The following is a 57671-nucleotide window of genomic DNA, read 5'->3' on the forward strand; positions in this document are numbered from 1 at the left end:
CTCATCGAAACGGAAAATACGTACTGGCTTCCAGCGGCGCAGGAACAGCGTGAGGCAGATAAGAGAGGCCAGTGACGAGATGATGTCCGGCAATTCCGGGCCGAGGAAGTTGGAGCTGAGGAACTGCGCAATGGCAAACGACCCACCGGCGACGATCACCGCTGGCCATGTTTCCTTGATACCGCGCCAGCCATCCATAATCGCCATGATCCAGAACAGCACAATAAGGGTCAGGAACGGCAATTGACGCCCGGCCATCTGGCCAATCTGGAAGCTGTCAAGTCCGGTGACTTGACCGGCGACAATAATCGGAATCCCCATCGCACCAAAGGCTACTGGCGCGGTGTTGACGATCAAGCATAAGCCAGCCGCGTACAGCGGATTAAAGCCCAATCCCACCAGCAGGGCTGCGGTGATTGCCACCGGTGCGCCAAAACCCGCCGCCCCTTCGAGAAACGCGCCGAAGGAGAATCCGACGATCAGCATCTGCAAGCGCTGATCGGGTGTGATGGAGAGGATCGAAGCACGGATGATGTCGAATTGTCCGGTTTTCACCGAGATTTTATACACAAATACTGCCGCGACGATGATCCAGGCGATTGGCCACAGGCCGTACAGGAAGCCATACACCACGGAAGCCAGCGCCTGGCCCAACGGCATGCCATACAGGAACAGCGCCACCAGCACTGCAATCACCACCGTGGCGGTGCCCGCCTGATAGCCTTTCAGCTTGAGCTTCAGCAGGGCGAAGAAGAAAAACACAATCGGGATCACCGCCACCAGGCTGGAGAGCCACAGATTGTTGAGAGGATCGTAGTTTTGTTGCCACACCGGCATGCCGTTATCTCCAGAGGTTACCAGATGAGTGCAGCGCAACGGCAATGCAGGTTTGCGCCGCAGGTCTTGCCCTTCTGCTCAATGAAATTGGTAGGACCAAATTGCAGTGTGGGGGCTTTCTGGCTCCAGATAGTTAATGCATTGTTAACCTAAAGCAACGAGGTTGGGGTTATTTTTCGTGTTATGTGACGATGCGGCAACATTTAAATCGTTTTGGTAGGACCAATCATCATTCTGTCTGACCAAAGGCCCGACGATAACTGTGGGGATGAAAGCGAAGATTCAGCACGATCAATCCCACCGTTACGGCGCCCTGCATCATCCACACGCTGGTAAAACTGTGCGTCAGCACCTGCAACTGACCGGCGATAAACGGCATACACCCGGCGATGATGAAACCTGCGCCCTGCATAAACGCCACCAGGCGTGCACCCGCCTGCGGATGTGGCAGGTGATCGAGCGCCAGCACCATCGCCAGCGGGAACGCAGCCCCTAAACCAAATCCGGCAATCGCCGCCCACAACCATGGCGCCATCAGGGGGGCAAACAGGAAGCCGCACATACCGACCAGCTGGCAAACCAGACTAATGATCAGCTGTGGACGGCGATCCGCCTTGCGCGCCAGCAAGGGCATCAACAGCGCGCCAGCCACCTGGCAAAGGATCATCCCCCCCAGTAACGAGCCGCCCGCCTGTGCTGACCAGCCAAGGTGGTGATAAGCATCCGGAAGCCAGGCGACGCAGGTGGCATAACCGCCATTGACAAGGCCAAAACTGAGTGCCAGCGACCAGGCGCGCGGTTTGCGCCATAGCGAGGGCATAGATACCGACTCTGCGCTTTGCGCCACCGGCACACGCACGATCCACCACAGCACAATCGCCAGCAATACGGGCAGTGCCCAACCGGTGAGCGCCAGTGACCAGCCGAAATGCGCACTGAGCCACGGCGAGAGTGCTGCCCCCAATCCTCCGCCGCCCATTAACGCGCCCGCCCACAACCCGGTAACGGGGGCGCTGCGCTGGGCAAAGCGCTGGCGGATCAACCCTGGCATCGCCATCTGCACCACGCCAACCCCCAGCCCGGCAAAAAGCGCGCTGACCACCAGCCATTGCCCGTCGTGAATCACACTGCGTGCGGCCAGCGCCAGCAGCAGCAGGACCAGCCCGGCGATCAACAAACGTTGCAGCGGAACACGTTGCATCAGGGAGGCGCTGAGTAGCGCCACCGCGCCCATCATCACCATCGGTACGGCGGGTAACAACGAAGCGGCAATGGAAGAGAGGCTCATGGCCTGGCGCAGTTCGCCCAGCAATGGGCTAACAGAAGTCAGTAACGGACGCATATTGAGCCCGGCCAGCACCAAAGCGGCAAGCGTCAATCCGTTGGAATGTCGGTTCATACACAATCCTGCAGTAGAAAGGTTGTCAGGGTCGCAGCAATGGTTACTATTTGGAAATGAAATAACACCATAGCGATCAGTGGAAAAATGAATCGTCAGCCGATGTTTACGCCACAGCAGTTACTCAGTTTTGTTGCGGTATGCGAAACCGCCAGCTTTACGCGCGCCGCCGACCGCGTGCATCTATCGCAATCCACCGTCAGCCAGCAGGTACGCCGCCTTGAAGAGATGATCGGTAAAGCGCTGCTGGAACGCACCTCGCATCAGGTGGTGTTAACTGAAGAGGGAGAGAAATTACTGGGCTATGCCCGCCGGATCATTGCGCTTAACGGCGAAGCGCACGATGTGCTGAGCGACAAGTGGCGCGATGGCGTCCTGCGCCTCGGCGTACCAGAGGATTTTGCTGCCCCCACCGCAGCACTGCTGGCGCAGTTCAGCCGCGAACATCCGCAGCTGCGCCTCGACGTGATGAGCGGCATGTATGTCGACTTGCATCGTGCGTGGCAGCGAGAAGAGCTGGATATCATGCTGATCAAGCAACCCGGCGGTGAACGCCCATTGGCAGCGCGACCGGAACCCCTGCTGTGGCTGGACAGCGCCGAACACCCCTGCTTTGAGCAGACGCCAGTGCCGCTGGTGGTATTTCCCCAGCAGGGACTGTATCGCGAGGAGATGTGTCAGACGCTGGATGCGCTGGGCCGCAGCTGGCGCATCAGCTACAGCAGCGCCAGTCTGGTGGCACTCGCCAGTGCCAGCGCGGCCGGATTAGGTTTAACGCTGCTGCCTGCCAGTTGTCGCCTGCCCGGCCATCGTGTGCTGGACGAAGCCGCAGGCTTACCGCCGATCAGCCACTTTGAGCTGGCGCTGTTTTGCCGCTCTCCACAGGACGATTTGCAACAGGCGCTGGCCGTGGCGTTAGTGGAATTTTGCCAGTTAAAGTGGCAGTGATTTTCCCACTGCTCAGCAGTGGGAAATATCGCAGCGCCGCAGCCCGGGTTTTGCCAGATTAACGTTTTCCTTGTTGACTGGAGCCTCTGATGCACCGCACTTCACCCAGCCGTCGTGATTTTATTAGCCAGGGCGTACGCCTCACAGCTGCCGGTAGCCTGCTGGCAGCCGGTATGAACGCCGCCGCCTCATCGCCCTCTTCCGCCGCAGCGCCAATCTCTACGCAGCCCCCGCGCGTAACCCATTACCAATTGCTCAACGTACGCCTCGAGGAAGGCTTTGAGCGTGAGGGCAACGACATCATCGCGACGCGCACTGCGCTTTACGATATCACCGTCAAAGATGGCAAATTTGCTGCCATCGACGCCGCCGGCAAAGCACGCAACGCCGACATTCCGCAGTGGGATGCCGAAGGTTCGCTGCTGTTGCCGCGCACCCGTGACATGCACATCCACCTGGATAAAACATTTTACAGTGGCCCCTGGCAAGCCCCACGTCCGCGCCAGGGCAAAACCATCATGGATATGATTGCCCGTGAGCAGGTACTGATCCCGCAGTTACTGCCCACCTCACAGGCGCGTGCCGAAGCTTTGATCGGTTTGCTGCACAGTAAAGGCACCACCGAAGCACGCAGCCACTGCAACATCGATCCGGTGAGTGGCCTAAAAAGCCTGGAGCATCTGAAGCGGGCGCTGGCGAACCACCCCGAATTTCCCTGTGAAATTGTCGCCTTCCCACAGCACGGTTTACTGCATTCCAAAGTGGATGGCCTGATGCGCGAAGCGATGCAGATGGGCGTGCAGTACGTTGGCGGATTGGATCCCACCAATGTGGATGGCGCGATGCAGGCCTCGCTGGATGCTATGTTCCAGATTGCGCTCGATTTTGATCGTGGCGTCGATATCCATCTGCACGAAACCGCACCTTCTGGCGTGGCGGCCATTCAGTATATGGTGGACACCATCGCGAAGAACCCGCCGCTCAAAGGCAGAGTGACGCTGAGCCATGGCTTTGCGCTGGCCACGCTGGAAGGCAAAACGCTCGATAAGATGATTGCAGGCATGGCTGAACAACAGATGAGCGTGGCGTCCACCATCCCCATCGGCAAACTCACCATGCCGTTACCGCAATTGCAGGCCGCGGGCATCACGGTAATGACCGGCACCGACAGCGTGATCGATCACTGGTCACCGTTTGGCACCGGCAGCATGCTGGAGAAAGCCAACCTGTATGCACAACTCTATCGCGGTTCGGATGAGTTTGGTTTGAGCCGGGCACTGCACATTGCCACCGGCGGCATCTTGCCGCTATCGAACCAGGGCGAGCGCCAGTGGCCGAAAGTCCAGGATGACGCCAGCATGATGCTGGTTGAGGCGAGCTGCTCCGCTGAGGCTGTCGCCCGCATCTCGCCGGTACGAGCCACCTTCCACAGCGGTATGCCGGTGTTCAGCGTCTGAGATCAAAAAAGCCTCCTTACGGAGGCTTGATGAACGGTAAATGCAGGGGCGGCAAGCGCCCCATACGAGTTGCTGGATTTACGATAACATCTGAATAGCCAGCGCATACAAACGCTGGTTTTCATCGTCGCTAGCTGGCTCTTCTTCCGCGTAACAGGCAATCATGGAGCTGACTTTATCCGAAGATAAGGCCTCTCCGTGCAGATGCAGGGTTAACACGGCGCGGCCGACGATTTTCAGAATGTCTTCGTTTTGTCCCTGGACGTAAAGACTCAAAGTGGACCTCTGAATATATTATTGTTTGCCAAATGGCGCACCAAATATAAAGCAAAACGGCAGGTTATTTTAATCGGAATTTTACCCATCTTAAGTGACACATAAGCGTAACATAGACAAAAACAGGTCAAAAAGACGCTATATAGTCCCTTTATCAACGCTAATTGCACCTTTTCATTCAGGAAAGACGTTTCACACGTTTTGAAGCAACTGGCCATTCAGAAGTAAATGATTAGAACTTTACATCTATTTTAGTTGGTTATTTAACCAAATAATCGCCACGCTAATTGATTTCATGGTGTTATCAATTACGCAATTTGCATTGCCGATAGCAGCCCTTTCTGCGAGACTGACCGCCGCAATCCTGACCGCTATTTGAGACATTCCCGTGACCGCTTTTTCTACCCTGACGCAACTCCCTGCCAGCCAACTCGACAACCTGCGCGAGATGGGCTTCGACGCCATGACACCGATTCAGGCCGCTTCTCTGCCCGCTATTCTTGCAGGGCGCGATGTGCGTGCGCAGGCGAAAACCGGCAGCGGCAAGACGGCCGCCTTTGGGATCGGCCTGCTGCAGCGCATTGACAACACCCGAACCCAAACTCAGGCGTTGATTCTATGTCCAACGCGTGAACTGGCCGATCAGGTGAGTAATGTGCTGCGTCAGCTGGCACGTTTTACCCGCAACATCAAAATATTGACGCTGTGCGGCGGTCAACCGATGAGTGCGCAGCGCGATTCGCTGGTGCACGCACCGCATATTGTGGTCGGCACGCCGGGCCGCATCCTTGATCACCTGAAGCGCGACAACCTCGATCTCACCGCACTGCAAACGCTGGTGTTAGATGAAGCCGATCGCATGCTGGAGATGGGTTTCCGCGACGATATGGAAGCGATTATTGGTTTCACGCCGGATGCACGCCAGACGCTGCTGTTCTCTGCCACCTGGCCGGATACCATCGCCAGCCTCAGCCAGCGTTTCCAGCGCGATGCATTGGCCGTGGCCACGGAAGACAAAGCGGAACTGCCTGCTATTGATCAGCAATTTATCGAAGCCAGCGTCAGTGAGCGTGGCAATCTGCTCAGTGCCCTGCTCAGCCAGCAGCAGCCCGCTTCTTGCGTGGTGTTCTGTAATACCAAACGTGAGTGTGATGACGTCGCAGCGGCATTGAACGATCGTCAAATCAGTGCACTGGCACTGCATGGCGATCTGGAGCAGCGCGATCGTGAACGAGTGCTGATCCGTTTCGCCAACGGCAGCATCCGCGTGCTGATTGCCACCGACGTGGCTGCACGCGGGCTGGATATCAAATCGCTGGCGTTGGTGGTGAACTTCCAGCTGGCATGGGATCCTGAAGTGCATATCCATCGCATCGGTCGTACCGGTCGTGCAGGCGAAAAAGGACTGGCGGTCAGCTTCGTCGCGCCCGATGAAATGGTGCGTGCTAATGCGCTGGAAGAGTATCTGAGCCAGAAACTCAACTGGGTTTCCTCCGCTACCCTGAAAGGGAAAGCGGCGCAAGCTCTGCCTGCCACCAAAATGACGCTGTGCATTGATGGTGGGCGCAAAGCCAAAATCCGCCCTGGCGATATCCTCGGCGCGCTCACCGGTGAAGCCGGATTCAGCGCTGATCAAATCGGTAAGATCGACCTGACGCAAACCCACGCTTATGTGGCGATCGATGCCGCACAAGCGAAGAAAGCGCTGATCAAACTGAAAGAAGGCAAGATCAAAGGCAAAAGCGTCCGCGCCATCCTGCTGAAGTAATCCCCTATGCGCGAGGGTATTCACTCTCGCGCTAAATTTTCTGCCCCGCCCCTTCATTTTTTTTCCGCGCTGCCGATAAGTTAATCATTGCCCCTTTACCCAGCCCAGATTCCGCTTGAGGCCATGATGGATAATTTTCAGAAAGAGATCGATGAACGCGCTAACCTTGCGCTTTCCAATAAATTCGAACTGCTGCTGTTCCGCCTGGGTTCCGATCAGCTGAAAGGCAAATCTGAGCTATACGGCATCAACGTGTTTAAACTGCGCGAAATCGTACCGATGCCCACCATTACCCGTGCAGCGGGTATGCAGTCACCGCTGCTCGGTATGGCCAGTATTCGCGGTCAGTTTATCCCGGTCATCGACCTGCCCGCAGTGACCGGTTGTAAACCGGAAACCGGCCTCAATCTGCTGCTGGTGACCGAATATGCGCGCAGCACCCAGGCCTTCGCGGTGGAGTCGGTGGAGAATATCGTCCGTCTCGACTGGAACCAGGTGCACACTGCCGAAGCCGGCATTGGCAGCCGCAATATCACCAGTATCGCCTGCCTCGATACCGACGGTCAGAGCAACAATCTGGCAATGGTGCTGGACGTTGAGCAGATTCTGTATGACATCATCCCTTCGGTGCGTGGCGTTGAGCCAAGTGCTGAGACGGCGAAAGATTTCAACCTCAAGCCTGGCCAGGTGGCGATTGTCGCGGAAGACTCCAAAGTGGCGCGTCAGTTGCTGGAACAGGGTCTGAAAAGCATGGGCATTCCTGCCATCATGCATAACACCGGTCTGGAAGCCTGGATCAAAATTAACGAGATGCAGAAAGAAGCCGCAGCGGCAGGCGAGTCGATACACGACAAAATCGCACTGGTGTTAACCGATCTGGAAATGCCAGAGATGGATGGCTTTACCCTGACGCGTAATATCAAACGTGATGATGCATTGCGTCAGATTCCGGTGGTGATCCACTCCTCGCTCTCCGGCAGTGCCAACGAAGACCACGTGCATAAAGTCGGTGCCGATGGCTATGTGGCGAAATTTGAGATTAATGAACTGTCGAGCGTGATCCATCGCGTGCTGGAAAAGAAACGTTAATCCTTTCTAATCTCCCCTACCTCCCTATAAGGCGCGTTATTCGCGCCTTTTTTACGTCCTGCCTTCCCAGATAAAACCGATCCACTCATTAATCATGTTAACGGTTTTGTGACGCACCTCTAAAAAATTAAAGTTAAAACATTAACAACCGATAACTGATAGCGCTTGAACCGGCGCTGCCATACCAGATTAATTACGCCCGGAAAGTATCTTTACCTTATAAAACATCAGCCTGATGCGGGCCCTCAGCCTGCTTTTCCGTCTTGAAAACAACACTATTTAGCATTACGGGGAGAACCAATGTTGAGCTTAAAGAATATGAAAGTGGGCGTCCGTTTAGGGATAGCCTTCGCACTTGTTGTGGCCCTTCTGGGCGTAGTCGGTGTGACGTCGATTATGAAAATCAACAACATTAAAAACGGCATCACCTCTATTGTGGAAGACCGCTATGTCAAAGTCCGTCTGGGTTTTGACGTGCGCGATGGTGTGAACGATCAGATCAAATACTTACGCGGCATGGTGATTGATACACTGCGCCCGGAATATAACGTGCAACGCTATAAGCAGCTGGATGAGGCAACCGAACGCACCAACAGCGCCATGAAAAAGATCGAAGCCATTCAGGTTACCGAAATCGGTAAAAAGAAAATCGCCGGTCTGCTGGCCGCCAGCCAGCTGTTTGAGCAGCAAAAGAATGAAGTGCTGGAACTGGTACGTGCAGGCAAGCTCGAGGAAGCCAGCACTTATGTGCTCAAGAAAATCACCAGTACCCAGAACGCCTACCTTGATAGCGCGGTGGCTTTCGCCAACTCACAGTCCGATCAGCTGCGCAAAGAAGGCACTGGCATTATTGATGACGGCTCGACTGCGATTGAAATCACACTGATCTTCTCGGCGATTGCGATTGCCGCCTCCGTGCTGCTTGGCTTTATGCTGACGCGCTCAATTGTCCGCCCGCTCAATGAAGCGGTTGGCATCGCCGAGAAAGTGGCGGCGGGCGATCTCAGCTCCCACATCGAGGTCAGCGGCAAAGATGAAACCGCCGTGCTGATGCAGGCACTGCAGGCGATGAACGATAACCTGCTGACCATCGTGTCCAACGTGCGTGCCGGTTCTGACACGATTGCCGTGGCCTCAAATCAGATCTCCAGCGGCAACATCGATCTCTCATCCCGTACCGAGCAGCAGGCCAGCTCGCTGGAAGAGACCGCCTCCGCCATGGAGCAGATGACCGCCACCGTGAAGCACAATGCGGATAACGCGCGTGAAGCCAATCAGCTGGTGGCCACCACCTCAACCGTTGCCAAAGAGGGTGGCGTGGTGATGGAACAGGTCATCGAGAAGATGGAGGCGATCACTCTCTCTTCTAAAAAAATTGTCGATATCATCAGCGTGATCGACTCCATTGCCTTCCAGACCAACATTCTCTCGCTTAACGCTGCGGTTGAAGCTGCTCGCGCCGGTGAACAAGGCCGTGGATTTGCTGTGGTCGCCACCGAAGTGCGTAATCTGGCACAGCGCTCCGCCTCTGCCGCGAAAGAGATCAAAGTCCTGATTGAAGACTCAGTCTCGAAAGTGGATGAAGGCAGCCGTCTGGTGACGCACGCGGGAACCACCATTGGTGAAGTGGTGAACAGCGTGAAGAGCGTGGCGGATATCATGAGTGAAATTACCATTGCCAGCAGCGAGCAGAGCAGTGGTATTAGTGAGATCAATCTGGCGATTACTCAGATGGAAGCGGTGACTCAGCAAAACGCCGCGTTAGTTCAGGAAGCGTCCGCCGCTTCTCAGGCATTGCAGGAACAGGCCGATCGTCTGGCGCAGTCAATGAGCGTCTTCAAGACAGCGGCAGTGTAGGACAGAGCGGCGCGAGGAGTCGCGCCGCCCTTTTACATCAATGCATCAATGCATCAATGCATCAGCGAATACGCAATCGACGAAATCGCTAACAGGCCAACAATCACCACAAACACATTGCTGATTTTGCCACTGTACTGACGCATCGCCGGGACTTTCTGAATGGCGTACATCGGCATCAGGAACAGAATCATCGCAATGATTGGCCCGCCCAGGGTTTCAATCATGCCGAGAATACTCGGGTTCCAGGTGGCAACCAGCCAGGTCGTCAGCAGCATAAAGCCGGTTGTGACGCGGTTCAGACGCTGAGGCGACACGTTTTTTCCCCGGCTGCGCAGCGATTTCACCACAATTCCATTGAAGCCTTCACGCGCACCCAGATAGTGGCCGAGGAACGATTTGGTGATCGCCACCATCGCCACAATCGGTCCCATCCAGGCAATCATCGGCACATTAAAGTGGTTCGCCAGATAGGAGAGAATTGTGATGTTCTGCTCTTTCGCCGCCTGCAAATCCGCCGGTGACAGGCTCAGCACACAGCTGAACACAAAGAACATCACCGTCACCACCATCATCAAGTGTGCGCTAGCGAGAATGCGTGAGCATTTCTTTTCCGCTGCTGCGCCATACTCGTTGCGCTTCGCCACCGCGAACGACGAGATAATCGGCGAGTGGTTAAAGGAGAACACCATCACCGGAATTGCCAGCCACAGCGTCATCCAGATACTGCTATCGCCCGAACCCTGGCTGAACGACAGCGTTTCCAGGGCTGCGCCGTGCCAGTGTGGCACCAGATAGGCGGCCAGTAGCATCAGCACCGCGACAAACGGGAACACCAGCACGCTCATTGCCTTGACGATCATTTGCTCGCCAAAGCGTACCACCGTCATCATGCCGATGATCAGTACCAATGACAGCAGCACGCGCGGCGGCGAGACCATCCCGAGTTGATGCACGATAAAGCTGTCGACGGTGTTGGTGATCGCCACGCTGTACATCAGCAGGATCGGGAAAATAGCGAAGAAATAGAGCAAGGTGATGATCTTGCCTGCGCCCACACCGAAATGCTCTTCCACCACTTCAGTAATATCTTCACCGGGGTTTTTACCCGACAGCACAAAGCGCGTCAGAGCTCGGTGTGCATAGTAGGTCATCGGGAACGCGAGGATTGTCATAATAATCAGGGGGATTAGACCACCTGCTCCTGCATTGATAGGCAGGAACAAAACGCCTGCGCCTATCGCTGTACCGTAGAGGCCCAGCATCCACACGGTATCACTCTTACGCCAGCCTGTTGAACGGGCCTCAACCGTGCCCTGCGCAACGGTTTGTGAGTTGTCCATCTGTCTCTCCAGAATTTAAAGCTTTTAAACAATGCTGCCGAAATCACGGCGGCTAAACATGCCATTGGTGCGACGGGGCACATGCTACGCGTTTTTGACGACTTAAGGTTGCCTGAACGCAAGACATGCATCACAAAGCCGTCATAAATGCGCGAATCGGTTATTAAATCAACAAAAATGCATGATTCACGCGCGCAAACGTTTGCATGGAGCGCTATTTGACCTGAGAGCATGAAGGAGTGCAAGGATTTGTCGGGTTCGATTTGCAGGCTGAACGGGATGCTGACAGGAGAGTGATGCGCGAGTGGGAGGCGTTGAAAGTGGGCTATGCGGACGGGGAAAATGTGGCAACGGCGAACCGTTGCCACAGGCACTGCAGTAGAGAAAGGTGAAACTCCCCCGGCAACTGCTCTCTGGCGAAGCCAATGTTCCACTCGGTATTCTGAGGAATATCCGCAGCAGACAATGACAGAGAATAATCCCGGGAGAATTTCAAATCAGAATGCGCGCATTCTGTAGAGTGCATAGAGGAAATAGTACGCTGTGATAGTATTCAAATTCATAATCATGTACTTCAGTTTTTCATTTTTATTCAGCAGAATGAAAATACCTTTCGAGTATTTCCCCCGCTTTATTTCATTAATTTCCTGCGCGATATCTGCAGGTGAAAACGACGAATGATACATCGCCGTGACAATTTGCATATCTAACGCCAGCACGCGTTTTGAAATGCCCTTTAGCAGGTAATCGAGATTACTCCCCTGATATTTCTCAACGATAGAATCATACAGCGTGGTCAGAAACTGTTTTCTGACTTTGAGCTCGCTGTAATGCACCTTTTGCTTGGATAATGAACCGGCAACATCTTCATAATGGTAAGCCGTTCCCTGAGTGACCAGAAAATTGCTAATACAGCTGAAGAATTTGAGGTTAAATAAAAGATCTTCACTCATTGAGATCCCCTCAATAAAGCGCAGATTCAGCTCACTCAGTATCTGACGGCGATAACACTTATTATGCAAATAACCAATGTTGTCGCTCATCTCCAGCTCACCGAGCACATAAGGAATATCCTCGTTGCTGAAGAAGCCAGCCTGAGAGACCTTGCCCACACGGCCGTCGTTGAGGTTTCCTACCATCAAATCTACCGACTCCGTTGGCCATGCATCCAGATTCAGTTTGAAGATCATTAGAAAATCATCATCCACCCAATCATCTGCATCGAGGAAAAGAACATATTCCCCACTGGCCTGTTGCAATCCGCTGTTGCGAGCCGCGCTGACACCGGCGTTCCTTTGGTTTATTACCGTGACCTGAGAATAACAGGAAAACTCCTCCAGTACGTTTAGGGTTGAATCAGTGCTACCATCATTGACCACCACAATTTCATAATCGCTGAACGTCTGATTAAGCACACTCAGCAATGTCCGCTTGATGGTTTTTTGTGAGTTATAGACGGGAATAATAATACTGAAAAGTGGTTTTTCATTCATGATAAACTCTCTTTACTGTCTGAGGTTTTGTAATTGACAAATAACTGCCATAGTTTCCTGGGGTTGATAAAAATCTGATGAATACGCATCACCGGTTGCGCAGTGAAGAAATAATTAAGCAGCGAGAAAGAGAGGAATTCGGTTAATACCACGCTGAGGGCAGCGCCGGTTAAACCCAAAAGCGGCACCAATAAAATGGACGATGCCAGGCAGATAATTAATACCGCAAAGGTCTTTTTCACTAAAAAGCGATAACCGTTGTACTTAATAATAAAACGGTCCATGAGGCTGCTGAGCACACCACACATCGCGCCCACACTGAGCAGCAGCGTCGGCGCGATGGCATCAAGATATGCCTCGCCATAAAAGTCACGGATAAACCAACCTGCGAGTTGCCATATCGCCATGATCACAATGGCGGACACCCCCACGACCAGCAGATGCAGTTTTTGCGCTTTGATAATTGACTGCTCATCATCACGCTCGGCAAAGAACGCCGGAAAAAATGAGGCCAACAAGGCATTAGGTAAAAACACCCATGAGGTTGCCAGCGTCATGGCAACAGCAAATATCCCCGCCTCCTTTACGCCGAGGAAATACGAAACGCTGAGTTGGTTGACGCGGGTATAAATCGCGATAGCGATTACCGAGAACACCAGCGAAATGCCAGAAGTCACCATGTAGCGCGAATACTTTTTGATGTGGCGCAGCGCCGGAATCGGCCCCTGGCGATGATAGCGCCAGAAAATCGCCAGCTTGATGCTGAACGGCAGCAACGTAGCCAGCACAATGGGGATCGCCAGAAACTGAGGGTCCAGTTGCAGATACGAAATAATGAACCGTACTGACAGACTGATGGCGAGGCCGATCACGTTGGCGATCACATTGAGTCGAGCGTTGAGCATGGCCTCGTTGTAGATATTGACCAGATCAATCGACGAGAACAGACAGGCAATCGCCGCTGCGCAGATAAATACCAGCGCTTCACGGCTCCACGCCTCTCCCATGATCACCATGCCGCTGAGCGCTAAACCGCAGTAAATCAGCATCACCAGCAGAAAAGTCGCCATCATCAGGCGAATACCTGAATGACGATTTTGCGAAATACGCTTCAGCAAAATCACATCGCTGCCCATCACGGCGATCGACTGAATAAACTGAAACACCAGCATGGAGAGTGAGATAATGCCGAAGGTGGTCGGTCCAACATATTTCGCGACATAGGACGTCACAAAAATCAGACCAAACACTGCGATGAGTTTTTCAGCAATCATCCACATCGAATTTTTTAATTTATCTTTCACAGATCAACCTCAGTGAGAATCATGGCTAAGCCAAACTTCACGTCCCTTTCGTCCGACTTAACATTAACTTTGATTTATTTAGGAGTTTCCTCAGGCAGAAATCGCCGGCCTTTTAACCCTCATGAAACGGTGGCTTAAATAAGATTATCGCTAATCAAATCGTGCAATTTTATTATTCATTCATTTAACTAAAAGCGCAGGCTACCGCCCCTGGCTTACAGCTACCAGTGTACTGACAACCTGTTACGGACTATTTTTGGCGCAAAGAAACCACACTGCACTCAGACAAGTTCAGTTAAATATCATGCAGTTACATTAAATATCATGTTGAAGACAAGATGACGCTTAGTGCAATCACCGTGACATCAATAAGAAACGCCAATTATCAACATGCCATTCAATATGATTAAAACGGGTGCAGCCTACTGAATTTTTTTGCACCACAAGAAATGCCGACTGGGATTGAAAAGGTACATCTAAAGACGGCCTTCTCAACGAACGTTACGACATTAACGATTTTGCTGTATGCCCTGCCTTTTTATTATCTCGATGCGTCTTTCGCCGTTCGATAATGGCAAGTGGCGCTAATTCAACATGGCTCTCGCAGCCGTGTTGCAATGGGCTCAGGGCCCTAATTTTGCGATCTGATTCAAACTTTTAATCGCATTCTCACCAGACAACGCGATGAGGTCAATGGCCTGGAGGCCAATACGGAATTTACTTAGCTGGAAATGGGATATCGCAGAAGGGGAAAGATTAGCGCGGATGAATCGGTTTTCAGAAAAATGATTAAGGCGGCAGTCAAATACTGTTAGGAATAATAAGATCGAAATGAACTTACAAGACCATTTTTCGCTAACACCTTGTTCTGTAAGTTAACCTGCTAATTATCCGGGCAAATTAAACTGTAATGAATCTGGAGATAAGAACGGACCTGATATATTGAACCGTTTTATTGCCTGGTGCCGTACTGAAAACTACACCATCTCCAGATTAACGTTTTTTTGTACGCATTAACGTAAATAAAAAGAGAATTAACACATTATATCTGAGAAAATCGCCATCTTATGCGGCTGGCGTGCCAGGAACCAGAATTGAAGAGACAACGCACCTGATACGCTCAACGTGTATTTTGGTCAAAAAAAAAGCGAGGCCGTAGCCTCGCCAGATAGATGGGTCTCAGTCGTAGTAGGGCAGTTTACGGTCAATACCGTTGATATTGACCAGCACAAAGCCGGTTGGCGCGGTTTTATTGGTTGGCGTGCCGGCGGCAGTGGCTACTGTCAGCACGCCCTTCTCATTAGCACCAATCCCCGCCAGCCCATTGTGCATGCCAAAGCGTGCGGCTGGCTTCAGTGTGCCCATGTTGGTGGTATCGGTAACAACCGACAGATCAGACTGGAACAGCGAGCATGAGCCTGAATCGAAACGCGTTGGGCCGGTGGTTTTCAGGTTCAGCATGGTGTCACCACTGTTCGCTTTCAGCTTCACCCACACCACGGCATAAGTGGTACCGACACGGCCGTAACGCATATCCAGGATGGCGGGCTGCCCCATATGAAAGGCATCCGCCCACACCGTTTCCAGCCGTTGCAAATTGATCCAGGTTTTGCCGCTACTTGCCACGTTAACCGGGGTGCCGGCGGTGCCGGTGGGCTGGGTGGCATCGGCTTTACCAATAAACTCCATCACCCACTGCTGGTTCGCATTCGGGAAGAACAGCTGCCCCAGGCGATACCAGTTGTCAGTTGACGTGTTATTGGTGATCTTGTAGCCGCTATAATAGCCGGCACGTAGCGATCCGGTCAGGAAACTACCGTAACTCTCGTCGCGACGATAACCATATTCGAAGGTGGAGAGCCATCTGCCGGCCACCAGATCGTTCGACACTTTCGCGCCAGATTGCAGGTTGATTTGACGCATCACCACGCGCGCATTATTGAGATTGAAAGGATTGCCGCAATCCTCAATATTGAGCGTATCAATGGTCCAGCCACCATCCGACAAGTCTCCTGGATTGCGCGTGTGCTCGATCCACACATTGCGCAAAATCCCCTGTGTACAGCGCGGCATATACAACGTGGCGTCACCATAACCCGTCTGGAAGTTACAGTTACAAATCTCAATCGCGGTAGAGTGATCCCATACCCCATTCGGTGAATTTGACCAGCCCACATCGAAGACGCGCGCATAGGTGTAGAGGGTATAAATCTGGTCAAATTTGGTGTCCAGCGTATCCAGCACTTTAATCACCGTGCCGCCGTTATTCTGTGCGCGGAAACAGTAGATGTTTACCGTGGTGCCTTCGATACAGGTATTTTCGAAGAACGGCTGAACATTGCTGCACATATCGGCAGTGATGGTGCCTTTGTTGGTGGTGATATCGGCCGAGGCCTGACCATTCCAGGCAATGCCGCGAATTGAGGTGCGGCGCGCCTTCACCTTGAATACTGGGTTGGCACTCTTATCCGAGATAATCGTGGTACGCGGCAGCGAACCCAGCTCAACATCATCACCCTGCAGACCGAAGAAGGCGTTATCGGTGCCGCTGATATCAATTGGACTGATCAGAAACTTCCCGCCGGGAAAACGAATCGGCAGGTCCTTAATATTACCGCTGTAATTCTGCGTCCAGGTTAGCATGCGATTAACCGCGTCCGTGTCATTGGCATAACCGTCTCCTTTGGCACCAAAGTGATAGACGTTCACGTCAGAAGGATCGTTAATCACGCGTTTCCAGTAAAAGCCATTACCGATGGCTAAGGTACCGCCATCGTCTGTCGCAGTAGTGGTGCCAATAAAACCGGTGAAGTCACCGCCTCCATGGAAGGTGGAGTCCGCGTTGTAGCGGCGCAAAAACGCCAGATCGCCATTTTTAGTCGGCGTGGTGGTGCGCAGTTCTGCGAATGAATTAACTTCGATCATCATAGCCTCCTCGGCCTTTTCAGGTTTGCAATGCAAGTGTGGGAACGGCGTTACTGCGCCAATCGGCCGCAGTGCTGATCCCAGAGATCGTTGTGGTTGTTGATGGCGCGCACGGTGCGAACATCCATACGCTCGGCATCATTGCCGTGGGTGTAAATCGGGGAGAAAAGTGTGCAAGCAGAGTCGATAACGACGGGGGATTCAGGGCTGGTTGTATTTCGAGTGCTGCAGCTTGTCGCGAGCAGCAGCGTCATCAAGATTAAGATTGCTGGCTTCCACACGTTTAGCCTCCTCGCGCAACTGTTGTTGCTGCTGGTTAACCGCGACAGCCTGCACGGCCGCTTTGTTCGCGGAGTCCACCTCTGATCTGGCTTGTTGCTGCACCTTGCCAATCTTTCTGCCACCGAAGTAGCTGGCCACCAGTGCCGCAACAATGCCCGCCAGCGCAGCCAGCCAGTGCCAGCTGCCACCAAGCAGTGAAGTAATAAGCGTCATGGTTCCTCCTCCAGCGTCTTGCGCTGTTCAATCAGGTTTTTCTGTCGGACAAACTGCGCCAGAACCCCCATCGCCACCATGAAGGCACCAATCAACCCGAGGTAGTTGTGGGGAAGAATGTCTTTGATGTCCTGAGGCAATGCATTCCAGGCATCCAGCGCGGATGAGGGGAAGGATTGTGCCCAGGCGCTGAGCATCGAACCCAATGAAGCTAGCCATACTGACCAGGTTTTGAACAACAGTCGCGCATGCTTCACAAACTCCAGCGTGGTAAAACGCTGGAGCAACAACAGCACAATCACTGCTGCCAGCACCGCGATGACAAACACCATCCATCTCATGTTCATAACAGCCCCCGATAAATGTCGTAGCTGCCGCTGCGCATGACTTCAGCGTGACGCCGTGCGCGCCCGGGCGTTTGCCGTGCCCACAAGCTGTCGAGCATGGCATTGGCGGCGCCATTAAAGTCCCCCTGGGTGATGGCGCTCAGCATGCCGCGAAACAGGGATAACCCATCAACGCCCAATTGATATGCCATGCTGATCAGCACATCACAGCGCGCCTCACTGCACTTGCTTAGCGCTTGCTGCACCAGAGCACGCTGGTTCATCTCCAGCACTTTGTTCTCCACAATGCACTGCTTCCACACATCCCCGACTCGTCGCGGTACCTGGAAGATGTAGTTGCTGAGTGAGGCTCCTTTAGGCCCGATGCGGATACCGCCGGCCACGGTAGGAAACCCTTGCGTATCAAGGTAGGGCGCCTCGCGGTAGCCCTCTTCAAAATTCAAAATGGCAATAATCTGGCTCATAGCGATTCCTCTTTGACGGGCGCAACGATGCAAAAATGACTGCGCAGAGACTCCAAAACATAAATCTCACTGATCTATCCGCCCTTCTGAGACCACGCGTAATCCGCGCTACGCTCAAGCCAGGCTAAACAGTGAGCAATAACGAAACGTTCCGCTTAAAGCTGGGAAATATGACAAGGATTTAGCGCACGGCGTACAAATGGACGTGGGGCAGACAGCAGTTGTCGAAGCTGGCGCTTTCGGCCTGACGTGGTGTGGGGGCCATTACCGCACAGTCGACTCGCGATTGCGTCTGGCGCTGGCAGATGCGTTCTGCGCTACGCAGGCTTGGATTATCGGGCTCAAGGCCTAAGGCGCAGTCGATACTGCGCTTCAGGCGGCTAAGTGACTGGCGGCGTCGGTGACGGCGGGTGCGCGCGTTCCCGGTGAAGACTGACTTGCCATACTGGATAATCGCCATAACTCCTCCTGTGAATGAGTCTTTGGCGATGGGGTAGCAGGCGCGGCGTGTCGGCTGAAGCCGAGGCGTCCGTGATTCCACTGCAAACACTCGACATCGACCCGCCCGGCTGCGTTCGCGGCCAGGGATAAGCAGAGGAGAGTGAAGTCAGAAGAGAGCTGACGACGCTGCATAATGCGCATCCACCCCATCCCAAAATTCACTGACTTTGGGTGGTGGGTATCGCGCTTGTGCAGCGCCTCAATTGTTTAAGAGCGGGCTCATCCGGGAGCAGTGATGTCGTCCTTCCATGGTCAAATTATTAACAGGTTCTAATGCATTGGCAAACACCAACAGTTAATTTTTTATTTACCAACGGTTAAATTTATGATTTCAGCCGGAATATTTTTTTACCTGCTCAGCGCGTTTTGTGATCAACCTAAAATCTGGTAATCACGCGCCTGGCTCATGATGACGCGCGCCACGACCTGCAATGAGGCCGCCTCATCCAGCGTTAAGTACCAGGTCTCATAGCGCTTGTTGTCGGAGATGACCGCGACCTTTCTGTGTTGCAGCTGCAGACGTTTGAGATAAAGTTGATCATCCAGCGTAAACAGGTAAATCCCGTCTCCGTCAAAGCGATGCACGCTGATGTCCACGAACAGCTGATCACGTGGCGCAAAGGTGCCGGCCATCGAATCATTGTTTAGCGCGATGAGGCGGATGCTCTCTGCCGGACGGCCGCTGAACAGCACGCGTGCCTCATCCAGCCCATACTCGATAGCCTGAATGGTTTCGACCAGTTCATCACGCGCAGCAATGCCCCGGGCGCTTCGCTGCCCAATATCCAGACTCTCGACGCGGAACCGATGTTGCGGGTCAATAAGTGCATGCTGGCTCACCGTGGCATCGGGTTGCTCCATACCAAACTGCAGCCACTCTACGCGCACGTCCAGCAACTGGCTGAGCGCCAGTAGATTACTGTCATCCGGAATCGATTGAGCGTTAAACCATTTCCAGACTCCCGGTGTTGAGATCCTGCATCCCCTTTTCTGCAGCGCCTGTGCAACCTGTTTGTTTCGTCCATGTCCGACAATTCCCGCGCTATCACACGCGGCAATCAGCCTGGCAGTAAAAGCTTGTCTGCTACTCTCTTTTTTAACCATCAGTTAATAATCTGCCATCAGTTAAAGACTGAATGTTATTTTCTTTTTTGCTACCAGTTCATTTTATATTACCGTCAGTTTACTACCCAACAGCTTTTATCAATGAAGCTGGATGATCATTATCCTCTTCGACGGGGTGGAAACCAGCAATGAATGCCCTACAGCTTGTTCTGACAGGGGTTTTCAGGATTGTTCTGTGACGCTGATACCAGCACCTAAAACAAAAAATGCGCGAAAAAGCGCGTCGGCGCCATAGATGACAGAAATAAATCAAAAAGCTCTGGAAATAATTGGATCGGAAGCAAAAAAATGGGCACCCTTACGGTGCCCATTGTGTTGCAGAAGTGAAAATTAGCCGCGCAGCGTATCGTCGCCCCAGCCAATCCACTTGTAGGTCGTCAGCGCTTCCAGCCCCATCGGGCCACGCGCATGCAGCTTCTGCGTACTGACCGCGACTTCCGCGCCCAGACCGAACTGCCCGCCATCGGTGAAACGCGTACTGGCATTGACATAAACGGCGGAGGAATCGACCTGATTCACAAAGCGGTTGGCGTTGCCAATGCTGCGCGTCAGGATGCCATCCGAATGCTGCGTACCGTGTTCGCGAATGTGCGCAACCGCATCGTCGAGATCCGCCACCAGCTTGACGTTAAGATCGTTGGATAACCACTCATCGTCATACTGTTCGGTTTTCACCGCCACCACGCTGGCCGGGCCGTTTTGCAGCAGCGACAGGACATTTTCATCGCCGTGCAGCGGGATGTTTTCCTGCGCCATGCGCTGCAAAAATGCAGGAATAAAGCGTTCAGCCTGATCGCGGTGAATCAGCAAGGTTTCCAGTGAATTGCAGGCGCTTGGACGCTGTTTTTTCGCATTAACAATCACCTCCAGCGCGGGTTCGATTTCCATGGTTTCATCAAGATAGAGATGACACACACCGATACCCCCGGTGATCACCGGAATCGTCGAATTTTCACGACACAGCTTGTGCAGCCCTGCACCGCCGCGTGGAATCAACATATCGACGTAGCGATCAAGTTTCAGCAGTTGGTTAACCAACTCGCGATCCGGGTTTTCAATCGCCTGCACCGCACCTTTTGGCAGGCCATGCTCGCTCAGCGCGTTTTGGATTACGCGAACGGTAGCCGCGTTAGTGCGATAGGTCTCTTTACCGCCGCGCAAAATCGCCGCATTGCCGGTTTTCAGGCACAGAGAAGCCACATCCACAGTGACGTTAGGACGCGCTTCATAAATCACCCCAATCACGCCCAATGGCACACGGCGACGTTCAATACGTAAACCGCTGTCCAGCACGCCGCCATCGATCAACTGTCCGACCGGATCGGCCAAACGGCACACCTGACGCACATCGTCAGCGATACCTTTCAGACGCTGTGGATTGAGCGTCAGGCGATCCAGCAATGCCGCGCTCATGCCATTCTGCCGCGCATCGGCCAAGTCCAGCTCGTTAGCCGCCAGAATGTCGGCACTTTCCGCTTCCAGGCGATCGGCAATCGTCAGCAGCACCTGATTTTTTTGTTCAGTGGAGAGTTCTGCCAGCTTGTACGACGCTGCACGCGCCGCTTTTCCCATTTCTTCTAACATCATCTGCTCCTTAACTGACGATCATGTCGTCACGATGCACCGCAACCGGACCATATTCGTAACCGAGGATGTCGCTGATTTCCTGGCTGTGATGACCGGCAATCATGCGCATGGCGTCGCTGTTGTAGCGCGTCACGCCGTGAGCGATATCGCGGCCTTGCAGGTTACGAATGCGGATCACTTCGCCACGAGAGAAGTTGCCCTGCACTTCACGCACGCCTTTCGGCAGCAGTGAGCTGCCGCGCTCTAATACCGCAGCCAGCGCACCGTCATCAATGACAATTTCGCCAGCCGGCGGTGCGCCGAAGATCCAGCGCTTGCGGTTCTCCAGCGGTGATTGCTGTGCGTGGAAACGGGTGCCGACCGGTTTGCCATACAGCACGTCGCTGATCACATCCGGGCGGCTACCCGCCGCAATGATCACGTCGATACCGGCGCGGCAGGCCACATCCGCCGCCTGCAGTTTGGTCGCCATGCCACCCGTGCCGAGGCCGGAAACACTCCCTCCGGCCAGCGTGCGCAACGCATCATCAATCTGGTGCACATCGCTGATCAGTTCCGCTTCCGGATTGGTGCGAGGATCGGCGGTGAACAGGCCCTGTTGATCGGTCAGCAGCAGCAGTTTATCCGCGCCGCCGAGCATCGCCGCCAGCGCAGACAGGTTGTCGTTATCGCCCACTTTGATTTCAGCGGTAGCAACAGCATCGTTCTCGTTAATCACCGGCACGATGTGGTTATCGAGCAGCGCACGCAGCATGTCACGTGCGTAGAGGAAGCGTTCACGATCTTCCATATCCGCACGCGTCAGCAGCATCTGACCGATATGAATCCCGTAAATTGAGAACAGCTGCTCCCACAGCTGAATCAAACGGCTCTGCCCCACTGCAGCCAGCAGCTGCTTTGAGGCGATGGTGGGCGGCAGTTCGGGGTAACCCAGGTGTTCGCGTCCGGCGGCAATCGCGCCTGATGTGACGATAACGATACGATGACCCGCCGCGTGCAGTTGTGCACACTGACGAACCAACTCCACCATGTGCGCACGATTCAGCCGACGCGAACCGCCGGTGAGGACGCTGGTACCCAATTTGACCACAAGGGTCTGACTGCCACTCATGTTTTTCCTGCCATATAAGAAAAAAATTCTGCGAAGGGACGTTTTATCAGGAGTGAGCGAGGAAGCCAATAACAGCAAGGGGAAAAGCACAAAAATCCCCTGACAATGCAGTAGACCAAAAGTTCGCGATTAACAAGAAATCAGAAAAACTGTCATAAAACTTTCATCACCAGTCGGTAAAAAGTCCCCTGTTTTACAAACCCTTTCAAGGGTACAACAAATTTTACTCATTGGGATTGATAGCAAATGAAGAAGAGCACACTGGCATTAGTCGTATCAGCGCTGGCATTGACCTCCGCTGCTCACGCCGCAGAAGTTTATAACAAAGACGGTAACAAGCTGGACTTCTACGGCCGCGTTAAAGCTGAGCATTACTTTAGTGATGCCGCTTCAAACGATGGTGACAAATCTTACGTTCGTATCGGCTTCAAAGGTCAGACCCAGATCAACGATCTGATGACCGGCTACGGCCAGTGGGAATACCAGTACAACGTTAACAACTCTGAAGGTTCTGACGCTAACTCAGGCAACAAAACCCGTCTGGGCTTTGCAGGTCTGAAATTCGGTCAGTACGGTTCATTCGACTACGGTCGTAACTACGGCGTGCTGTACGACGTTGAGGCATGGACTGACGTATTCCCAGAGTTTGGTGGTGACGGTACTGCGCGTACTGATAACTTCATGACTGCACGTGCGACTGGTGTTGCGACTTATCGTAACAGCAACTTCTTCGGTCTGGTTGATGGCCTGCGCTTTGCGCTGCAATACCAGGGTAAAAACGACTCTACCAGCGCCAACGCACGTGGTAGCGCCACCGACACTTCTCGCCAGAACGGCGACGGTTACGGTGCATCTCTGGGCTACACCATCGGCAGCACCGGCATCAGCCTGATGTCAGCCATCACCTCTTCTGACCGTACTAACCAGCAGCAAGCGCGTGCTTACGGTTCTGGTGACAAAGCGGATTCATGGGGCGCGGGCATCAAATATGACGCTAACAGCGTTTACCTGGCGGCTATCTATACTGAAACCCGCAACATGACCCCAATCAGCGGCACCAATTCAGTGACCGGTTTAAGCGTGTCAGGTGCAGCGAACAAAGCACAGAACATTGAATTGGTTGCACAGTACCAGTTCGACTTCGGCCTGCGTCCGTCTATCGGCTATGTGCAGACCAAAGGTAAAGACATCGAAGGTATCGGCGATGCGGACCTGGTTAAATACATCGACGTTGGCGCGACTTACTACTTCAACAAGAACATGTCTACCTTCGTTGATTACAAAATCAACCAGCTGAACGACGACAACCGCCTGTCACTGAACAACGACGACATCGTTGCTGTAGGTCTGACTTACCAGTTCTAAGTCGTCTGATTTACCCTCAATGTGTCTATAAAAAAAGAGCCGGCTCATCACCGGCTCTTTCTTCTTTTTGTCTGTTTAGCTGGCTTAACAGCCGAGCCCGACGATGGCGTGCTTAAGCGCTGAGCTTGACCGGCTCTTCTTTAAAACCCGATGCCGGTTTGAGATCCAACTTAAGATCCTTCAACACCGCTTTCAAACGCTCATGGAAATTACGCAGCGTACTTTCCACTCTCTCGTTGTTCTCTTTGCCTTTGATCGTTGCCACACCCCAGTCACCGTCTTTATCAAACAACCCAAAGTGGTATTCATAGGTGAAATGGTCTTCGTGCGCTTCCAGCGTCATCCACCAGCCCCAAAATTCACGGAGTTCAGGAGCAGGTTTAACGTTGACACATGCGGCCAGGCAATCGAAGAAAAAACGCTGCTCTTCGCATTTTCCTTCACGGATGTACGGCCCCAATTCGGTGAAGCGCTTCAGCAGGCGACTACGGGGATGACCACTCGGTAACGTCATGCTAATTCTCCCTCAAATAACCGTAAAATTGTTTCTCGTTACGCGAATCACGCGCGCAACGCAAAATATCCCGGATATAAGTAGTAGCAGAGCGTCGAATTTTTGCCAGTCATACACCCAATTGTTTTGCTAACCAGTCACAGATTTGATTTAACGCTTTCTCAAAACTGGAGAACACCGGCGTGGCGGGTATTGCCAATACTTTGCCCTGTGCGGAAGAGTTGGCAATCAATTGAGCCTCTTCTTCTGGGCTGAACAAATCGCCCGGCCAGTATGCCGCCAGCATCGGCGTCGGCGTGCGACGCCCCAACAGACCCTGCACCTTCAGTGAATAGCGATTGAGCTCAATGCGCAGGTTGCTGTCAGACGCGGACGGCATCCCCAGGCGACTGGCCAACATGTCCATGTACATGTCCGGTAGTTGCTGCTGGCGTTGCTCATCGACAAATACGTTGTGCACCATCGCGCCCAGTGTCGCGACCGCACGCAGGCGTGGCACTTCCAGATAAGCCAGTCGGGTGGCGACATTGGCGCCAAAGCGATAACCAAACAGTGCCACGCGCGTGTGATCAACCCACGGCACATTGCTCAGTTCACGCAGCACCTGCTGGTGAAGCTGACTGGTGTCCTGGTTCAGCTTCCATTTGCTGCTGAAGCCCACCGAGGGCATATCCAGCGTCAACATGGCGATGCCACGCGGCGCCAGATAATCGTGGAACAGGCGATAATGATCGCTCTGCAGCGAATCCAGGCCACCGCACAGCAGCACCGTTGGGTATGGGGCTTTGGCCTCAGCAGGCATATGCAGGAAACCGGTGACCGGGCTGCCACCGCTGATCTGGAAGGTCAGCGCTTTCAGCTCACCCGGCAGACGCTGCGTGGCCTCTTCGTATGCCCGGTTTGCCAGCACCTGTGCCTGATCGGCCAGATCATCGCCTTTGATATAGGGATAGGCGGCAATACTGTAGAGATTAGATGCGCGCATCCACTGATGCCCAGCTTCCTCGTGATCTTCATTCTCCATCGCGCGCTGTTGCCATAAGGCGGCCTGCTTCGACCACTCAAAGTTCCAGTTCCCACCGCGATAACCAATCACCGTGTCGAGTTGGGTGTCATCAGTGTGCTCATACTCACTGATAGCGATGCGCGCCAGCACTTCGCTGATCTCCTGCGGAGACAGGCCGCGCCACGTCCACAGCAGCTTGTTGAGCATGCGATACCAGCAAGGTTGGGTATCCCCTTCGAGGGTGTTGTGCACCTGAACCGGATGATGGTGCTGACGGTGCACCAGAGAGGAGGTTTCCGGGTGTTTAAAGCGGGGCTTAAAAAGCTCTTCGCTGAGGTTTTTATCCGACATCTTAGACGTTCTCCCGCGATAGTCGCATAGATGCCTAAGAGTGTACTGCACCCGCATGTTGGGTGCGAGGCGTAGAATGCACAACGCCCGGCATAGCCGGGCGTTGTTTGCGTTACATCAATCAGCTTTTGACGATTGGCGGGATGTAAACCACGCCCATGTCCCACGGCTGTTCGATCCAGGTGTTCTGCGGAATATCGACAATGTAGTCGTCCACCAGCGAACGACCAGCTGGCTTAGCGAAGATGGTGCAGAAGCGCGCTTTTGGATACATATCGCGGATCGCTTGCGCGGTGCCACCGGTATCCACCAGGTCATCAATCACGATGAAACCTTCACCGTCGCCTTCCGCACGCTTCAGCACTTTCATTTCACGCTGATGATCGTGGTCATAGCTTGAGATGCAGACGGTATCGACATAGCGAATACCCAATTCACGCGCCAGCAGCGATGCCGGAACCAGACCACCGCGGCTGACCGCAATGATACCTTTCCACTGTTCCACAGGAAGCAGGCGCTGGGCCAGTTTGCGGGCATGGATCTGCAACATGTCCCAGGTGACGACGTATTTTTCGCTCATAAAAGAAATCCCGACCAACAATGTTGGTTTAAAAATAGGCAAGGGGGAAAAGGTTGCGCGAGATTATAAGGATCTGACGCGTCAAAAACCAGCATCTGTCGCATTGGATGCAGGATTTTAGCGCGCCTGAGTACGCACCCGGTGAAAAACAGTGATATTCTCAGCCACATCACGTCAGATGTGCTGACGGCGATCTTTCACTGGAACCCGGCGTGCGAGCGGTATGTCCGCCGCGCTGACACAGGAGATGCATTGTGTCTGAATTGTCGCAACTTTCCCCCCAACCGCTGTGGGATATTTTCGCTAAAATCTGCTCCATTCCACACCCTTCTTACCATGAAGAAGCGCTGGCCGAACACGTGGTCAACTGGGCCAAAGAGCAAGGCTTTTGGGTTGAGCGCGATCAGGTCGGCAATATCCTGATTCGTAAACCGGCCACTGCGGGCATGGAAAAACGTACCCCTGTCGCGCTGCAGGCGCACCTCGATATGGTGCCGCAGAAGAACAACGATACGGTGCACGACTTCACTAAAGACCCGATTCAACCTTATGTTGATGGCGAGTGGGTTAAAGCGCGTGGCACCACGCTGGGTGCCGACAACGGTATTGGCATGGCTTCTGCGCTGGCGGTGCTGGCTGATAACAGCCTGACCCACGGCCCACTGGAAGTGCTGCTGACCATGACCGAAGAATCGGGCATGGATGGCGCTTTTGGTCTCAAGCCAAACTGGCTACAAGCCGATATCCTTATCAACACCGACTCTGAAGAAGAGGGTGAGATCTACATGGGTTGCGCGGGGGGTATTGATTTCATCACCACCCTGCCATTAAACCGTGAAGCCGTACCTGCGGGCTTTGAAACCCTGAAGCTAACGCTGAAAGGCCTGAAAGGCGGCCACTCCGGTGCCGATATTCATCATGGTCTGGGCAACGCCAACAAGCTGCTGGCGCGTTTCTTTGCGGTCTACGCGCAGGAACTGGATGTGCGTCTGATTGAGTTCACTGGCGGCACGCTGCGTAATGCGATTCCGCGCGAAGCTTTTGCCACGCTGGCAATCGACAGCCATAAAGTGGATGCACTCAAATCGGCTGCGGCTCATTTCCAGGCCACGCTGCTGAACGAGCTGGGCATTAAAGAGAAGAACATTGCGTTAACCACCGAGCCGCTGGCACATCAGGGCCAGGCGCTGACCACCGACAGCCGCGATCGCTTCATCAACCTGCTGAACAGCACCCCGAACGGTGTGATTCGCAACTCTGACGTGGCCAAAGGCGTGGTGGAAACCTCGCTGAACGTCGGCGTGGTGACCATGGATCAGGACAATGCCGAAATCATCTGCTTGATTCGTTCACTGATCGACACCGGCAAAGATTGGGTGGTGGAAACCCTGACTTCACTGGGCCAGTTGGCTGGCGCGAAAACCGCACCAAAAGGCGGTTATCCTGGCTGGCAGCCTGATGCTGATTCACCGGTGATGGCGCTGACGCGTAAAACCTATGAAGCCCTGTTTGGCAAAACGCCAAACATTCAGGTGATTCACGCGGGTCTGGAGTGTGGTCTGTTCAAGAAGCCGTATCCGAACATGGATATGGTGTCGATTGGGCCAACCATTACCGGTCCACACTCACCGGATGAGCAGGTGCACATTGAGAGCGTCGGTCTGTACTGGAAACTGCTGACTGCGCTGCTGAACGTGGTGCCAGAGAAGGCGTAAGTCTTTGCGATGCTGTAAGGAACCAGGCTAAGGCCTGGTTTTTTTATGCCTGCAATCCTGAGGTTAAGGATTCTCTTGCTAATAAGGCCGCAATATTTGCCGGAACCCATTTTGAGACCGACAGTAACATGCAGCATATTTCACTATAAATCCTGCTTATTACCCCAGCATTCTACCACTCCACACTCCCTCTCTAGTTTTAGACGCCGTTACGCCCAGATGTCTGGATGGCTAATAAGATTTCGTGCTAGCTTATGCGCTTTCGTTTGTTGCCCAGCGTTATGGGTTCAGAAAAAATGCCACCCACTCTCTTAATGAAAGGCCTGCCCCATGAGTGCGATTAACCGCCTGGAGATGCGTAATATCTCCATCGCTTTTGGCGGTTTTGCCGCACTGACCCAGGTCGATTTTCTGACCGAGGGCGGATCGGTGCATGCGTTGACCGGAGCCAATGGCGCGGGAAAATCCACCCTGATGGCAGTGCTATCCGGCGCGCACAGTGATTACAGCGGCGAGATTCTGCTGGACGATGCGCCGGTCTCCATTCGTTCACCGCGCGATGCCAAAAAACTCGGTATTCATTTGGTGCAGCAGGAAGTGGATGTGGCGCTGGTGCCGCAGCTCAGCGTGGCAGAAAACATTCTGCTCGATCAGCTGGCAGAACCCGGCCATGTCTATAGCTGGCGCGAGATCCGCCGTCAGGCGCGTGCCCTGCTCAATCAGCTGGAAGTGAACATCGATGTTAATCGTCTGGTGGAACGCTGCTCGCTGGCGGAGAAACAACAAATCCTGCTGGCGCGCGCCCTCTCCCATCACTGCCGTTTTCTCATTCTGGATGAACCGACCGCGCCGCTGGATCAGCATGAAAGCGAGCGTCTGTTTACCGTGGTGCGTCGTTTACAAAGCAACGGCATTGGCGTGGTGTTTATCTCCCACCGCATTCACGAACTCAAAGCGATTTGCGATCGCTTAACCGTGCTGCGCGATGGCCGCTTGATTGAAAGCAGCCCGATGGCGGCACTGAGTGGCGAGCAGATTGTTGAGAAAATGCTGGGGCACCAGTTGACCGATGTCTATCCACCTCGCCGTGAACAGAGTGAGCAACCGCTGCTGCTGTCGGTGGAAGGTCTGCACGATGATCAACTGCTGGCGGACATTTCACTGCATCTGCGCAAAGGCGAAATCCTCGGCATTGCCGGCTTAGCGGGTGCAGGGAAAACCGAGCTGTGTAAGGCGCTGTTTGGTGCAAACAAAAGCCGCGTAGAAAAAGGCGAGCTGCACGGCAAACCGTGGCGACCGCGTTCTCCACATGATTCGGTGGAAAACCGTATGGCGCTGGTGCCGGAAGAGCGTCGTAAAGAGGGTATTTTCATTGATGAACCGGTGAGCATGAACCTGAGCGTCAGCGCGGACAACAGTTTTTCCCGCTGGAGCCTGTTCGGTCATCGTCAGGCCTGGCGCTGGGCCGAAGAGGTGATTCAGCGCCTCAACGTGCGTACCACCGGCCCGGCGCAGATTCTGCGTCGTCTGTCGGGCGGGAATCAGCAAAAAGTGGCGATTGGAAAATGGCTGCGCAACAACGCCGATGTGCTGATTCTTGATGAGCCAACTAAAGGTGTCGATATCAAAGCCAAAACCGATCTGTTCAGCCTGATTGACGGCCTGGCACGTGAAGGCAAAGGCATCATCTACGCTTCGGGCGAGTTTTCCGAACTGGTCGGCTTATGTGACCGTATTTGTGTGCTCTGGGATGGGCGCATTGTGGCAGAGATGGAAGGTCGTCAGGCCACAGAAGAGATGCTATTGCTTTATTCCACCGGAGGAACCCCTGCGTGAGCAGCAAAGAACTATCCCTGAACCCGCAGGTTTCTCTGCGTCATAAACTATTCGATTTTCTCTATAAATGGGGCATGTTGCTGACCGTGGTGATTCTGATCACTGGGTTTGGTCTGGCATCGGACAGCTTCCTCGAGCCCACCAACATCATCAACATCCTGCGTTCGATTGCTATCGTCACGGTAATTGCGATTGGTGTGTCGATTTCGCTGACCATCGGCGGCTTCGATTTGTCGGTAGGCTCAACCGCCTCACTGGCCAATGCGCTGGTGATTTCGCTGTTTGTCTGGCACGGCTTTGGCACCACCGAAGCCATTATCATCACGCTGCTGCTGTGCACTCTGGTGGGGCTGCTAAACAGCTTCCTGATCGTGATTCTGCGCATTCCCGACATGCTGGCTACACTGGCCACCCTGTTTGTCATTCAGGGCGTGGCGATGACTTACAGCTTCGGCGGTTCGATTACCGAGAATATGGTGATGCCAAGCGGCGATATGGCGGAGGGCACTATCCCCGCAGCGTTCGGTCTGTTGGGTCAGGTGCCGACCATTGTGATCATCATGCTGGTAGTGACGATTGTGGCACAACTGGCACTGTCATTGACCAAGCATGGCCGTCGCATGTACGCGCTGGGTGGCAATCCAGAAGCCGCACGCCTTTCCGGTATTCGCACCACGCGCTACCGCGTTTTGGCCTATGTACTCGCATCGCTGCTGGCCGGATTAGGCGGCATTCTGCTGGCATCGCGTATTGGCTCCTCGCAGGTGAACGCCGGCAGTGGATATTTGATGGATGCCGTTGCCGCGGCATGGATCGGCTTCTCGCTGGCCGGTTCCGGCAAACCTAACGCGCTCGGTACGCTGGTGGGCGCGGTGATTCTGGGTGTGTTGCAGAACGGGCTGGTGATGTTGTCCGTGCCTTATTACGCCATGGACATTATCAAAGGCCTGGTGCTGGCTCTGGCCCTGGCGATTACCTACATTCAGCGCCGCTAAGGCGCGTTTACTGAGAAAGAGATTCTAATGAAAAAAATTACCCTTTCGCTGCTGGCCTTAAGCCTGCTGAACGCCAGCGCTGCCTTTGCCGATACCGTTACCCCGGTTCCCGCAGCGATTGCGAATCACGAAGGTCCGGTGCGCATCGCCATCATCCGTAACCTGGGGTCTGACGATAACACCACGCAGTTTATTGCCGGTGCCATTCAGCAAGGTCGTCAACTGGGCTTTAAAGTCAGTACTTTCCTGAGTAACGGCGATGATGCGCGTTTCCAGGACTTTGTTAATCAGGCGATCAGCCAGAAATACGATGGCATCATTCTCTCTCACGGCAAAGAACCCTACTCCACCGCTCTGGTGCAACACATTGTCGATGCAGGTATCAAACTGTCCGTCTTTGATACCCCGGTAAATACGCCGGTCAATGGCGTGACCGTCACTGCGCAAGATGATGCCTCGCTGGCGCAGGCGTCACTGGGTCAGTTGATCAGTGATTTCCATGGTAAAGCCAACATCATCAAACTGTGGGTCGCAGGCTTCCCGCCGCAGGAACGTCGCCAGGTAGTTTATGAGAAACTGCTGAAAGAGAATCCAGGCATTCATCAGCTGGAATCCATTGGCGCAGTTTCTACCGATGTACAGGGCGACACCGCCAACAAAGTGGGTGCGATCCTGGCAAAATATCCAAAAGGTAAAATAGATGCGATTTGGGCGTCGTGGGACGCGTTCAGTCAGGGTGCTTATAAAGCGCTACAAGAGAATGGTCGTACTGAAATCAAAATCTACAGTATTGACGTGTCCAACCAGGACTTGCAGTTGATGCATGAGAAGAACAGCCCATGGGTGCAGACGGTCGCGGTCGATCCAAAAACCATCGGTGCGGTCAATATGCGCTTAGTGGCCAATAAAATCGCGGGTGAAGCCACTCCGGCAAGCTACGAGTTTAAAGCGTCTTCCATTTCGCAGCAGTTGCTGAATAGCCAGCAAGGGGCGATTAACGTAGCAACCCTGAACAAGATTATTCCAGGCTGGGGTGTGAACAACGATTTTGTTGCGCCGTGGTTTGCCACGCTGGAAGCGAAGTACGCTAAGAAGTAATTCAGTGGCCGAATAGGGCATCCTGGCGGCGCTTCAAGCCGCCAGGATGATAGCCAAGGCCATACTCAAGGTTTTACCAACCCAACACTAGCTGCCGCTCCAATTGCGGATCCACCAGCGTCACATGCAATCCCACCAACCGCACGCCGCGCCCGGCACGCCTTTCATCCCATGCCTGCCGCGCCACTGCGATCATGTCATCCTTGTTCAACACCGGCCAGACATGCTCCTGCGTGGTCTGCTGGAAATCATTAAATTTGAGCTTCACGCCCTGACGCGCGATTTGCTTGTCGGGACGGATATTTGTCAGGCGTCGATCCAGCTCAGCATAGAGGTAATCAATGATTGCCAGACACTGCTCCCAGTTGTGGATGTCCTCCATCAATGTGCGTTCGACACCGAGCGATTTGCGTTCGCGCTCCACCACCACATCGCGTTCATCAATGCCGTTGCTGCGCTCCCAGAGCACGCGGCCGAATTTACCAAATCTCTTCAGCAGCAAGGCGAGATCGGCTCTCTGCACATCGGCGCAGGTGCGCAGTCCCATCTCTTCCAGTTTTTTGGTCGCCACTTTTCCTACGCCAGGAATTTTGCTCAACGGTAGCGTCAGTAAAAAGTCCGGCATCACTTGCGGTGTAATGACGTATTGCCCGTTGGGCTTATTTAAATCGGAGGCGATCTTGGCGAGGAATTTGATCGGCGCAATGCCAGCCGAGGCGGTTAAACCGGTTTCGCGCAGGATATCGGCACGTATCGCCTGCGCCATTAGCGTCGCTGATCCCTGACAATGCTCGCTATCGGTGACATCAAGATACGCTTCATCCAGTGATAAGGGCTCAATCAATGGGGTGTAGCGTGAGAAAATATCGCGTATCTGGCGTGACGCCTCTTTATAGGCATCGAAGCGTCCAGGCAGTAATTTCAGATGCGGGCAGAGCTTGAGCGCCATTGCCGTCGGCATCGCGCTGCGCACGCCATATTTGCGCGCGGGATAGTTGGCGGTGCTGATGACACCACGCTGCACCCGGCTGCCGCCAATGGCGATAGGTATATCCGTTAATGAAGGATCGTCGCGCATTTCAACGGCCGCGAAAAAGCAGTCCATATCGACATGAATGATTTTGCGCATACGCCCTCCGAATACTGGATAAGTATACAGCAGTAAAAAACTTCGGCAATATTTGTTGAGCGATGAATTAAAGTTTACAAAATTCTGGTCGTAATCCCTTTAGGATTGCACCATTTTCACGGAGACTGTCTTGATTAAACCTCAGACAATGTTAATGTTGCGCTGCGGTAGCGGATATTTCCGATAATGCAATACCAAGACGCTCAGCGTCATCGTCTCTCTTCACTTCAAGGTACACACAGAATGGGCAGAATCGCATTGTGGCTTGCGATGATTCTTATGCCAGTCCTTAGCTGGGCCATTTCGCCAGAGCCAACGCAACTGTCGGCACCGGTGAGCAAAGAGTTAAAGAAACAATTACTTGGCACTCCTGTTTTTATTCAGATCTTCAAGGAAGAGCGTACGCTGGAACTGTACGGCAAAATCGGTAATGAATATCGTCTGCTGGACAGCTATCGCATTTGTAATTTCTCTGGCGGATTAGGGCCTAAGCGTCGTCAGGGCGATTTTAAAAGTCCGGAAGGGTTTTATAACGTTAAGCTGAACCAGTTAAAACCGGACAGCCGTTTCTACCGCGCGATTAATACCGGCTTCCCGAATCAATACGATCGTGATAAAGGCTATGACGGTAACTATTTGATGATTCACGGTGATTGCGTCTCAATTGGCTGCTACGCCATGACCAACGCATCAATGGACGAGATCTTTACCTACGTCAACGCTGCGCTGCGCAACGGTCAGCAGGATGTACAGATCAATATCTATCCGTTCCATATGACCGATAGCAACATGCAGCGTCATCGCTACTCAACGTACATCAACTTCTGGCGTGAACTGCAGCCGGGTTATGCGTACTTTGAGAAGTACCACATACCGCCAACGGTTAACGTGACGACGACGGGTCAATATGCGGTGAACAGCACGCCGGTGATTTCTACACCGGATGCTGCCTCGAAGTCATTCCTGGCGCTCACCCAGGCAAAATAATGCCCACTCGCCTGGCACTATTCGGTGCCAGGTTTCATTTCCTGTCAGCGGCTGTGTCGCAATCACCGTCACAACGTCCTTCGGTGTTGTCTGCTGCATAAAATCAATTTCTACATCCTGATCGAGCAATTTGGCTTTGCCAAAAGGCGCACGACGAGTGATCCAATACAGATTGGTCGAGCAGAACGCCATCAGATAACGACCGTCCGACAGCAGCATGTTAAACACGCCCTTCTCGCGCATCTCAGCCGCCAGCTCAGCAATGTAGCGAAATACCGCCGGCCAGTTGCCCGGAGTGCGCGGATAACGCTCAGACAGCTTATGCAGGATCCAGCAAAACGCTTTCTCACTGTCCGTTTCGCCAACGGGGCGGAAAGTCCCGGTTTCCAACTGTTTGTAGCCTTTCAGCTGCCCGTTGTGCGCGTAGGTCCAGTTACGTCCCCACAGCTCACGGGTAAACGGATGGGTGTTTTCCAGCGACACTTCACCACGATTCGCCTGGCGGATATGAGCGACCACGGAATGTGATTTGATCGGATATTCCTGCACCAAACGGGCGATCGGTGAGTTAAAGCTGGGCTGAGGATCTTTGAATGTGCGGCACCCTTTTCCTTCATAGAAAGTGATGCCCCAGCCATCTTTATGCGGCCCGGTTCCGCCGCCACGCTGCACCAGACCGGTAAAACTGAAACAGATGTCCGTGGGGACATTGGCGCTCATCCCGAGCAATTCGCACATAGCAACCGCCTTAAGTCAGCACTCCCGCGTGAGCAGGAGTGACGCGTCATTACTTAACCATCTCTTTTTCGATCAGCAGCATCAGGATATGAATCACTTTAATGTGAATCTCCTGAATGCGGTCAGCGTAGCCAAAATGCGGTACGCGAATTTCGATGTCCGCTGTGCCTGCCATTTTGCCGCCATCTTTACCGGTCAGGGTAATCACTTTCATCCCTTTGGCGCGTGCCGATTCGACCGCTTTGATGATGTTCGCCGAGTTACCTGAAGTGGACAGGCCCAGCAGCACGTCGCCTTCACGGCCTACGGCTTCGATATAGCGCGAGAACACATGGTCATAACCAAAATCGTTGCTGACGCAGGAAAGGTGGCTCACATCAGAGATGGCAATCGCCGGGTAGCCAGGACGATTTTCACGGTAGCGCCCCGTCAGCTCTTCAGCAAAGTGCATCGCATCACAGTGAGAACCACCGTTGCCACAGGAGAGCACTTTGCCCCCTGCTTTGAAGCTGTCTGCCAGCAAGACTGCCGCGCGCTGAATCGCGTGAATGTTCGCTTCGTCACTCAGGAATTTATTAAGCGTATCGGCTGCTTCATTAAGTTCTGAGCGAATAATGTCCTGATACATAGGGATGTCCTTTAGAGGAAAGATTTACTCTGCAAGTTTAACGGAATGGGACAAAGCCGCAAAGCGCCTGCATCGGGGAAAAAGGCCCAGGCTTTGCCATTCCTGCTCTGTTGGTGTCCAGAGAGTGCGATTTTGTGAGTTCTGTTGTAATTGCGATGTAAACAGATTGCTAAAAAGCGATCACTGCTCTAAAACTTACCCTATAACAGGTCAGACCTCTTACAACTTACGGAGCGGTTCATTATGTTGCTTGCCTCGATTGTCGCGACGCTGATTGTCATTAGCGCCCTCTTTTACCATCAAGTTTCGCTGCGGCTCAGCAGCGTAATCCTGTTGCTATGGACCGCCGGGCTGGCTGCTGCAGGCCTGTGGACGCCGTGGCTGCTGCTGCCACTGGCAATTATCCTGCTGCCCTTCAATCTGCCGGCCATGCGTCGCAGTATGTTCTCCAAACCTGCGCTGCACAGCTTCCAGAAAGTGATGCCGCCGATGTCGCGTACGGAAAAGGAAGCGATTGATGCCGGTACGACCTGGTGGGAAGGCGATCTGTTTCGTGGCAAGCCAGACTGGCAGAAACTGCACAACTATCCGCAGCCACGTCTGACGGAAGAGGAACAAGCCTTCCTCGAGGGGCCGGTCGAAGAAGCCTGTCGTATGGCGAATGATTTCCAGATCACTCACGAACTGGCCGATCTTCCGCCGGAACTGTGGGCGTATCTCAAGCAGCATCGCTTCTTCGCCATGATCATTAAGAAAGAGTATGGCGGCCTCGAATTCTCCGCCTATGCTCAGGCGCGCGTGTTGCAAAAACTGGCGGGCGTTTCCGGTATCCTGGCGATCACCGTGGGTGTACCTAACTCACTCGGCCCAGGCGAACTGTTGCAGCATTACGGCACCGATGAGCAGAAAGATCACTATTTACCACGTCTGGCACGCGGCGATGAAATTCCGTGCTTCGCGCTGACCAGCCCGGAAGCGGGTTCGGATGCGGGTGCCATTCCGGATACTGGCGTGGTGTGCATGGGCGAATGGCAAGGCCAGCAAGTGCTGGGCATGCGCCTGACATGGAATAAGCGTTACATTACGCTGGCACCGATTGCTACCGTGCTTGGCCTGGCCTTTAAACTCTCCGATCCCGATCATCTGCTGGGTGAGACTGAAGAGCTGGGCATTACCTGCGCCCTGATCCCGACGCAAACGCCGGGCGTAGAGATTGGCCATCGCCACTTCCCGCTTAACGTGCCGTTCCAGAACGGTCCAACACGCGGTAAAGATATTTTCGTGCCGATCGATTTCATCATCGGTGGCCCGTCGATGGCCGGTCAGGGCTGGCGTATGCTGGTTGAATGTCTGTCAGTCGGTCGCGGCATCACCTTGCCTTCCAACTCGACCGGTAGTCTGAAAAGCATTGCGCTGGCAACCGGTGCTTATGCGCATATCCGTCGTCAGTTCAAAGTCTCTATCGGTAAAATGGAAGGCATCGAGGAACCGCTGGCACGCATTGCCGGTAACGCCTATGTGATGGATGCGGCGGCTACGCTTATCACTAGCGGCATTATGCTGGGTGAAAAACCGGCGGTGCTGTCGGCGATTGTGAAATATCACTGCACCCACCGAGGCCAGCGCGCCATTATCGATGCGATGGATATCGCCGGCGGTAAAGGCATTATGCTGGGCGACAACAACTTCCTGGCGCGGGCTTATCAGGGCGCACCGATTGCGATTACCGTGGAAGGCGCCAATATCCTGACGCGCAGCATGATCATCTTTGGCCAGGGCGCGATTCGCTGCCATCCATGGGTGCTGGAAGAGATGAACGCTGCGGCGAAAAACGATCTGGTGGCCTTTGACCGTGCCTTGTTCAGCCATATTGGCCATGTCGGTAGCAACAAAGTGCGCAGTCTGTGGCTCGGTTTAACCGGAGGCCGCACCAGCGCGTCGCCAACCCGCGACGTGACCCGCCGCTACTATCAGCAACTCAACCGCCTGAGCGCCAACCTGGCACTGCTGTCAGATGTGTCGATGGCAGTGTTAGGCGGCAGCCTGAAACGTCGTGAACGTATCTCAGCACGTCTGGGGGATGTGCTGAGCCAGATGTATCTCGCCTCTGCCACCCTGAAACGCTTTGACGACGAAGGCCGCAATGAAGCCGATCTGCCGCTGGTGCACTGGGGCGTGCAGGATGCGCTGCATCAGGCTGAAGTGGCGATGGATGACCTGCTGCGTAACTTCCCTAATCGCCTGGTGGCAGGCGCGCTGCGCATGGTGATTTTCGCCGGTGGCAAACACTGCCCGGCACCGTCTGACAAACTGGATCACAAGCTGGCGAAGCTGTTGCAACTGCCGTCAGCCACCCGTACGCGTCTGGGCCGTGGCATGTACCTGACGCCAAGCGAACACAATCCAGCAGGCCAACTGGAGCAGGCGCTGCAGGATGTGATGGCAGCGGAAGTGATTCATGAACGTCTTTGCCAGCAGCAGAAAAAACATCTGTCGTTTACCCGTCTGGATGCGCTGGCACAGCGTGCGTTGAAAGAGGGCTGGATTGATGAGAGCGAAGCCAAAGTACTGACGCGCGCTGAAGCCAGCCGTCTCAAAGCCATCAACGTCGATGAGTTTGTGCCGGAGGCACTGGCCTCACCGAAGCCGCAGGATAAAGGCGCCCCGCGCGCCAGTGAAGCCGCGTAAAAACGAAAAAGCCTCCTGACGGAGGCTTTTTTAATGGGGCCAGGCATAACTTATCCCGCATACATAAGCGGTTTCGCTGCCAAAGCGGGCAGTGAATGGCGCAGTTATAAGATTGAAGCCTGACTTACCCCGCCTGACGAATGCGCGCAATCAGCGCATCGACATCCGCAATATGATCTGCCGCGAGAATCAACGTACGGCCCAGCGTGATGCAACTGCGAATACATTCTGTCCGCATGGTGTCATCAGCAATCTGTTTAAAATCGGCAACGTGTGACATGCCCACGGTGCGGCGAATCAACTCCGTGCCACAATAGCCAATGGTATCGCTCCATACTTTGCGCAGGAAGGCTTCCGCATAGCCCGGATACGCCAGCGCCACATCAGAAGTGTTGGCGTGTGCCAGTTCGAGGAAGCGGCTGGAGAACTGCGTCCAGACTTCATGCGCATCGCTCAGACGACGCTCACGCCCTTCTGCCGCTTCACGCGGGGCCAGCAGGCCCGGCAGGCAGCAGTAGTTAATCAGCAGATTGCCAATCGCGCTGCCGACATCAAAGCCTATCGGACCGAAATAGCCAAACTCCGCATCGATCACCTTCAGGCTACCATCGGCCACGAAGATGGAACCGCTGTGCACATCGCCGTGCAGTAGCGCTTCGGCATCCGCAAAGAAGCGGTGCTTCAGCCCGGCCACCGCGATTTTCAGCGCATCGTCAGTGCGCAGGCTGACCACCAGCGGCTCCAGTGCCGCCGGGTATTTATTACGCTCGTGATCGATAAAGGGATCGTTGAAGAACAGGTCTTCGGTGATTTCGCACATTTCCGGGTTGATGAAACGCGCGACTTCGGCCTTTTTCTTGTGCGGATGCAGGAAAAAATCAGAAGTATGGAACAGCGTCTGCGCCAGATATTCGCCCAGCTGACGACCCGCTTCAGGGTAGTAAGCCCCTTGCACCAGCTCGCCGCGCCAGATGCGATGGCTGGAAAGATCTTCCATCACCATCACCGCCAGTTCGGCATCGTAATGGGTGACGTTAACCGTGTGCTCTGGGCAATGTTTATAGTGCTCAACCAGCGTCTGCGCTTCGAGGCGCGCGCGATCCAACGTTAACGGCCAGGACTCACCCACGCAACGCACATAAGGCAGTGCCTGTTTCACTACCACACGGCTCTGTCCCAGGTTATCGAAAATCTTGAACACCAGGTTGAGATTACCATCGCCGATCTCTTCTGCGCTGACCAGCGCTGACGGATCGTCCACACCGCCAAATTTTTTAGCATATTCCACCGCATCAGCAGCGGTGAAGGTACGGTATTGCGACATTGCCTGTTCCTCGACATTCGATAGTAATAAGCCGTTTGGACGTCTATACATCCGTCACGCATGTTGGCACAATAGCCGCTATTAACGCAACAGGGATTTCACACCATGCAAACACTTCGTACCACCAGTCTTGAGGTCCGCGATAATCAACTGTGGATCCTCGACCAGCAAGCGCTGCCACAACAACAAAACTGGCTGCCTGCGCACACTGTGACGCAGTTGGTTGATCATATCCATGCGCTACGCGTGCGCGGCGCCCCGCTGATTGGCCTTTCAGCCAGCTTGCTGCTGGCGCTGTTGGGCGAGCAAGGTGTCACCCGCGCGGCATTGGCGGAAGCGCTGGAGGTGTTGCGTGCGTCACGCCCGACTGCCGTCAACCTGATGAACAATCTGGATCGTATGAAGATTGCGCTGGCGGAGAGCGATCACGTAAACGCCCTGAGCGCCGAAGCGCTGCGCCTGGTGGCAGAAGATAAGCAGCTGTGTGACAACATTGCCCGCGCCGGCAGCGCGCTGGTCAAGCCGGGCAGCCAGCTGCTGACGCACTGTAATACCGGCGGTCTCGCCACCGCTGGCGTGGGCACCGCACTGGGCGTGATTGCGCATGCCCATCAGCAAGGTTTAGTGAAAAACGTTTGGGTGGATGAGACGCGACCACTGCTGCAGGGCGGCCGTTTAACCGCGTGGGAACTGGGCGAACTGCACATTCCTTACCAGCTGATCACCGATTCGATGGCTGCAAGTTTAATGGCGCGCGGCGTGGTCGATGCGATTTGGGTCGGCGCAGACCGCATTGCCGCTAACGGCGACGTGGCGAACAAAATCGGCACCTACAGCCTGGCGGTACTGGCGCACTATCACGGTATTCCGTTCTATGTGGCGGCGCCGCACACCACGCTGGATCGCCTTTGTCCTAACGGCGATGCCATTCCCATTGAGCAGCGTGCCGCCAGTGAAGTCACCGGTGTGTCAGGCAGTTTTGGTAATGTGCAGTGGGCACCGGATAATGCGGTGGTCTACAACCCAGCGTTTGATGTCACGCCAGCTGCACTGATTAGCGGTTGGGTGTTGGATACTGGCGTCGTGACGCCAGAGCAGGTTAAGGAAGGGATTTTTCAGCCTTAAGGGTGCGCCAGATGGCGTATCCTGTGCTTACGGTGCGCCAGAAATGAAAAAGTCGCCATAAATGGCGACCTTATGATGACGAGCCCTATGTTGTCAGATGCACCCTGAAGAGTGCCCCTTCAATGGCTGATTCCATTTATGCGTATGCAGGTTTAAGCACACAGCGCGTTATGCCAGACGAGGATAAGCATCCGCAATCTTGTCGCCGGTAAAGTTGGCGATCCAGCCTTCCTGATTATCGAAAATACGAATCGCGGTAAAGTGCGGTTCAGAGCCCATATCAAACCAGTGTGCCGTGCCTTCAGGTACTGAAATCAGATCATTCTTCTCGCACAGAATCTGGTAAACCTCACTGCCAATATGCAGGCAAAACAGGCCAGACCCTTCGACGAAGAAACGCACTTCATCTTCGCTGTGCGTGTGTTCATTCAGGAACTTCTCGCGCAACGCCTGCTTGTTAGGATTGTCTGCACGCATACTCAGCACATCCCAACTCTGATAGCCCTTCTCTGCCACCAGACGATCGATCGCGTGCTGATAGGCTTTGATCACCGTTTCAGCGTCAGGGTCGTTACCCAGATCGCGATCCGCTTCCCAACGCTCAAAGCGAACGTTTTTGGCGTTCAGGCGCTCGCGAATCGCCTCGGCATCGGTACTGTGCCACAGTGGCTGGCTGGACTCGGTATCGCTAAAAATTGTCAGTGCACTCATGTTAAATCGACTCCGGATTAATCTGCGAAAAATCGTTTACCTGGTGATGGCGACTGGCGTTATCGGCCTCGCCACGAATTAACTGCAATGTGTGCCAGCCTGCTTGTGCCGCGGCATCCAGTTCCTGATGGATATCTGACAGGAACAGCAACGAAGAGGGTGCCAGGCCAATGTGTTCGGCGATGTTGTGATACGACTGGGTTTCACGCTTGGCGCCAACCGCTGTATCAAAATAGCCGCTAAACAGCGAGGTTAAATCACCTTCATCGCTGTAGCCAAATAACAGTTTCTGCGCAGGCACCGATCCCGAGGAATAAACATACAGGGCAATCCCTTGTTGCTGCCAGCGTTCAAAGGCGGGCAGCACATCGGGATAAAGGTGGCCGGTGAACTGACCTTCAACATAACCCGCACGCCAGATCATCCCTTGCAGCGCTTTCAGCCCCGGCGATTTGCGATCTTCATCAATAAAACCGATCAGCGTGGCGATGAGGTCATCCAGCGATGCCTGGGGCGTCGCTGACTCTTCACGCACTGCGTTTAGCGCCGCAACCACCTTCTCATCCGTTTGGTTATCCCGCACGAAGGCTGCCAGATGCTGACGTGCATAAGGAAACAGGACATTGTGCACAAACTGGATATCACTGGTGGTGCCTTCAATATCAGTAACAATCGCGCGAATCATTGGGTCTCCAGCAGTCGACGTTGCAGTTCACATTCAAACAGGAATTCCAGCCCTTCCAGGTGGCGGCGCGCTTCGTTGACGTCTTTGCCCCAGCAGGTTAAGCCATGACCACGTAACAGGAAGCCGTACCGCAACGGCGTGTCCGCCGCAAAAGCTTCAATGCGCTGCGCCAGTGCCTCAATATCCTGGTCGTTATCAAACAGCGGAATCGCAACGGTATTGAGATGCGTGTCCTGACCCGTGAGGGTTTTCTGCATCTCGTAGCCGCTCAGCAGCAACGCACTGCCCTTCTCTACACGCGACAGTACGGTAGAATTCACCGTATGGGTATGCAGTACAGCCCCGGCCTGCGGGAACAAGCGATAAATCAGGGTATGCAGCCCGGTTTCCGCCGACGGTTTACGTCCCGAAGGGACACTGTTTGTCGCGATCTCCACCTGAATAAAGTCATCACGCGTCAAACTGCCTTTATCTTTACCTGATGCGCTTAGCAGGCAATATTCGGCATCCTGGCGCACCGACATGTTTCCGCCCGTCGCGGGTGCCCAGCCTTTTGCGCCAATCCAGTGGCAGGCGGCCACTAAATGTTCCAGTGGGAGAAAATCCGTCATAGTGAAGGTGAGGCTCCGCAGTTGTTTTAGACGTCTAAGCGTCTCGATTGCCAAATATTAGCATCCTGTGTAGAGTGGCAGCAACACAGGGTTTCTCCGCATCGACATTCGCGCTTAAGGCCACTAAATAATGACGCAGCTCAACCTGACTCCCGAGAGCAAATTACCGGCGCTCGGCACCACGATTTTCACGCAAATGAGCGCCCTTGCCGCGCAGTTCAACGCCATCAATTTATCACAGGGTTTTCCGGATTTTGACGGCCCGCAATATTTACAGGATCGTCTGGCCTATCATGTGAGCCAGGGCGCAAACCAATATGCGCCGATGATCGGTGTGTTACCCCTGCGTGAAGCGATTGCCGATAAAACGGCTGAGCTTTACGGTCACACGCCCGATGTTAACAGTGATATCACTGTAACCGCCGGTGCGACCGAGGCACTGTATGCCGCGATTACGGCGCTGGTGCGTCCGGGCGATGAAGTGATCTGCTTCGATCCCAGCTACGACAGTTACGCGCCTGCTGTTCAACTGGCCGGCGGCGTGCTGAAACGCATTGCATTGCAGCCACCGGGATTCCGCGTTGACTGGAGTGAATTCCGCAGCTTGCTGAGCGCGAAAACCCGTTTAGTCATTCTGAATACGCCGCACAACCCTTCTGCGACCGTGTGGCGAAAAAGCGATTATGCCGAGTTATGGCAGGCGATCGCTGAGCAGGAAATCTATGTGTTGAGCGATGAAGTCTACGAACACATCTGTTTTGATGCAGAGGGCCACGCCAGCGTGTTAGCGCATGCCGAGTTACGCCAGCGTGCCGTTGCCGTCTCTTCGTTTGGCAAAACCTTCCATATGACCGGATGGAAAGTGGGCTACTGTGTTGCACCAGCAGCGATCAGCGCCGAAATCCGTAAAGTACACCAGTATCTGACGTTTTCGGTTAATACCCCGGCGCAGCTGGCGATTGCCGATATGCTGCGTCAGGAGCCGGAACACTATCGTGACCTGCCGGCCTTCTATCGCGAACGCCGCGATTGTCTGGTTGATGCATTGTCGGGTAGCCGCTTCAAGGTGTTGCCGTGCGAAGGCACTTACTTTGTGCTGCTGGATTACAGCGCCATTTCCGATCTGGATGACGTCAGTTTCTGCCAATGGCTAACCAAAGAAGTGGGCGTGGCAGCCATTCCGTTGTCGGTATTCTGTGCCGATCCGTTCCCGCACAAGCTGATTCGCCTGTGCTTTGCCAAACAACCCGCGACACTTATCGCCGCTGCGGAGCGCTTATGTCAGCTTTAAAAATTACCGTTCTGCAGGAAACCCTGAGCTGGATGGACGGCGAAGCCAACCTGCATCACTTCGATGGCGTATTGAAAGGCATTGAAGGTCGCGATCTGATTCTGCTGCCCGAAATGTTCACCACGGGTTTTGCCATGGAAGCAGCAGAGAGTTCGCTGCCGCAGCAACAGGTCATTGAATGGCTGCACAGCCATGCGAAAACCAGCAATGCGCTGGTCGGTGGCAGCGCAGCCATCCAGACCGAAAAAGGCGCCGTGAACCGTTTTCTGCTGGTTGAACCGAATGGCACCGTGCACCAATATGACAAACGTCATCTGTTCCGCATGGCCAATGAACATCAGCATTACGTTGCGGGTGATACGCGAGAAGTGTTCACCTGGCGCGGCTGGCGTATTCTGCCGCAGATTTGTTACGACCTGCGTTTCCCGGTGTTCTCTCGCAATCACAATGATTACGATCTGGCGCTCTATGTTGCCAACTGGCCAGCACCACGTGCGCTGCACTGGCAGTCACTGCTGTTAGCGCGTGCGATTGAAAACCAGGCGTACATTGCCGGTTGCAACCGCGTCGGTAGCGATGGCAACAGCCATCAGTACAGCGGGGACAGTCGGATTATTTCGCCATTGGGCGAGATTCTGGCCGCAGGCGAGCCTTTTGCCCGCGCCCGTCTCGATGCGGAATTGTCGCTGGACGATCTGCAAGCCTATCGCGAACGCTTCCCGGCGTGGCGAGATGCCGATGGCTATACATTGAAGTCATAAAAAAACCCCGGTTTTCCGGGGTTTTATTTATCGCAAGTTGATTACAGATCGAAACGATCCAGATTCATCACTTTGGTCCAGGCTGCCACGAAGTCATTGACGAACTTCTGTTTGGCATCGCTGCTGGCATAGACTTCAGCCAGTGCGCGCAGGATAGCATTGGAACCAAATACCAGATCGGCACGGGTGGCGCTGTACTTCACTTCACCGCTGGCACGATCGCGGCCTTCGAACAGCTCGGCGCTCTCATCGGTAGCGCGCCATGCGGTGCGCATATCCAGCAGATTGACGAAGAAGTCATTGCTCAGTACGCCGACACGATCGGTTAACACACCGTGCTGACTACCATCGAAGTTGGTGCCCAGCACACGCAGACCACCCAACAGCACGGTTAATTCCGGTGCGCTCAGCGTCAGCTGTTGTGCTTTATCCAGCAGCAGGGTTTCGGTGGATGAGCCACCTGCGATACGACGATAGTTACGGAAACCATCGGCCAGCGGTTGCAGCACGTCAAATGACTCTACCTCAGTTTGATCCTGACGCGCATCCACACGGCCCGGTGTAAACGGTACTTGCACCGCCACGCCCGCCGCTGCGGCAGCCAGTTCAATACCCACGCTGCCGGCCAGAACGATCACATCCGCCAGCGATGCTTTACCAGACTCCTGCTGAATTTTCTGCAGGGTTGGCAGCACATCGTGAATCACGCTGGCATTCACTGCCCAACCGTTTTGCGGTGCCAGTGCCAGACGTGCACCGTTGGCCCCGCCACGTTTGTCACCGCCACGGAAAGTGGAAGCAGATGCCCAGGCAGCAGAGACCAGTTGGCTGGCGCTGAGACCGGAAGCAGCAATCTTCGCTTTCAGATCGGTGATCTCATCAGCGGTTGGCTGGTGGATCGCGGCTGGCAATGGATCCTGCCAGATCAGATCTTCTTTTGGCACTTCCGGGCCGATGTAACGCGCTTTTGGCCCCATATCGCGGTGGGTCAGTTTGAACCAGGCGCGGGCAAAGGCTTCATTGAACGCCTGTGGATCGTTGAGGAAACGGCGGGAGATCTTGCCGAACTCTTCGTCAAAACGCAGCGTCAGATCGGTCACCAGCATGGTGGGCTTGCGCTTTTTCTCTGGATCGAACGGGTCTGGAATGATCGCTTCCGCATCCACCGCTTCGAACTGGATCGCGCCTGCTGGGCTGTGTGTCTGTACCCATTCGTATTTGAACAGGTTCTCGAAGAAGTAGTTGCTCCACTGGGTAGGCGTCTGCGTCCACACCACTTCCAGACCGGAGGTAATCGCATCAGCACCGGCACCGCTGCCGTAGCTGCTGCTCCAGCCGAGGCCCTGCGCTTCAATTGGCGAGGCTTCTGGATCAACACCCACGTGGCTGGCGGCAGCCGCGCCGTGGGTTTTACCCAATGTATGACCACCGGCAATCAGCGCGACGATCTCTTCATCGTTCATGCCCATATTGCCGAAGGTGGCGCGAATCGCTGGTGCCGCTGATTTCGGATCGCCGCTGGCTTCCGGGCCTTCCGGGTTGACGTAGATCAGGCCCATTTCGGTGGCACCCACCGGCGCATTGGCAAGACTTTCTGGGTGGCGATGCGCCAGCCATTCAGTTTCGTTACCCCAATCCACATCCAGATCCGGTTCCCACACGTCTTCACGTCCGGCACCAAAACCAAAGGTGCGGAAGCCGGCATTTTCCAGCGAGACGTTACCCGCCAGAATATAGAGGTCGGCCCAGGAAATTTTCTGACCGTATTTCTGTTTTACCGGCCACAGCAGGCGACGTGCTTTATCGAGGCTAACGTTGTCTGGCCAGGAGTTAAGCGGCGCGAAACGCTGCTGCCCACGGCCGGAACCGCCACGACCATCCACGGTGCGGTAAGTACCGGCACTGTGCCACGCCATGCGAATGAACAGCCCAATATAGCTGCCCCAGTCGGCTGGCCACCAGGATTGAGAGTCGGTCAGAATAGCGCGGATATCCGCTTTTAACGCCGGGTAATCCAGCTTGCTGAACTCGTTGCGGTAGTTGAAGTTTTCACTGAGGGGATTGGAACGGTTGGAGTGCTGATTTAACAGGTCGACACGTAACATATTTGGCCACCAGTCGCGGTTGGATGTTCCGCTCCCCGCGCCACGTGCCAGTACGCTTTTTTCTTCAGACGCCCCGTGATGAAAGGGGCACTTACCTGACGCTGCTGCATTATCGTTATTGTCGTGCGTGCTCATTTTTCGGCTCCGTTTGCTTCACATTGTCCGGTAAAGATAACCGTACCTTGTGAAAGAATATATTTGGATGAACCGAAGGTTTTGATAGTTACTGTCTTTCAAGCGCAGCGTGTGACATGGCGCACAAAAAGTAGGTTTTTATCGTCAACTGCGCATAATTTCGTCACTAAAACAGGTGTCGTTGGCAGCCAGGTGTCCCTAAATGCGCACCCTGCAGTCACTGGAGTGTTGCAGGGTCGCCATTTAGGGTGGCCGTGACAAAATTAGCTGCCGCGATAGGTTGACCACGACCACGGTGAGATCAGAAACGGCAGATGATAATGGCTGCCCGCCGAACCAATCACAAAATCAATCTGTGCACTGACGTACAGCGCATCGCGTCCGTCAGCAGCGAAATAGTCACCGATCTCTGCGGTCAATCGATAATGGCCCGGTGCTAACGGCTCGGGCGTTAAATCTATAATACGGCCATCGCTATCGGTTTCCCCCTCCGCCATCGGCAACCAGCCTTCCGGGCTGTTCTGCTCCAGGGATATGGCCACGCCGATAGCGGGTTTACCCAGCGCGGTATCCAGAATGTGAGTGGTAATGGTGCTCATACAATGCTCTCCTTAAGCCGTAACAGGGTGATTTCACGCAGTTGCGTCAGCGCTTCCTGCTGCTCTGTCTCTGCATCATTGTTGAGCCTGCGCTGCAATTCCGCCAGCATCTCCTCGCCACTCCGCCCTTTGGCACGAATCAAAAACACCCGGCTGAAGCGCTGTTCATAGGATTGATTGCCCGCCAGCATGGCAAATTGCAGCGCGCCATCGGCCTGCTGCATCGCCGACTGCTCATTGCGTGACAATACTGCCTCTTTGCCCGCGCCCGCGGCTTTTTCACCAATACGGGGGTGAGCGCGTAATGCTTGTTCCAGTTCGGCACCTTGCCAGCGCTTTGCCAGTGTTTCGGCGGTCGTATAGAGCGCTTCCACATCCGCAAAAGGCCGTGCGGCCACCAGCGCCTGCTGCCAGTCAGGAATTGCCACGCAGTGGGCTATCGCTGTGTGTGCCTCATTGGGCGTGACATCGTTAAACACCGCTAACTCCATGCAACGGCTCCTTAAGCCTGTGCCAGATCGTTGACCGCTTGCAGATAAGCCTGCACGCCCAATGCCACATCGGCTACCTGCACGGACTCGGCTGGATGATGGCTAATACCGCGATAGTTGCGCACGAACAGCATACCCACTGGCCAGCGATCGGCGATCGCAATCGCGTCGTGCCCTGCGCCGCTTGGCAAAGAAACGCTGCGGCCCTGTACGGTTTCCACCGCATGGCTCAGCGCCTGTTGCAAACGTGCATCACAGGCGGTTGCCGCAATACGGTAATACTCGCTAGCGGTAAAAGTCAGTCCACGCCGCAAGGCAATCGCTTCGGCTTGTGTCAGCAGCGCGGACAACAGGCGCTCCAGCGGCTCATCCTGCGGCCCACGCACATCCAGTGAAAACTGCACTTCACCGGGGATAACATTCACGGCGCCCGGCAAACAGCTCAGGGTGCCGACCGTGGCCACCAGTTGTGGATCTTGCTCGGCAGTGGTGTGTTCAACAAACACCATCCACTCGGCGGCGGCGGCCAGTGCGTCTTTACGATGGGTCATCGGCACCGTGCCAGCGTGGCCCGCTTCACCGATAAAGCTGCAATTCAAACGACGCGCGCCGTTAATCGCGGTCACCACGCCAAGCGCCAAATCTTCCTGTTCCAGACACGGCCCTTGTTCTATGTGCAGTTCAAGGTAAGCCGCAATGTCGTTGACGTCGCGTGCTGCCTGCAAAATGTTGGCAGCGTCCAGACCGAGATCCTGCATCGCTTCCGCCACAGTTATACCGTTACCATCCGGATGCGTCACCCAACTCTCGGGCCATGTACCGGTAATCCCCCGGCTGCCCAACAGCGTGATGCCAAAGCGCGTGCCCTCTTCATCGCCGAACCCGACAATCTCAATCGCCAGCGGTAAGCGCAGCTGACGATCGTGCAGCCACTGTACGGTTTCAATAGCACTCAGCACACCCAGCATGCCGTCATAGCGCCCGGCATTGCGCACCGTGTCCAGATGAGAGCCCAACAGCAGCGCCTGCGCGCCGGGTTCAGCAGACTCATAACGACCGCAGATATTGCCCACAGCATCTTGCCAGGTGGTCATGCCGGCCGCCTGCATCCATTCTGCCACGCGGGCGTTGGCGCGGACCTGTTCAGGCGAGAGATAGACACGCGTCAGACCATCCTCACTTTCACTGATTTCAGCCAGGGCATCGCAGCGTGCCATGACGCGGGCAGCGGCGGACTGCGCCTCGCTGGCGGTCATCAGGCTGTTGCTCATGCGTGGCTCCCGTAATGATCCCACGCCGCCTGCATGGCCGCGCCTTGTGTCGAACGGTAACCCACATGGTTCAATACCGCTTCCAGCGCGCTCAGGGTTTGCATCACGCAATCTTTGCGCGCGTTGTAGCCCATGGTGCCGATGCGCCACACTTTGCCGTGTAGCGGGCCAAACGAGGTGCCGATCTCAATACCAAAATCTTCCAGCACCAATTTGCGCACCTGGTCGCCATTCACACCCTGCGGGATCACCACACCGAGCACGTTGTTCATTTTGTGTTTCAGGTCGCCAAAGGTTTCGAGGCCCATGCCCTGAATACCTTTCAGCATCGCCTCGCCGTGCAACTTATGACGTGCAATGCCGTTATCCAGCCCTTCCTGCATCATCAAACGCGCGCACTCACGTGCACCAAACAGCGCGGTGGTGGCTTCGGTATGGTGGTTCAGACGTTCCGGCCCCCAGTAATCCATGATCATGCCGAGATCGAAATAGTTGGAGTAAATCATCTCCTCATCGCCATCCTGATGATCCGCGGTACGGATGCCCTCTTCCACACACTTACGTTTGCGGATCACCGCTTCCATCTGCGGGCTGAGGGTGATCGGAGAAGTACCCGACGGACCGCCAAGGCACTTCTGCATACCGGCAGAGACCGCATCCAGTCCCCAGGCATCGGTTTCCAGCACGTTACCGCCCAGTGAAGCGGTGGCATCGGTATAGAACAGCACGCCGTATTTCTGGCAAATGGCGCCAAGTTCTTCCAGCGGCTGCAGCATGGTGGTAGAGGTATCGCCCTGCACCGTTAGCAGCAGGCGCGGCTGCACTTTTTTGATCGCGTCTTCGATCTGATCCGGAGTGAATACTTCACCCCACGGCACTTCAATAGTGTGCACTTCCGCGCGGCAGCGGCGGGCAATTTCACACAGCAGATGACCAAAGCGGCCAAACACCGGCACCAGCACTTTGTCGCCCGGACGGATAGCCGAGAGCAGAATCGCTTCGATACCGGCGCGCGAGGTGCCGTCAATCAACATGGTCCAGCGGTTTTCGGTACGAAATACACCACGATACAGCGCCATCACTTCATTCATGTAGTGCGTCATCGCCGGATCGTACTGACCCAGCAGCTGGCTCGACATGGCGCGCAGGACACGCGGATCGGCGTTGATAGGACCAGGGCCCATCAGCAGGCGTTGTGGTGGATTAATTTGCGAAAACTGACTGATATCCATGTGCTATTCCTTTTGAAGACTTAAAGACGGACGGTGGAGATAAACTGTTTAAGCTCGGCGGTCTGCGGATTGGCAAACAGCGTTTTACTGTCACCCTGCTCCCAGACGCGGCCCTGATGCATAAACACCACGCGATCGCCCACATCACGGGCGAAGTTCATTTCATGGGTAACGAGGATCAAGGTCATGCCCTCGGCAGCCAGCTGTTCCAGCACCTTCAGCACTTCGCCCACCAGCTCAGGATCGAGCGCTGAGGTGATCTCGTCACAGAGTAATACTTTCGGCTGCATCGCCAGCGCACGGGCAATCGCCACGCGCTGTTGTTGTCCACCGGATAAATTGGCCGGGTAGTAGTTGATGCGTTCGCCGAGGCCGACTTTCTCCAGCATCTGCGTGGCCAGTTCGCGACATTCAGCTTCGCTCTTCTTCAGTACCCGGCGCGGCGCCAGCATCACGTTTTCCAGCGCGGTCATGTGCGGGAACAGGTTGAAGTTCTGGAACACCATGCCCACCGAGCGGCTGATTTCACGCGCCTGGGATTCACGGTCGGTGATCGTCATACCGCCGAGTTTGATGCTGCCTTCCTGGTAGCCCTCCAGTCCGTTCATGCAGCGCAGCAAGGTACTTTTGCCCGAGCCGCTGCGGCCGATGATCGAAATCACCTCGCCGTTGTCGATATCCAGATCGACACCTTTCAGGACGTGGTTGTCGCCGTAGTACTTCTGGACCTGATTAATGGTGATGAGCGGCATTGAATTTTTTCTCCAGGTACTGGCTGTAACGCGACAGCGGATAACACATCAGGAAGTAACCCAGCGCCACCAGGCCAAATACCTTAAAGGGCTGATACGTCACATTGTTCAAAATAGTGCCGGCTTTCGTCAGCTCGACGAAACCGATAATCGAGGCCAGCGCGGTGCCTTTAATCACCTGAACGGCAAAGCCCACGGTCGGCGCGATGGCGATGCGAATCGCCTGCGGTGCCACCACGCGAAACAGCGTTTGACCAAAAGTCAGTCCGAGGCAACGCGATGCTTCCCACTGGCCCTTCGGCAGCGCACGAATACTGCCGTGCCAGATATCCACCAAAAATGCGCTGGTGTAGAAAGTTAATGCCAGCGAAGCGGCGGTCCAGGGCGCCACATCAATGCCAAACAGCCCGACGCCAAAGAAGGCGAGGAACAGCTGCATCAACAACGGCGTGCCCTGAAACAGTTCGGTGTAGCAGCGAATCAGGCGCGTCAACCATGGGCGCTTCAGCAGGCGTAAAAACAGCAGCGGTAAGGTCACCAGCGTGCCGCCAAAGAAGGCCACCAGCGACAGTAAAATCGTCCAGCGCGCCGCCAGCAGCAGGTTGCGCAGGATGTCCCAGTCAGTAAAGGTTGTCATGCGGGCTGCGCTCCAAACCATTTACGCCCCAGCGCCAGCAGCAGCTGTCGCATGGCAATCGACAACGCCAGGTAGATCAACGTGGTCACCAGATAGACTTCAAAACTCAAGAAAGTGCGTGACTGAATCAGGTTGGCGGCGAAGGTCAGCTCTTCGTACGACACCTGCGACACCACCGATGAACCCAGCATCACAATGATGCATTGGCTGACTAGCGCCGGATAAATACGTTGCAGCGACGGCGGCAGAACCACGCGGATAAAAGTCTGCGTGCGGGTCAACCCCAGCACACGGCCCGCTTCCCACTGCCCTTTCGGCGTCACCTGAATCCCGGCGCGGATAATTTCAGTGCTGTACGCGCCAAGGTTAATCAACATCGCCAGCAGCGCTGCTTCGCCCGCCGTCAGTTTCAGACCAAGATTGGGCAAACCAAAGACGATAAAAAACAGCTGTACCACGAATGGCGTATTACGGATCAGTTCGACATAAACGCCCCAGATGCGACTCGCCCAGCTCGGTTTGCCACTGCGCAGTGCCGCGCCGAGAATCCCCAGGCTCACCCCGCCGACGGTGGCCAGCACCGTTATCTGAATCGTGACCCACAGCCCTGCCAGTAACTCTGGCCAGTGCGGCCAGAGATCTGCAAAATTGAGTTGCCCAATCATTGCGTTATGCGCCGAGGTTAGCTGGCAGTGGGGCTTTCAGCCACTCTTCTGACAGTTTGTTCAGCGTGCCGTCTTTAATGCCCTGCTCAATCAACACGTTCACTTTGTCTTTCAGCGCTGGCTCATCTTTCTTCAGGCCGATAAAGCACGGTGAATCTTTTAGCATGAACTGCGGCACCGGCGCTTTTTCTGCGTTCTGGCGCGCAATGGCAGCCACCACGAGGTTACCGGTCGCGACATACTGCACCTGACCTGACAGGTAAGCTGACAGCGTGGTGTTGTTATCTTCATAACGCTTCACCTGCGCATCTTTTGGCGCCACATCGCTCAGCACCATGTCTTCCACCGCGCCACGCGTCACACCAATTGATTTACCGCTTAACGCTGCAGCATCTTTCAGTGGCTCACCTTTCGGGCCAAATACCCCAAGGAAGAACGGCGCATAGGCACGGCTGAAATCGATCACTTTCTCGCGTTCGGCGTTTTTGCCCATGCTGGAGATCACCAGATCCACTTTATCGGTTTGCAGATAAGGCACGCGGTTGGCGCTGGAGACCGGCACCAGCTGCAACTTCAGTTTCATCTGCTTCGCCAGATACTTGGCCATGTCGATGTCATAGCCTTGTGGCTGTAAATCGGTACCGACTGAACCAAACGGCGGGAAGTCCTGCGGCACCGCAATGCGGATGACGCCACGCTTCTGAATGTCTTGTAGCTGATCGGCCATCGCACTGCCGACCTGAGCCATCAGCAATGCTGCGCCTGCGACTGCCAGTAAAACTTTTTTCATTATGCACCCCGGTGAGTTTATCGTGAAACAAAAGATTCTTGATAAAACGATTTGCAACTAATGTGCCAACCGCAGGGTGTGGGGCGCAAAGGGAAGAAAAACGAATAAACACGGAGTTTAAGGCGATAAAAACGGGCATTACGCCCGTATTAAAACCCGATCAAAAAAGGTGCAAAGCACCAAAGTGGTGCCCACTATCGGTGTTCCAGTTCATCCAGGTGCTGATAAAGATCGGCAATTTGATGAATACGCTGACGGCCTTGCGACAGCATTTCATGCAGCAGTGCATTTGCCAGCAGGTTGATCAGACTCATCGCCGAGGCATAGCTATCAAAGGCGGAGACGCTATCGAGCGGCGCGCACAGCTGCCATTGTGCCAGCGTGATAATACCCTGCGCCTGCGGCTCGCACAGCGCCAGCACCGGAATATTGCTCTGCTGCAGCTGCTGCATCAGCGGGCGGATAATGCGTGGACGGCGGCGGAAGGCCATCACCACCACAATATCTTCGGGTGTGATATCCACCAGCTCCTCGCCCAGCGTCTGGCCGGGTTGTGGTAACACATGTACCTGCGGACGCGCCTGCATCAGCTGCTGACGCAGGTGCAATGCCACCGGATAGGCGTTACGCATGCCGATAATAAACACCCGCTTTGCAGCACCCAGCGCCTGAATCACTTCGCCAAACTGCTGCGGGTCGATGCTGTTCACCCACTGCGTCAGGTTGGCCATCTCCTGCTTGTAATGACGCGACAGTAAGGTATTGCCCTGCACTGCATCGCGATTGTCGGTGAGGGGCATCCCACTCTGACGCAGCGTACGCAGCTCATCACGCATGTCCTTGTATTTCTCATAGCCCAGACGTTTAAACAGGCGGCTGACTGTCGCCTTCGATACCCCGCTCAGCCGCGCCAGCTCTGCGCTGTTGTAGCTGATCAGGTCATCAAAATGGTCAAACACAAAATCGGCAATACGCTGCTCCTGCGGCGACAGTTGCGGATAGTGACTGCGAAGGCGTTCATCAAGCTGTTTCATCATTGGTCCTGTAACTTTCGTTTCATCACAAGCTAGCACAAATCGATCCACATTGATGCCCAACCCAAAACTGGAACAGCTCTTGCTTAGATCACCTCACGGATTTGTAGGGTCACTTTTTATGACCAACACCAACCCCATTCACACCCTACAAAAGAATCAACAATGAAGAGTTCACTATGATACAGAGCAACATGGCCCCGCTCGGCATGGCCGTCACCCCACATCATCTTGCCAGTGAAAGTGCACTGGCGGTTTTACGCGAAGGCGGTAACGCGATCGAAGCGATGGTAGCGGCAGCGGCCACTATCGCGGTTGTCTATCCGCACATGAACGGCTTGGGTGGCGATGGGTTTTGGTTGGTCGTGCCGCCCAATGGCGATCCTATCGCTATCGATGCCAGTGGCGCAGCAGGCTCACTCGCCCACCTCGACTTCTATCACGGCGAAAGCCATATTCCGCATCGCGGTCCTAAAGCAGCGCTCACTGTAGCAGGCACGGTGAGTGGCTGGCAGGAGGCGTTAACGCTAGCTGAAGAGCTAGGTTCTGCGCGGTTGCCGTTAGCCCGTTTGCTGCGTGACGCCATTCGCTATGCTGCCGATGGCATTCCTGTTACCGCATCGCAGGCTGCAGCCACTGCCGCAAAGCAACATGAATTGCTTGATCAACCCGGCTTCGCTGCGACCTTCTTGCCTGACGGCACCGTGCCTGGTGCCGGTAGCCGTTTTACCCAGCCCGCGCTTGCCAATACACTTAGCGTGTTGAGTGAACAGGGTCTGGAGAGTTTCTATCGCGGCGAACTGGCCCACCATCTGGCACGTGAGATGACCGCGCTGGGGATGCCGATCACCCTGGAAGATTTGCAAAAACACCACGCGCGCCGCTGTACGCCGCTGCATCTGGCACACAGTGAAGGTGACATCTGGAATATGACGCCACCAACGCAGGGTTTGGTATCGCTGGCGATTTTGGGTATCACCGACCGCCTGAACATGGCGGAGGCCGATGAAGCACAAACCGTACACCGCATTGTTGAGGCCACTAAAAAAGCCTTTGCCTTGCGCGACAAACACATCACCGATCCGCGCCATATCGACTTCAATGTGCAAGACCTGCTCGATGCCGATCATCTTTCCACACTGGCAACGCAAATTAATGACCAACAAGCCGCGCCGTGGGGAACCGGGCGAGGTCCTGGCGATACCGTATGGATGGGGGTGATGGACAGCAGCGGGCTGGCCGTTTCCTTTATCCAGAGCATTTATCACGAATTTGGCAGCGGCGTCGTGCTACCGGGTACAGGCATTACCTGGCAAAACCGCGGTGCAGCCTTTAGCCTGCAACCGGGCCATCTGCTGGCACTAAAACCCGGTAAACAACCGTTCCATACCTTAAATCCAGCGGCTGCGCGCCTGAAAGATGGTCGCACGATGGTTTACGGATCAATGGGGGGCGATGGCCAACCACAAACGCAGGCAGCAATTTTTACCCGCCACGTAATTCAGGGACAGCCACTTCAACAGGCGGTCAGTGCACCGCGCTGGTTGTTGGGGCGAACCTGGGGACAATCCTCTGACTCTCTCAAACTCGAAGCGCGTATGTCAGCAGAAACGGTGCAGCAGTTGCGCGAACTCGGTCATGACGTTGAGCTGTTGCCTGATTTCAGCGAAGTCGTCGGCCACGCTGGCGCCATCGTCAGACACAATAACGGCATGCTGGAAGGTGCCTTCGATCCACGTAGCAACGGCAGCGCAGCCGGCTTTTAAAGGAAACCATCATGCATTCGCAACCGGACTGGGCGGCTTATATCGCTCAAATGGAACAGATTCTGGCTCTGGAGCTGGACGAAGCACGTCGCACTGAATTGCTGGTGCAGTTCAATCGCATCGCCGCCATGGCTGAACCGCTCATGGCTTTCCCGCTGGATGACCGTCTGGAAGTGGCAGGAGTGTTTCATCCATGAAACTGGCATCGTTATCCATCAAAGCGCTCAATCATGCGCTGAATCAAGGTGATATTAGCGCCCGTGAAGTGGCGCAACAGACGTTGAACGCCATTGAACAGCACAATCCTGCACTCAATGCGTGGACCGAAGTCACCGGTCAGCGCATGTTGCGCGAAGCGGATCAGGTCGATTTGCAACGCCAGCGCGGTGAAGTATTGCCTGTGCTGGCGGGTATTCCTTATGCGGTTAAAAACCTGTTTGATGTCGCCGGTCACAGCACCCTTGCTGGTGCCAGCTTATTCAGTGAACGTGCAGCGGCCCGCGAAGATGCGTGGGCGGTGAGTCGACTGCGTCAGTCCGGTGCACTGCTCTCCGGCATGCTGAATATGGATGCCTATGCTTACGGCTTTACTACCGAAAACACCCATTATGGCCCGACCCATAATCCGCGCGATTTGAGCCGCGTGGCCGGTGGTTCCTCAGGCGGCTCGGCGGCGGCTGTCGCGTCAGGCTTAGTGCACTTCTCACTGGGCACCGATACCAATGGTTCGATCCGCGTGCCGGCCTCGTTGTGCGGTATCTATGGACTCAAACCGACCTTTGGTCGCTTATCGCGCAGTGGCAGCCATCCTTTTGTCGCCAGCCTCGATCATATCGGTCCGTTTGCTCGCTCGGTAGAAGATTTGAGTCTGGTGTACGATGCGCTGCAAGGTCACGATGCCAGCGATGCTTTCCAGGCAGCGCAGGCGAAGGAACCGACCAGTGACGGATTAGTAAAAGGCGCAGAAGGCATACGTAGCGCAGTGCTGGGTGGTTTCTTTTCGACCTGGTGCAGCGAAGAAGCGCGTGCCGCCGTGCAAGTGGTGGCACAAGCGCTGGATGCCAGCGAAGCCGTCACGTTAGCCAACGCGGAAATTGCCCGTTCAGCGGCCTTTATCCTCACCGCCTCAGAAGGCGGCAATCACTATCTGCCCGCTTTGCGCAATATGCCCGAGCAATTCGAACCGAACTCTCGCGAGCGTCTGCTGGCCGGAGCGATGCTGCCTTCCGCGTGGTATGTGCAGGCGCAGCGCTTCCGCCGTCATTTCCAACAGCAGGTGTTACCGCTGTTTGAACAATTCGATGTCCTGATTGCACCGGCGACCCCTTGCACCGCGACCACCATTGGGCAAGAGACGATTCATATTAACGGCCAGGATTTGCCGACGCGCGCCAGTATGGGCATGTTAACGCAGCCGATTTCCTTCCTCGGCTTGCCGGTCTGTACCGTGCCTTTGCAAACTGCCAGTGGCTTACCGATTGGCTTACAGTTAATCGCAGCACCGTTTAAAGAACATCTTGCACTGCGCGCCGCCTGGGCACTGCAGCAGCAAGGGTTGACCCTGCCACAAACCACCTTGATGGATGCGTAACCATGACACCTGAACATATTGATCGTCCTGCGGTGCTGGCTGAGGTGACCGCTGCGTTTTATCGCTATGAAGAAGCGCTGATCAGCAACAATGTTGATGTGCTGGATGAATTGTTTTGGCACGACGATCGCACCGTGCG

53 protein-coding genes (2 of these 53 cut by a window edge) are annotated in these 57671 nt (G+C 54.6%); 19 read left to right on the forward strand and 34 right to left on the reverse strand.

From position 1 onward, the window contains the following. Together lldP and AC1MDE_RS14310 are read right to left on the reverse strand one after the other, a co-directional pair. Positions 1 to 837, reverse strand: the 5' portion of a protein-coding gene (lldP, locus tag AC1MDE_RS14305) for an L-lactate permease (protein WP_058961477.1). Its footprint begins 813 nt before the window's first position; 837 of the gene's 1650 nt are visible here — the first part of the coding sequence; its start codon is at positions 835 to 837; its stop codon lies beyond the left edge, outside the window. 229 nt (positions 838 to 1066) lie between these two features. Further along, positions 1067 to 2236 (reverse strand): cyanate transporter, encoded by a 1170-nt coding sequence (locus AC1MDE_RS14310; protein WP_479398061.1) that lies wholly within the window; start codon positions 2234 to 2236, stop codon positions 1067 to 1069. A gap of 87 nt (positions 2237 to 2323) precedes the next feature. Here AC1MDE_RS14310 and AC1MDE_RS14315 point away from each other — a divergent pair, with 87 nt between their 5' ends. Next, positions 2324 to 3184, forward strand: coding sequence for a LysR family transcriptional regulator (locus tag AC1MDE_RS14315; protein WP_058961528.1), 861 nt, complete (start codon positions 2324 to 2326; stop codon positions 3182 to 3184). Between the two features lie 89 nt (positions 3185 to 3273). Then, entirely contained in the window at positions 3274 to 4641 is a 1368-nt protein-coding gene (locus AC1MDE_RS14320; RefSeq protein WP_479398060.1) for an amidohydrolase family protein, read from the forward strand. Between the two features lie 78 nt (positions 4642 to 4719). Here AC1MDE_RS14320 and AC1MDE_RS14325 read toward each other — a convergent pair whose 3' ends face one another. Continuing rightward, a complete protein-coding gene (locus AC1MDE_RS14325; RefSeq protein WP_058961530.1) occupies positions 4720 to 4917 on the reverse strand; it encodes a hypothetical protein in 198 nt (65 codons plus the stop codon). A 388-nt stretch (positions 4918 to 5305) separates the two neighbouring features. Here AC1MDE_RS14325 and dbpA point away from each other — a divergent pair, with 388 nt between their 5' ends. From dbpA to AC1MDE_RS14340, 3 genes are all read left to right on the forward strand, one after another. Then, entirely contained in the window at positions 5306 to 6685 is a 1380-nt protein-coding gene (gene dbpA, locus AC1MDE_RS14330) for an ATP-dependent RNA helicase DbpA (protein WP_479398059.1), read from the forward strand. 126 nt (positions 6686 to 6811) lie between these two features. After that, positions 6812 to 7774 carry a chemotaxis protein gene (locus tag AC1MDE_RS14335; protein WP_058961532.1) on the forward strand — a complete coding sequence of 321 codons (963 nt, stop codon included), beginning with the start codon at positions 6812 to 6814 and terminating at the stop codon, positions 7772 to 7774. Between the two features lie 300 nt (positions 7775 to 8074). Then, positions 8075 to 9631, forward strand: coding sequence for a methyl-accepting chemotaxis protein (locus tag AC1MDE_RS14340; RefSeq protein WP_058961533.1), 1557 nt, complete (start codon positions 8075 to 8077; stop codon positions 9629 to 9631). 53 nt (positions 9632 to 9684) lie between these two features. Here the strand turns inward: AC1MDE_RS14340 and AC1MDE_RS14345 are convergent, their stop codons facing one another. The 11 genes from AC1MDE_RS14345 to proB all read right to left on the reverse strand — a co-directional run bounded on the left by AC1MDE_RS14345 (position 9685) and on the right by proB (position 22326). Next, positions 9685 to 10974, reverse strand: a complete 1290-nt coding sequence (locus AC1MDE_RS14345; protein ID WP_058961534.1) for an HAAAP family serine/threonine permease — start codon at positions 10972 to 10974, stop codon at positions 9685 to 9687. Positions 10975 to 11471: 497 nt separating this feature from the next. Then, positions 11472 to 12467, reverse strand: a complete 996-nt coding sequence (locus tag AC1MDE_RS14350) for a glycosyltransferase family 2 protein (RefSeq protein WP_479414727.1) — start codon at positions 12465 to 12467, stop codon at positions 11472 to 11474. After that, complete coding sequence (locus AC1MDE_RS14355) at positions 12464 to 13771, reverse strand: oligosaccharide flippase family protein (RefSeq protein WP_479414728.1); 1308 nt, start codon at positions 13769 to 13771, stop codon at positions 12464 to 12466. The genes AC1MDE_RS14350 and AC1MDE_RS14355 overlap by 4 nt, the downstream gene beginning before the upstream one ends. Positions 13772 to 14950: 1179 nt before the next feature. Beyond that, complete coding sequence (locus AC1MDE_RS14360; RefSeq protein WP_058961537.1) at positions 14951 to 16696, reverse strand: glycosyl hydrolase family 28-related protein; 1746 nt, start codon at positions 16694 to 16696, stop codon at positions 14951 to 14953. 201 nt (positions 16697 to 16897) lie between these two features. After that, entirely contained in the window at positions 16898 to 17191 is a 294-nt protein-coding gene (locus AC1MDE_RS14365; RefSeq protein WP_479402831.1) for a hypothetical protein, read from the reverse strand. Beyond that, entirely contained in the window at positions 17188 to 17532 is a 345-nt protein-coding gene (locus AC1MDE_RS14370) for a DUF7940 domain-containing protein (RefSeq protein WP_479402992.1), read from the reverse strand. The genes AC1MDE_RS14365 and AC1MDE_RS14370 overlap by 4 nt, the downstream gene beginning before the upstream one ends. A gap of 2 nt (positions 17533 to 17534) precedes the next feature. Then, positions 17535 to 18002, reverse strand: a complete 468-nt coding sequence (locus tag AC1MDE_RS14375) for a glycoside hydrolase family protein (protein ID WP_034825324.1) — start codon at positions 18000 to 18002, stop codon at positions 17535 to 17537. Positions 18003 to 18183: 181 nt separating this feature from the next. Continuing rightward, positions 18184 to 18462: a transcriptional antitermination N peptide gene (locus AC1MDE_RS14380; RefSeq protein WP_034825325.1), complete on the reverse strand. Its 279-nt coding sequence runs from the start codon at positions 18460 to 18462 to the stop codon at positions 18184 to 18186. Between the two features lie 413 nt (positions 18463 to 18875). Beyond that, positions 18876 to 19607, reverse strand: coding sequence for a S24 family peptidase (locus tag AC1MDE_RS14385; RefSeq protein WP_058961539.1), 732 nt, complete (start codon positions 19605 to 19607; stop codon positions 18876 to 18878). 351 nt (positions 19608 to 19958) lie between these two features. Continuing rightward, positions 19959 to 21212 (reverse strand): glutamate-5-semialdehyde dehydrogenase, encoded by a 1254-nt coding sequence (gene proA / locus AC1MDE_RS14390; RefSeq protein ID WP_058961540.1) that lies wholly within the window; start codon positions 21210 to 21212, stop codon positions 19959 to 19961. Between the two features lie 10 nt (positions 21213 to 21222). Beyond that, complete coding sequence (gene proB, locus AC1MDE_RS14395) at positions 21223 to 22326, reverse strand: glutamate 5-kinase (RefSeq protein WP_034825331.1); 1104 nt, start codon at positions 22324 to 22326, stop codon at positions 21223 to 21225. A 246-nt stretch (positions 22327 to 22572) separates the two neighbouring features. Between proB and ompC the strand changes: the two genes are divergently transcribed. Then, the gene (ompC, locus tag AC1MDE_RS14400) at positions 22573 to 23691 is read left to right on the forward strand and encodes a porin OmpC (protein ID WP_058961542.1); all 1119 of its coding nucleotides are present in this window, start codon (positions 22573 to 22575) and stop codon (positions 23689 to 23691) included. Between the two features lie 112 nt (positions 23692 to 23803). Here ompC and crl read toward each other — a convergent pair whose 3' ends face one another. From crl to gpt, 3 genes are all read right to left on the reverse strand, one after another. Further along, positions 23804 to 24205 carry a sigma factor-binding protein Crl gene (crl, locus tag AC1MDE_RS14405; RefSeq protein ID WP_200573379.1) on the reverse strand — a complete coding sequence of 134 codons (402 nt, stop codon included), beginning with the start codon at positions 24203 to 24205 and terminating at the stop codon, positions 23804 to 23806. 109 nt (positions 24206 to 24314) lie between these two features. Continuing rightward, positions 24315 to 25562, reverse strand: a complete 1248-nt coding sequence (gene frsA, locus AC1MDE_RS14410; RefSeq protein WP_479401121.1) for an esterase FrsA — start codon at positions 25560 to 25562, stop codon at positions 24315 to 24317. Between the two features lie 121 nt (positions 25563 to 25683). Next, positions 25684 to 26142, reverse strand: coding sequence for a xanthine phosphoribosyltransferase (gene gpt / locus AC1MDE_RS14415; RefSeq protein WP_034825338.1), 459 nt, complete (start codon positions 26140 to 26142; stop codon positions 25684 to 25686). A gap of 254 nt (positions 26143 to 26396) precedes the next feature. On the opposite strand from gpt, the gene pepD reads away from it, so the two are divergent. The 4 genes from pepD to AC1MDE_RS14435 all read left to right on the forward strand — a co-directional run bounded on the left by pepD (position 26397) and on the right by AC1MDE_RS14435 (position 31786). Continuing rightward, positions 26397 to 27857 (forward strand): beta-Ala-His dipeptidase, encoded by a 1461-nt coding sequence (gene pepD / locus AC1MDE_RS14420; RefSeq protein ID WP_480344751.1) that lies wholly within the window; start codon positions 26397 to 26399, stop codon positions 27855 to 27857. 330 nt (positions 27858 to 28187) lie between these two features. Beyond that, positions 28188 to 29693, forward strand: a complete 1506-nt coding sequence (locus tag AC1MDE_RS14425) for a sugar ABC transporter ATP-binding protein (protein WP_097117551.1) — start codon at positions 28188 to 28190, stop codon at positions 29691 to 29693. After that, positions 29690 to 30688 (forward strand): ABC transporter permease, encoded by a 999-nt coding sequence (locus AC1MDE_RS14430; protein WP_160834030.1) that lies wholly within the window; start codon positions 29690 to 29692, stop codon positions 30686 to 30688. Before AC1MDE_RS14425 ends, AC1MDE_RS14430 begins: the two co-directional genes overlap by 4 nt. A 27-nt stretch (positions 30689 to 30715) precedes the next feature. Next, positions 30716 to 31786, forward strand: coding sequence for a sugar ABC transporter substrate-binding protein (locus tag AC1MDE_RS14435; protein WP_034825344.1), 1071 nt, complete (start codon positions 30716 to 30718; stop codon positions 31784 to 31786). 73 nt (positions 31787 to 31859) lie between these two features. On the opposite strand, the gene dinB is transcribed toward AC1MDE_RS14435, so the two are convergent. Next, complete coding sequence (gene dinB / locus AC1MDE_RS14440) at positions 31860 to 32915, reverse strand: DNA polymerase IV (protein WP_097117553.1); 1056 nt, start codon at positions 32913 to 32915, stop codon at positions 31860 to 31862. Positions 32916 to 33158: 243 nt separating this feature from the next. Here dinB and dpaA point away from each other — a divergent pair, with 243 nt between their 5' ends. After that, positions 33159 to 33902, forward strand: coding sequence for a peptidoglycan meso-diaminopimelic acid protein amidase (gene dpaA / locus AC1MDE_RS14445; RefSeq protein WP_058961547.1), 744 nt, complete (start codon positions 33159 to 33161; stop codon positions 33900 to 33902). Here dpaA and AC1MDE_RS14450 read toward each other — a convergent pair. Beyond that, complete coding sequence (locus AC1MDE_RS14450; protein ID WP_058961548.1) at positions 33873 to 34640, reverse strand: class II glutamine amidotransferase; 768 nt, start codon at positions 34638 to 34640, stop codon at positions 33873 to 33875. The genes dpaA and AC1MDE_RS14450 overlap by 30 nt on opposite strands. 49 nt (positions 34641 to 34689) lie before the next feature. After that, positions 34690 to 35268: a D-sedoheptulose 7-phosphate isomerase gene (gene lpcA, locus AC1MDE_RS14455; protein ID WP_480344752.1), complete on the reverse strand. Its 579-nt coding sequence runs from the start codon at positions 35266 to 35268 to the stop codon at positions 34690 to 34692. A gap of 243 nt (positions 35269 to 35511) precedes the next feature. On the opposite strand from lpcA, the gene fadE reads away from it, so the two are divergent. Continuing rightward, complete coding sequence (fadE, locus tag AC1MDE_RS14460) at positions 35512 to 37956, forward strand: acyl-CoA dehydrogenase FadE (RefSeq protein ID WP_479398055.1); 2445 nt, start codon at positions 35512 to 35514, stop codon at positions 37954 to 37956. Between the two features lie 124 nt (positions 37957 to 38080). Here the strand turns inward: fadE and mtnK are convergent, their stop codons facing one another. Beyond that, on the reverse strand, positions 38081 to 39280 hold the full coding sequence (mtnK, locus tag AC1MDE_RS14465) for an S-methyl-5-thioribose kinase (protein ID WP_058961550.1): 1200 nt from the start codon (positions 39278 to 39280) through the stop codon (positions 38081 to 38083). A 105-nt stretch (positions 39281 to 39385) separates the two neighbouring features. On the opposite strand from mtnK, the gene mtnA reads away from it, so the two are divergent. Next, complete coding sequence (gene mtnA, locus AC1MDE_RS14470) at positions 39386 to 40405, forward strand: S-methyl-5-thioribose-1-phosphate isomerase (RefSeq protein ID WP_058961551.1); 1020 nt, start codon at positions 39386 to 39388, stop codon at positions 40403 to 40405. A gap of 168 nt (positions 40406 to 40573) precedes the next feature. Here the strand turns inward: mtnA and AC1MDE_RS14475 are convergent, their stop codons facing one another. The 3 genes from AC1MDE_RS14475 to AC1MDE_RS14485 are packed head-to-tail and all read right to left on the reverse strand — an operon-like array spanning position 40574 to position 42412. Next, positions 40574 to 41116, reverse strand: a complete 543-nt coding sequence (locus AC1MDE_RS14475; RefSeq protein WP_034825366.1) for a 1,2-dihydroxy-3-keto-5-methylthiopentene dioxygenase — start codon at positions 41114 to 41116, stop codon at positions 40574 to 40576. Between the two features lies 1 nt (position 41117). Then, positions 41118 to 41801, reverse strand: coding sequence for an acireductone synthase (gene mtnC / locus AC1MDE_RS14480; RefSeq protein WP_058961552.1), 684 nt, complete (start codon positions 41799 to 41801; stop codon positions 41118 to 41120). Then, positions 41798 to 42412 (reverse strand): methylthioribulose 1-phosphate dehydratase, encoded by a 615-nt coding sequence (locus AC1MDE_RS14485; protein WP_058961553.1) that lies wholly within the window; start codon positions 42410 to 42412, stop codon positions 41798 to 41800. The genes mtnC and AC1MDE_RS14485 overlap by 4 nt, the downstream gene beginning before the upstream one ends. 130 nt (positions 42413 to 42542) lie before the next feature. On the opposite strand from AC1MDE_RS14485, the gene AC1MDE_RS14490 reads away from it, so the two are divergent. Continuing rightward, positions 42543 to 43703 carry a pyridoxal phosphate-dependent aminotransferase gene (locus AC1MDE_RS14490; RefSeq protein WP_058961554.1) on the forward strand — a complete coding sequence of 387 codons (1161 nt, stop codon included), beginning with the start codon at positions 42543 to 42545 and terminating at the stop codon, positions 43701 to 43703. Next, complete coding sequence (locus AC1MDE_RS14495) at positions 43691 to 44464, forward strand: amidohydrolase (protein ID WP_097117560.1); 774 nt, start codon at positions 43691 to 43693, stop codon at positions 44462 to 44464. The genes AC1MDE_RS14490 and AC1MDE_RS14495 overlap by 13 nt, the downstream gene beginning before the upstream one ends. Positions 44465 to 44505: 41 nt before the next feature. On the opposite strand, the gene katG is transcribed toward AC1MDE_RS14495, so the two are convergent. From katG to hpxU, 10 genes are all read right to left on the reverse strand, one after another. Beyond that, entirely contained in the window at positions 44506 to 46704 is a 2199-nt protein-coding gene (katG, locus tag AC1MDE_RS14500; protein WP_480344753.1) for a catalase/peroxidase HPI, read from the reverse strand. A gap of 263 nt (positions 46705 to 46967) precedes the next feature. Further along, the gene (gene uraH, locus AC1MDE_RS14505; RefSeq protein WP_480344754.1) at positions 46968 to 47303 is read right to left on the reverse strand and encodes a hydroxyisourate hydrolase; all 336 of its coding nucleotides are present in this window, start codon (positions 47301 to 47303) and stop codon (positions 46968 to 46970) included. Continuing rightward, positions 47300 to 47794: a 2-oxo-4-hydroxy-4-carboxy-5-ureidoimidazoline decarboxylase gene (uraD, locus tag AC1MDE_RS14510; protein ID WP_058961557.1), complete on the reverse strand. Its 495-nt coding sequence runs from the start codon at positions 47792 to 47794 to the stop codon at positions 47300 to 47302. Before uraD ends, uraH begins: the two co-directional genes overlap by 4 nt. 11 nt (positions 47795 to 47805) lie before the next feature. Next, positions 47806 to 49065 carry an allantoate amidohydrolase gene (gene hpxK, locus AC1MDE_RS14515; RefSeq protein WP_058961558.1) on the reverse strand — a complete coding sequence of 420 codons (1260 nt, stop codon included), beginning with the start codon at positions 49063 to 49065 and terminating at the stop codon, positions 47806 to 47808. After that, positions 49062 to 50297 carry a pyridoxal-phosphate-dependent aminotransferase family protein gene (locus AC1MDE_RS14520; protein WP_058961559.1) on the reverse strand — a complete coding sequence of 412 codons (1236 nt, stop codon included), beginning with the start codon at positions 50295 to 50297 and terminating at the stop codon, positions 49062 to 49064. The genes hpxK and AC1MDE_RS14520 overlap by 4 nt, the downstream gene beginning before the upstream one ends. A 20-nt stretch (positions 50298 to 50317) precedes the next feature. Next, a complete protein-coding gene (locus tag AC1MDE_RS14525; protein ID WP_034825388.1) occupies positions 50318 to 51049 on the reverse strand; it encodes an amino acid ABC transporter ATP-binding protein in 732 nt (243 codons plus the stop codon). Further along, positions 51030 to 51686 carry an amino acid ABC transporter permease gene (locus AC1MDE_RS14530; RefSeq protein WP_058961561.1) on the reverse strand — a complete coding sequence of 219 codons (657 nt, stop codon included), beginning with the start codon at positions 51684 to 51686 and terminating at the stop codon, positions 51030 to 51032. The genes AC1MDE_RS14525 and AC1MDE_RS14530 overlap by 20 nt, the downstream gene beginning before the upstream one ends. Beyond that, positions 51683 to 52351, reverse strand: coding sequence for an amino acid ABC transporter permease (locus tag AC1MDE_RS14535; protein WP_038648825.1), 669 nt, complete (start codon positions 52349 to 52351; stop codon positions 51683 to 51685). The genes AC1MDE_RS14530 and AC1MDE_RS14535 overlap by 4 nt, the downstream gene beginning before the upstream one ends. Before the next feature lie 4 nt (positions 52352 to 52355). Continuing rightward, a complete protein-coding gene (locus AC1MDE_RS14540; protein ID WP_058961562.1) occupies positions 52356 to 53141 on the reverse strand; it encodes a transporter substrate-binding domain-containing protein in 786 nt (261 codons plus the stop codon). 194 nt (positions 53142 to 53335) lie between these two features. After that, positions 53336 to 54175 (reverse strand): MurR/RpiR family transcriptional regulator HpxU, encoded by an 840-nt coding sequence (gene hpxU / locus AC1MDE_RS14545; protein WP_479401629.1) that lies wholly within the window; start codon positions 54173 to 54175, stop codon positions 53336 to 53338. A 179-nt stretch (positions 54176 to 54354) separates the two neighbouring features. Between hpxU and AC1MDE_RS14550 the strand changes: the two genes are divergently transcribed. The 4 genes in view from AC1MDE_RS14550 to hpxZ are tightly spaced (at most 11 nt apart) and all read left to right on the forward strand, a layout consistent with a single transcriptional unit that may run on beyond the window. After that, positions 54355 to 55941: a gamma-glutamyltransferase family protein gene (locus AC1MDE_RS14550; RefSeq protein ID WP_480344755.1), complete on the forward strand. Its 1587-nt coding sequence runs from the start codon at positions 54355 to 54357 to the stop codon at positions 55939 to 55941. 11 nt (positions 55942 to 55952) lie between these two features. Further along, positions 55953 to 56138, forward strand: a complete 186-nt coding sequence (gene hpxX / locus AC1MDE_RS14555; protein WP_211727993.1) for an oxalurate catabolism protein HpxX — start codon at positions 55953 to 55955, stop codon at positions 56136 to 56138. Continuing rightward, a complete protein-coding gene (locus AC1MDE_RS14560; protein ID WP_058961565.1) occupies positions 56135 to 57532 on the forward strand; it encodes an AtzE family amidohydrolase in 1398 nt (465 codons plus the stop codon). The genes hpxX and AC1MDE_RS14560 overlap by 4 nt, the downstream gene beginning before the upstream one ends. A gap of 2 nt (positions 57533 to 57534) precedes the next feature. Continuing rightward, positions 57535 to 57671 carry the 5' end (the start) of an oxalurate catabolism protein HpxZ gene (gene hpxZ, locus AC1MDE_RS14565; RefSeq protein ID WP_034825401.1) on the forward strand. It continues 247 nt past the right edge of the window, so the window shows 137 of its 384 coding nt (coding positions 1-137); its start codon is at positions 57535 to 57537; its stop codon lies off the right edge, out of view.

Source organism: Pantoea folii (genome assembly GCF_056678875.1).

Coding starts and splice junctions, on each gene's coding strand:
- AC1MDE_RS14310 (WP_479398061.1), bottom strand. CDS start 2,236: ATGAACCGACATTCCAACGGATTGACGCTTGCCGCTTTGGTGCTGGCC.
- AC1MDE_RS14315 (WP_058961528.1), top strand. CDS start 2,324: ATGAATCGTCAGCCGATGTTTACGCCACAGCAGTTACTCAGTTTTGTT.
- AC1MDE_RS14320 (WP_479398060.1), top strand. CDS start 3,274: ATGCACCGCACTTCACCCAGCCGTCGTGATTTTATTAGCCAGGGCGTA.
- AC1MDE_RS14335 (WP_058961532.1), top strand. CDS start 6,812: ATGGATAATTTTCAGAAAGAGATCGATGAACGCGCTAACCTTGCGCTT.
- AC1MDE_RS14340 (WP_058961533.1), top strand. CDS start 8,075: ATGTTGAGCTTAAAGAATATGAAAGTGGGCGTCCGTTTAGGGATAGCC.
- AC1MDE_RS14345 (WP_058961534.1), bottom strand. CDS start 10,974: ATGGACAACTCACAAACCGTTGCGCAGGGCACGGTTGAGGCCCGTTCA.
- AC1MDE_RS14350 (WP_479414727.1), bottom strand. CDS start 12,467: ATGAATGAAAAACCACTTTTCAGTATTATTATTCCCGTCTATAACTCA.
- AC1MDE_RS14360 (WP_058961537.1), bottom strand. CDS start 16,696: ATGATCGAAGTTAATTCATTCGCAGAACTGCGCACCACCACGCCGACT.
- AC1MDE_RS14365 (WP_479402831.1), bottom strand. CDS start 17,191: ATGACGCTTATTACTTCACTGCTTGGTGGCAGCTGGCACTGGCTGGCT.
- AC1MDE_RS14370 (WP_479402992.1), bottom strand. CDS start 17,532: ATGAGATGGATGGTGTTTGTCATCGCGGTGCTGGCAGCAGTGATTGTG.
- AC1MDE_RS14375 (WP_034825324.1), bottom strand. CDS start 18,002: ATGAGCCAGATTATTGCCATTTTGAATTTTGAAGAGGGCTACCGCGAG.
- AC1MDE_RS14380 (WP_034825325.1), bottom strand. CDS start 18,462: ATGGCGATTATCCAGTATGGCAAGTCAGTCTTCACCGGGAACGCGCGC.
- AC1MDE_RS14385 (WP_058961539.1), bottom strand. CDS start 19,607: ATGGTTAAAAAAGAGAGTAGCAGACAAGCTTTTACTGCCAGGCTGATT.
- proA (WP_058961540.1), bottom strand. CDS start 21,212: ATGTTAGAAGAAATGGGAAAAGCGGCGCGTGCAGCGTCGTACAAGCTG.
- proB (WP_034825331.1), bottom strand. CDS start 22,326: ATGAGTGGCAGTCAGACCCTTGTGGTCAAATTGGGTACCAGCGTCCTC.
- ompC (WP_058961542.1), top strand. CDS start 22,573: ATGAAGAAGAGCACACTGGCATTAGTCGTATCAGCGCTGGCATTGACC.
- crl (WP_200573379.1), bottom strand. CDS start 24,205: ATGACGTTACCGAGTGGTCATCCCCGTAGTCGCCTGCTGAAGCGCTTC.
- frsA (WP_479401121.1), bottom strand. CDS start 25,562: ATGTCGGATAAAAACCTCAGCGAAGAGCTTTTTAAGCCCCGCTTTAAA.
- gpt (WP_034825338.1), bottom strand. CDS start 26,142: ATGAGCGAAAAATACGTCGTCACCTGGGACATGTTGCAGATCCATGCC.
- AC1MDE_RS14425 (WP_097117551.1), top strand. CDS start 28,188: ATGAGTGCGATTAACCGCCTGGAGATGCGTAATATCTCCATCGCTTTT.
- AC1MDE_RS14435 (WP_034825344.1), top strand. CDS start 30,716: ATGAAAAAAATTACCCTTTCGCTGCTGGCCTTAAGCCTGCTGAACGCC.
- dinB (WP_097117553.1), bottom strand. CDS start 32,915: ATGCGCAAAATCATTCATGTCGATATGGACTGCTTTTTCGCGGCCGTT.
- dpaA (WP_058961547.1), top strand. CDS start 33,159: ATGGGCAGAATCGCATTGTGGCTTGCGATGATTCTTATGCCAGTCCTT.
- AC1MDE_RS14450 (WP_058961548.1), bottom strand. CDS start 34,640: ATGTGCGAATTGCTCGGGATGAGCGCCAATGTCCCCACGGACATCTGT.
- lpcA (WP_480344752.1), bottom strand. CDS start 35,268: ATGTATCAGGACATTATTCGCTCAGAACTTAATGAAGCAGCCGATACG.
- fadE (WP_479398055.1), top strand. CDS start 35,512: ATGTTGCTTGCCTCGATTGTCGCGACGCTGATTGTCATTAGCGCCCTC.
- mtnK (WP_058961550.1), bottom strand. CDS start 39,280: ATGTCGCAATACCGTACCTTCACCGCTGCTGATGCGGTGGAATATGCT.
- mtnA (WP_058961551.1), top strand. CDS start 39,386: ATGCAAACACTTCGTACCACCAGTCTTGAGGTCCGCGATAATCAACTG.
- AC1MDE_RS14475 (WP_034825366.1), bottom strand. CDS start 41,116: ATGAGTGCACTGACAATTTTTAGCGATACCGAGTCCAGCCAGCCACTG.
- mtnC (WP_058961552.1), bottom strand. CDS start 41,801: ATGATTCGCGCGATTGTTACTGATATTGAAGGCACCACCAGTGATATC.
- AC1MDE_RS14485 (WP_058961553.1), bottom strand. CDS start 42,412: ATGACGGATTTTCTCCCACTGGAACATTTAGTGGCCGCCTGCCACTGG.
- AC1MDE_RS14490 (WP_058961554.1), top strand. CDS start 42,543: ATGACGCAGCTCAACCTGACTCCCGAGAGCAAATTACCGGCGCTCGGC.
- AC1MDE_RS14495 (WP_097117560.1), top strand. CDS start 43,691: ATGTCAGCTTTAAAAATTACCGTTCTGCAGGAAACCCTGAGCTGGATG.
- katG (WP_480344753.1), bottom strand. CDS start 46,704: ATGAGCACGCACGACAATAACGATAATGCAGCAGCGTCAGGTAAGTGC.
- uraH (WP_480344754.1), bottom strand. CDS start 47,303: ATGAGCACCATTACCACTCACATTCTGGATACCGCGCTGGGTAAACCC.
- uraD (WP_058961557.1), bottom strand. CDS start 47,794: ATGGAGTTAGCGGTGTTTAACGATGTCACGCCCAATGAGGCACACACA.
- hpxK (WP_058961558.1), bottom strand. CDS start 49,065: ATGAGCAACAGCCTGATGACCGCCAGCGAGGCGCAGTCCGCCGCTGCC.
- AC1MDE_RS14520 (WP_058961559.1), bottom strand. CDS start 50,297: ATGGATATCAGTCAGTTTTCGCAAATTAATCCACCACAACGCCTGCTG.
- AC1MDE_RS14525 (WP_034825388.1), bottom strand. CDS start 51,049: ATGCCGCTCATCACCATTAATCAGGTCCAGAAGTACTACGGCGACAAC.
- AC1MDE_RS14530 (WP_058961561.1), bottom strand. CDS start 51,686: ATGACAACCTTTACTGACTGGGACATCCTGCGCAACCTGCTGCTGGCG.
- AC1MDE_RS14535 (WP_038648825.1), bottom strand. CDS start 52,351: ATGATTGGGCAACTCAATTTTGCAGATCTCTGGCCGCACTGGCCAGAG.
- AC1MDE_RS14540 (WP_058961562.1), bottom strand. CDS start 53,141: ATGAAAAAAGTTTTACTGGCAGTCGCAGGCGCAGCATTGCTGATGGCT.
- hpxU (WP_479401629.1), bottom strand. CDS start 54,175: ATGAAACAGCTTGATGAACGCCTTCGCAGTCACTATCCGCAACTGTCG.
- AC1MDE_RS14550 (WP_480344755.1), top strand. CDS start 54,355: ATGATACAGAGCAACATGGCCCCGCTCGGCATGGCCGTCACCCCACAT.
- hpxX (WP_211727993.1), top strand. CDS start 55,953: ATGCATTCGCAACCGGACTGGGCGGCTTATATCGCTCAAATGGAACAG.
- AC1MDE_RS14560 (WP_058961565.1), top strand. CDS start 56,135: ATGAAACTGGCATCGTTATCCATCAAAGCGCTCAATCATGCGCTGAAT.